Annotated in this window: 34 protein-coding genes, 7 tRNA genes and 1 other RNA gene (1 of these 42 only partly in view); 12 read left to right on the top strand and 30 right to left on the bottom strand. The window is 45.6% G+C overall.

What is annotated here, in order from left to right; translation table 11 throughout:
* On the bottom strand, nt 1-939 hold the start of the coding sequence (locus tag DWW60_RS11795) for a sensor histidine kinase (RefSeq protein ID WP_117875433.1). Its footprint begins 1,515 nt before the window's first position; only the first 939 of its 2,454 coding nucleotides appear in the window; it begins with the start codon at nt 937-939; the stop codon falls past the left edge of the window.
* The gene (locus DWW60_RS11790) at nt 939-1,628 is read right to left on the bottom strand and encodes a response regulator transcription factor (RefSeq protein WP_117549467.1); all 690 of its coding nucleotides are present in this window, start codon (nt 1,626-1,628) and stop codon (nt 939-941) included. Before DWW60_RS11790 ends, DWW60_RS11795 begins: the two co-directional genes overlap by 1 nt.
* Nucleotides 1,629-1,840: 212 nt before the next feature.
* Between DWW60_RS11790 and DWW60_RS11785 the strand changes: the two genes are divergently transcribed.
* Nucleotides 1,841-3,034 carry a DUF4317 domain-containing protein gene (locus DWW60_RS11785; protein WP_117875432.1) on the top strand — a complete coding sequence of 398 codons (1,194 nt, stop codon included), beginning with the start codon at nt 1,841-1,843 and terminating at the stop codon, nt 3,032-3,034.
* 64 nt (nt 3,035-3,098) lie between these two features.
* Here the strand turns inward: DWW60_RS11785 and DWW60_RS11780 are convergent, their stop codons facing one another.
* The 6 genes from DWW60_RS11780 to DWW60_RS11755 form a co-directional block, all read right to left on the bottom strand.
* Nucleotides 3,099-4,046 carry a magnesium transporter CorA family protein gene (locus DWW60_RS11780; RefSeq protein ID WP_117549331.1) on the bottom strand — a complete coding sequence of 316 codons (948 nt, stop codon included), beginning with the start codon at nt 4,044-4,046 and terminating at the stop codon, nt 3,099-3,101.
* A gap of 123 nt (nt 4,047-4,169) precedes the next feature.
* Nucleotides 4,170-5,711 carry a sodium:solute symporter family protein gene (locus DWW60_RS11775; RefSeq protein WP_117875431.1) on the bottom strand — a complete coding sequence of 514 codons (1,542 nt, stop codon included), beginning with the start codon at nt 5,709-5,711 and terminating at the stop codon, nt 4,170-4,172.
* Between the two features lie 317 nt (nt 5,712-6,028).
* Nucleotides 6,029-6,991, bottom strand: coding sequence for a calcium/sodium antiporter (locus DWW60_RS11770; RefSeq protein ID WP_015533950.1), 963 nt, complete (start codon nt 6,989-6,991; stop codon nt 6,029-6,031).
* 85 nt (nt 6,992-7,076) lie between these two features.
* Nucleotides 7,077-7,586, bottom strand: a complete 510-nt coding sequence (locus DWW60_RS11765; protein WP_055223268.1) for a shikimate kinase — start codon at nt 7,584-7,586, stop codon at nt 7,077-7,079.
* Nucleotides 7,583-8,041, bottom strand: a complete 459-nt coding sequence (locus DWW60_RS11760; protein ID WP_022215931.1) for an Lrp/AsnC family transcriptional regulator — start codon at nt 8,039-8,041, stop codon at nt 7,583-7,585. Before DWW60_RS11760 ends, DWW60_RS11765 begins: the two co-directional genes overlap by 4 nt.
* Before the next feature lie 24 nt (nt 8,042-8,065).
* The gene (locus tag DWW60_RS11755) at nt 8,066-9,010 is read right to left on the bottom strand and encodes an AEC family transporter (protein WP_022215932.1); all 945 of its coding nucleotides are present in this window, start codon (nt 9,008-9,010) and stop codon (nt 8,066-8,068) included.
* A gap of 217 nt (nt 9,011-9,227) precedes the next feature.
* Between DWW60_RS11755 and DWW60_RS11750 the strand changes: the two genes are divergently transcribed.
* The 7 genes from DWW60_RS11750 to DWW60_RS11720 all read left to right on the top strand — a co-directional run bounded on the left by DWW60_RS11750 (nt 9,228) and on the right by DWW60_RS11720 (nt 9,998).
* Nucleotides 9,228-9,302: transfer RNA gene (locus tag DWW60_RS11750), tRNA-Pro, on the top strand.
* A 30-nt stretch (nt 9,303-9,332) separates the two neighbouring features.
* Nucleotides 9,333-9,403: transfer RNA gene (locus DWW60_RS11745), tRNA-Gly, on the top strand.
* Nucleotides 9,404-9,444: 41 nt separating this feature from the next.
* Nucleotides 9,445-9,518 (top strand) — tRNA-Arg (locus DWW60_RS11740).
* A 79-nt stretch (nt 9,519-9,597) separates the two neighbouring features.
* Nucleotides 9,598-9,671, top strand: a tRNA-His gene (locus DWW60_RS11735).
* A gap of 33 nt (nt 9,672-9,704) precedes the next feature.
* Nucleotides 9,705-9,776, top strand: a tRNA-Gln gene (locus tag DWW60_RS11730).
* Between the two features lie 20 nt (nt 9,777-9,796).
* Nucleotides 9,797-9,869, top strand: a tRNA-Lys gene (locus tag DWW60_RS11725).
* Between the two features lie 49 nt (nt 9,870-9,918).
* Nucleotides 9,919-9,998, top strand: a tRNA-Leu gene (locus DWW60_RS11720).
* 134 nt (nt 9,999-10,132) lie between these two features.
* Here the strand turns inward: DWW60_RS11720 and DWW60_RS11715 are convergent.
* From DWW60_RS11715 to DWW60_RS11675, 9 genes are all read right to left on the bottom strand, one after another.
* Complete coding sequence (locus DWW60_RS11715) at nt 10,133-10,402, bottom strand: hypothetical protein (protein ID WP_015533951.1); 270 nt, start codon at nt 10,400-10,402, stop codon at nt 10,133-10,135.
* Between the two features lie 169 nt (nt 10,403-10,571).
* On the bottom strand, nt 10,572-12,920 hold the full coding sequence (gene pcrA, locus DWW60_RS11710; RefSeq protein ID WP_055273291.1) for a DNA helicase PcrA: 2,349 nt from the start codon (nt 12,918-12,920) through the stop codon (nt 10,572-10,574).
* Nucleotides 12,921-13,051: 131 nt separating this feature from the next.
* Nucleotides 13,052-14,032 (bottom strand): SPFH domain-containing protein, encoded by a 981-nt coding sequence (locus tag DWW60_RS11705; protein ID WP_015533953.1) that lies wholly within the window; start codon nt 14,030-14,032, stop codon nt 13,052-13,054.
* 39 nt (nt 14,033-14,071) lie between these two features.
* The gene (locus DWW60_RS11700) at nt 14,072-14,749 is read right to left on the bottom strand and encodes a PspA/IM30 family protein (protein ID WP_015533954.1); all 678 of its coding nucleotides are present in this window, start codon (nt 14,747-14,749) and stop codon (nt 14,072-14,074) included.
* A 237-nt stretch (nt 14,750-14,986) separates the two neighbouring features.
* Nucleotides 14,987-15,946, bottom strand: coding sequence for a hypothetical protein (locus DWW60_RS11695; protein WP_015533955.1), 960 nt, complete (start codon nt 15,944-15,946; stop codon nt 14,987-14,989).
* Between the two features lie 80 nt (nt 15,947-16,026).
* Complete coding sequence (locus DWW60_RS11690; RefSeq protein ID WP_015533956.1) at nt 16,027-16,710, bottom strand: gamma-glutamyl-gamma-aminobutyrate hydrolase family protein; 684 nt, start codon at nt 16,708-16,710, stop codon at nt 16,027-16,029.
* Between the two features lie 5 nt (nt 16,711-16,715).
* Nucleotides 16,716-19,106 carry a PEP-utilizing enzyme gene (locus tag DWW60_RS11685; RefSeq protein WP_117875430.1) on the bottom strand — a complete coding sequence of 797 codons (2,391 nt, stop codon included), beginning with the start codon at nt 19,104-19,106 and terminating at the stop codon, nt 16,716-16,718.
* A 93-nt stretch (nt 19,107-19,199) separates the two neighbouring features.
* Nucleotides 19,200-19,742 carry a nitroreductase family protein gene (locus tag DWW60_RS11680; RefSeq protein ID WP_015533958.1) on the bottom strand — a complete coding sequence of 181 codons (543 nt, stop codon included), beginning with the start codon at nt 19,740-19,742 and terminating at the stop codon, nt 19,200-19,202.
* 24 nt (nt 19,743-19,766) lie between these two features.
* Nucleotides 19,767-20,480: a hypothetical protein gene (locus tag DWW60_RS11675; protein WP_055223258.1), complete on the bottom strand. Its 714-nt coding sequence runs from the start codon at nt 20,478-20,480 to the stop codon at nt 19,767-19,769.
* A gap of 198 nt (nt 20,481-20,678) precedes the next feature.
* On the opposite strand from DWW60_RS11675, the gene rnpB reads away from it, so the two are divergent.
* Nucleotides 20,679-21,038, top strand: an RNA gene (gene rnpB / locus DWW60_RS11670) — RNase P RNA component class A.
* Between the two features lie 116 nt (nt 21,039-21,154).
* Here the strand turns inward: rnpB and DWW60_RS11665 are convergent.
* Genes DWW60_RS11665 through DWW60_RS11645 form a run of 5 tightly spaced genes read right to left on the bottom strand, consistent with a single transcriptional unit; the run spans nt 21,155 to nt 27,011 of the window.
* A complete protein-coding gene (locus DWW60_RS11665) occupies nt 21,155-22,162 on the bottom strand; it encodes a uridine kinase family protein (protein WP_015533961.1) in 1,008 nt (335 codons plus the stop codon).
* 8 nt (nt 22,163-22,170) lie between these two features.
* Nucleotides 22,171-22,896 (bottom strand): tRNA (adenine(22)-N(1))-methyltransferase, encoded by a 726-nt coding sequence (locus DWW60_RS11660; RefSeq protein WP_117875429.1) that lies wholly within the window; start codon nt 22,894-22,896, stop codon nt 22,171-22,173.
* 47 nt (nt 22,897-22,943) lie between these two features.
* A complete protein-coding gene (gene rpoD / locus DWW60_RS11655; RefSeq protein ID WP_022216124.1) occupies nt 22,944-24,131 on the bottom strand; it encodes an RNA polymerase sigma factor RpoD in 1,188 nt (395 codons plus the stop codon).
* A 32-nt stretch (nt 24,132-24,163) separates the two neighbouring features.
* Complete coding sequence (gene dnaG / locus DWW60_RS11650) at nt 24,164-25,978, bottom strand: DNA primase (RefSeq protein ID WP_022216125.1); 1,815 nt, start codon at nt 25,976-25,978, stop codon at nt 24,164-24,166.
* 28 nt (nt 25,979-26,006) lie between these two features.
* Nucleotides 26,007-27,011 (bottom strand): deoxyguanosinetriphosphate triphosphohydrolase, encoded by a 1,005-nt coding sequence (locus DWW60_RS11645; RefSeq protein ID WP_022216126.1) that lies wholly within the window; start codon nt 27,009-27,011, stop codon nt 26,007-26,009.
* Nucleotides 27,012-27,171: 160 nt separating this feature from the next.
* Here DWW60_RS11645 and uvrC point away from each other — a divergent pair, with 160 nt between their 5' ends.
* On the top strand, nt 27,172-28,995 hold the full coding sequence (gene uvrC / locus DWW60_RS11640; protein WP_117875435.1) for an excinuclease ABC subunit UvrC: 1,824 nt from the start codon (nt 27,172-27,174) through the stop codon (nt 28,993-28,995).
* Nucleotides 28,996-29,008: 13 nt separating this feature from the next.
* A complete protein-coding gene (yfbR, locus tag DWW60_RS11635; protein WP_055147010.1) occupies nt 29,009-29,611 on the top strand; it encodes a 5'-deoxynucleotidase in 603 nt (200 codons plus the stop codon).
* 85 nt (nt 29,612-29,696) lie between these two features.
* Here the strand turns inward: yfbR and ftsH are convergent, their stop codons facing one another.
* Nucleotides 29,697-31,502: an ATP-dependent zinc metalloprotease FtsH gene (gene ftsH / locus DWW60_RS11630; RefSeq protein ID WP_055273419.1), complete on the bottom strand. Its 1,806-nt coding sequence runs from the start codon at nt 31,500-31,502 to the stop codon at nt 29,697-29,699.
* Nucleotides 31,503-31,764: 262 nt separating this feature from the next.
* Between ftsH and DWW60_RS11625 the strand changes: the two genes are divergently transcribed.
* A complete protein-coding gene (locus DWW60_RS11625) occupies nt 31,765-32,478 on the top strand; it encodes a hypothetical protein (protein WP_055273281.1) in 714 nt (237 codons plus the stop codon).
* Between the two features lie 76 nt (nt 32,479-32,554).
* Here the strand turns inward: DWW60_RS11625 and DWW60_RS11620 are convergent, their stop codons facing one another.
* From DWW60_RS11620 to DWW60_RS11590, 7 genes are all read right to left on the bottom strand, one after another.
* Complete coding sequence (locus tag DWW60_RS11620; RefSeq protein WP_117875428.1) at nt 32,555-51,412, bottom strand: fibronectin type III domain-containing protein; 18,858 nt, start codon at nt 51,410-51,412, stop codon at nt 32,555-32,557.
* Nucleotides 51,413-51,613: 201 nt separating this feature from the next.
* Entirely contained in the window at nt 51,614-52,237 is a 624-nt protein-coding gene (locus tag DWW60_RS11615; RefSeq protein ID WP_117875434.1) for a hypothetical protein, read from the bottom strand.
* Nucleotides 52,238-52,341: 104 nt separating this feature from the next.
* Nucleotides 52,342-53,304, bottom strand: coding sequence for a class B sortase (gene srtB, locus DWW60_RS11610; RefSeq protein WP_117875427.1), 963 nt, complete (start codon nt 53,302-53,304; stop codon nt 52,342-52,344).
* A 7-nt stretch (nt 53,305-53,311) separates the two neighbouring features.
* Nucleotides 53,312-54,286, bottom strand: coding sequence for an LCP family protein (locus tag DWW60_RS11605; RefSeq protein ID WP_158565910.1), 975 nt, complete (start codon nt 54,284-54,286; stop codon nt 53,312-53,314).
* A gap of 97 nt (nt 54,287-54,383) precedes the next feature.
* Nucleotides 54,384-55,619 (bottom strand): serine hydroxymethyltransferase, encoded by a 1,236-nt coding sequence (glyA, locus tag DWW60_RS11600; RefSeq protein WP_015533968.1) that lies wholly within the window; start codon nt 55,617-55,619, stop codon nt 54,384-54,386.
* A 46-nt stretch (nt 55,620-55,665) separates the two neighbouring features.
* The gene (locus tag DWW60_RS11595) at nt 55,666-56,628 is read right to left on the bottom strand and encodes a glycosyltransferase family 2 protein (protein ID WP_117875425.1); all 963 of its coding nucleotides are present in this window, start codon (nt 56,626-56,628) and stop codon (nt 55,666-55,668) included.
* 25 nt (nt 56,629-56,653) lie between these two features.
* Nucleotides 56,654-57,595 carry a hypothetical protein gene (locus tag DWW60_RS11590; RefSeq protein WP_117875424.1) on the bottom strand — a complete coding sequence of 314 codons (942 nt, stop codon included), beginning with the start codon at nt 57,593-57,595 and terminating at the stop codon, nt 56,654-56,656.
* Nucleotides 57,596-57,671: the final 76 nt, after the last annotated feature.

The raw sequence follows: 57,671 nt of genomic DNA, 5'->3' as shown, positions 1-57,671 counted from the left end.
GTCTACAGCAGCCGCCACGTCCACATAGCATTTTCCCGTGATATTTATAAATGAATATGCATCATAGCTTAGCACAAGACAGTAGACCTTTCCAGATGAACTGCCAGAATCGTCTGCTTCATCAAGATACAGTTTTTCAACTGAGCTAGGATAATAATCGCCATACATGATATCCTGTTTGGTAATAGACTTGCCATCCGCTGTCAATACAGAATCTGTATCAGCCTCCACAGTATCACTTTCTTCATATTCTTCATTATAAATGTATTCGTCATAATATGGATCATAATTCCCCAGCAGAGCATTGATATACTGCTCGCCCTGTTCCATATCGCTCTGTTTGTCAAACACAATATATCTTTTAACAGGTACTTCTATCGTGCTATCATAATCATTTGTATATATATTATCGTCCAGCCGTGCATCATCGTTTATCAGCTTTATATTTCCGGTCGTTACTTTTATCTTTCCATTATTGATGCTGACATTTGTATCATCACTGCAGGATGCCGTCAGCATGTAGCCGATATCACCTCGTTCGCTCATATCCTCATACCGGTATGACGACTTGATCGCAGATGTTGTATCCGCATTGGTCAATCTCCGGAAAACATCATCCGCAGTTATAACCATATCTCCGTTATGATCAGCACTCACGAGCTGATTATATGTTGTAATGCTTTCCAGCTGTGACCTTGTATCCTGGATGTAAGCCTTCACCTTTTCGGTAAGCGCATCATTTGTGTCCTCCACATAATCGTTTACAAGTCTCTCATACGGTGTCGCGCCCTGATCATCATCACTGTACACTCCAAGGTAGCTTCCCTGCAGCACCAGACCGCCTGTATACAGCGTTCCATATGCCAGCACCGCCACAAGAATATATATTCCAAGTTTAAAGAACACATTTCCTCGTATCTTATAAATTGTTTTATCCACTATTGTCCCTCCATTCTATATCCTCTTCCCCAGATAACCTTTATGTATCTCGGATCAGATGGATTTATCTCTATCTTTTCTCTCAGGTGTCTTATATGAACCGCAACAGAGCCTTCCGCTCCCATCGGATCCTCCTTCCACACCGCCTTATATATCTCCTTCGTGGAAAATACCTTTCCCACATTCTGCATAAGAAGTTTCAGGATGTCATACTCCGTCGGGGTGAGGGGCATAAGTTCACCGTCAAGTGTGACCTGTTTGGATTTGTCGTCAAGTTCTATACCTCCGATAACCAGCTTATCCTTTGGTGTCTCTCCGCCTCCCAGCTGCATGTAACGCCTGAGCTGGGACTTTACCCTTGCCAGAAGTTCCACCGGATTAAATGGTTTTGTCACATAGTCATCTGCGCCGACCTCAAGTCCCAGCACCTTGTCGGTATCCTCACTCTTTGCCGTAAGCATGATAACCGGCACATTGCTGCTCTCTCTTATCTTTGCCATGGCTGTTATACCGTCCATCTGAGGCATCATGACGTCCATGAGTACAAGCTGTATGTCATTAGAATTTACCATATCAACTGCCTCCATACCATTGTAAGCTTTATACACCGAATACCCGGCTGTCTTAAGATATATCTCTATAGCTGATACTATATCTTTTTCATCGTCACATATTAATATATTGTACATTTTTCTTGTCCTCACCTTTTTCGTATTTATCCTTAGCTTACCACAATCACCTCCTGTTCTCAATTATCGCCATACTGCCATTAAGAAACAACCATTATAAAGTTTAAGATATCTTTAAGACTTGTCATTATTTGTGGTATACTTAGGAGGCGGTCTGTCATTGCAGATGTTATAACGCAAAATATATCACTATATAGAAACGGAGTTTTATTATGACAAAAAAAGACGTACTTGAGATAAGACACCTGTTTGCTCCAAAGGAATGCTCCATAAGCAAGATCCGCGGATGCTACGTGGACGGAGACTGCAACAAGGTGGCGACCATCAACGAACAGTTTCTCACCATGCCGGAAGAAGAAACATACAAATATTTTGAAATACTGAAAAAGACTTTATCAGGAAGCATTGGCAAGAATCTTGTCACCATGCCATTTCCTACCTCACAGGAGTTTGAAGGCGGCACACAGGAATTCCTGAATAAACTCAGGAAGAGCAAGCTTGAGAACGATGAGCTGATAAATGAGTTCTATGACAAGGTCATCGAGAACTACGATTACACCGGCAACTACCTCATACTGCTCATCCACGATACATATGATGTTCCGGGCAAGACAACCGACGGCATCATGATGGACGATGCATCAGACGAGGTGTATGACTATATCATGTGCTCCATTTGCCACGTCAACCTGTCCAAGGCGGGACTCAGCTACTTCGACGTTGAAAGCACATTCCACAACAGAGTCCGCGACTGGGTGGTCGACATGCCGGACATAGGCTTCCTGTTCCCGGCATTTATCGACAGGAGCACGGATATCCACAACGTTCTGTACTACACCAAAAAACCGGAGGAGCTTCACGACAGCTTCATAAGCAATCTTCTCGGCACCTCGCTTCCTATAACGGCAGGCGAGCAGAAGGATGTATTTCAGGAGATCGTGGCTGAGACTCTGGGTGACGACTGTAATTATGACATGGTCAGAACCATCCATGACAATCTGAATGAGATGATCGAACAGAGAAAAGACAGTCCTGAACCGCTGACCCTATCCAAGAACACTATAAAGAATCTGCTGACAGAGAGCGGAGTATCAGATGAGAAGATGGCAGATTTTGACGCCCACTACGAGAAGGTAACCGCTGCGGCAGCACCGCCTGAGCAGCCATCTGAGAACCCGGAGGATGAACCGGCCATAGTTGTACCGCGTGAGAAGTCAACTGTCATGTACGCGACAAATGTTGCAAACACAAAAACATTTGAGGTAAAGACTCCTGATGTGGTCATCAAGGTGAATCCTGAGAGAACTGATCTGGTAGAGACCATGGAGATCGACGGAAGGAAATGCATCGTCATCCAGATATCCGATCAGGTCGAGGTAAACGGAATACCTATCAACAACAAATAACAAAGGCACAAAAAAGGACCACCGGCAGCAACAAAACCGCCGGTGATCCTTTTTTCTATCTGCCCTACTGTTTGAGCATCTTCTTTTTCTTCAATATCAAAGCTATCACAATACTTATAACGAGTATTATACCGCACACTATCTCAAATCCATATGGTACATTCGCAAATGGCATCCACTTCGTGCCCACATTCATTCCATACACACCGGATATAACTGTAGGCACAGCCATGACGATGGTTATGGCCGCCAGAAACTTCATGGCGTTGTTCAGTCTGTTGTTGATGATGGTCGTCATGAGCTCCCTCGTACCACTTATGATATCTCTGTATATCTGTGTCATCTCTATAGCCTGCTTATTCTCCACCAAAACGTCGTCAAGCAATTCCTTGTCCTCCGGATACTGCTTGATTCTGCCATATCTGGTCAGCTTGTCGAGGACTACTCCGTTCGCCCTCAGTGACGTTGCGAAGTATACAAGGTTGGACTCCAGCTCGTGAAGATCTATGAGATCCGCATCCTCGGTCTCCTCCTGGATACGCTGCTCAATAAGGGTTCTTCTTCTGTCCATGACTCTCAGATAATACTGGTATGTGGTACAGTTCCTGTAGAGTATCTGGTACATGAACCTCATCCTCTTCTTGGTGCTGAACTCTCTCACCTTGCCCTCCATAAAGGCCTCAAGCACAGGAGTCTCCTCGGCGCATATGGTGATGATGCAGTCTGCAACCAGTATGATACCAAGAGGGATTGTTGTATATGCCTCTCGTTCATTTCTTATCTCTATAGAAGGAATATCCACGATTATCAGTGTGTAGTTGTCCTCCACCTGAACACGTGAGCTCTCCTCATCATCCAGTGCGGCTCTGACATCCGCCAGATCTATCTCAAACCTCTCGGCTATGCTCTTACTCTCATCTATTGTTGGCTTAGTCATGACTATCCAGGCACCAGGACCATATTCCTGTATTTCACTCAAAATTCTGTCATCCGTTCTGTACAGTGTGATCATTCCCTGCGCCTCCTGCCACATAGATTACAGCATGCCTCAAATGCACATTACCGCCTGATAATATTAACATAAAAAACACGGCCTTTCAACAAAGTTTTGTGTAAAGACCGTGTAATATCTATGTTAGTCAAGTGCCTTTCTGTGGGCTACTGTAACCGTCTCCTCGTAGCATGAGAAGGCATCCTCGACATTCTTCTGGTCAGGCTTCTTTGTGAACAGGCTCACAATAGGAACTATGATGAGACCGCCCACCATTGCAACCGCACCGCAGTTGATAGGTGACTGCATCACTGCCGGGAACTTGAACAATCCCCATGTATTGCTTATAAAGTTCAGCGTCATGATTCCTGTTCCCCATATAAAGCATGTCCAGCAAGCCGCAACTGTAGTCTTCTTCCAGTATAAGCCATATAAAAATGGAGCAAGGAACGCACCTGCTATAGCCCCCCATGAAACACCCATAAGCTGTGCTATGAACGTTATCCTGCTTGAGTACTGCACGATGGCAATAACAGCCGATACAGCAACAAACATAACGAGCATGAGCCTCATGACAAGTATCTGTTTCTTCTCATCCATCTTCGGTGCAATGACCGGCTTTATAAAGTCGATGGTGAGCGTTGAGCTGGATGTAAGGACCAGCGAAGAAAGTGTGGACATAGATGCTGAAAGCACCAGTATGACCACAAGTCCCATAAGGGCAGCTGGAAGCTTCTCAAGCAGATGTGGAATGATGGCATCGAATCCCTCTGTAGCAACATCGGTTCCTGTCAGTCTTCCAAAACCGCCGAGGAAATAGCATCCGCCGGCAACTACGATCGCAAACAGTGTCGACACAACCGTACCTGTCTTGATGGATCTCTCATCCTTTATGGCGTAGAACTTCTGTACCATCTGTGGAAGTCCCCATGTTCCAAGGGATGTCAGCACGACGACACAAAACAGATTGAACACGTCAGGTCCCAGGAATGATGCAAATACACCCGGTGTATCTGACACTGCAGGATCATTTATCCTTGCCAGACTGTCTAGCGCGCCTGTGAGTCCACCATAGTTGTTGAGTACCGCATATATGACTGCCACGATTCCCACCAGCATGATGAGTCCCTGGATGAAATCGTTGATAGCAGTCGCCATATATCCACCTACGATTACATATATACCTGTAAGGGCAGCCATGACGATTACGCATATCTTATAGTCAACATTGAACGCCATTCCGAACAGTCTTGAAAGTCCGTTGTACAGTGACGCTGTATATGGAATGAGGAAGATGAAGATGATGATCGACGAGAAAAGCTTCAATGACTTGCTGGAGTATCTCTTCTCGAAGAACTCCGGCATAGTTCTCGTGTCAAGCTCCTGTGTGAGCAGTCTTGTTCTTCTTCCGAGAACTACCCATGCCACCAGTGAGCCAAGCAGCGCATTTCCAATTCCTATCCATGTGGAAGCAATTCCGTACTTCCATCCAAACTGTCCGGCATATCCAATGAATATAACCGCTGAGAAATAAGATGTTCCATAGGCAAATGCCGTGAGCCACGGGCCAACACTTCTGCCTCCGAGAACAAATCCATTCACATCCTTTGTGTGTTTTCTCGAGTAAAATCCAACTCCAAGCATGATTGCAAAGAAAACAACAAGCATAATAACTTTGAGTACCATAGTATCCTCCCAATACATTTTTTATCCGCGGTTTACTTTATCACATCAAAGCGTGTCAACTTTAAAGTTTTGCGGTTTAAATTGCTATATCTGATTATAAGTTATACCCATACCATAGTCAAGAAATATCCACAAAAAATACAGCGTGCGGCAATCGCTACACGCTGTATTTTTTATTGAGATCTAATCAAGTTCATCTAAATCATAAAAATCATCCATACTGTAATAATCCTTGTCATCGTGACTTGTTATACACACCAACTCTTCCGGTTCATAATCATCACATAAATGACTATACCCCATTCATTTGATATCTGCTACATATAATTCTTGTACATAATATAAGCAAAATATACCGCATACACAGCCAGCATCACTATTCCGCCCGGCCTGGTGAGCTTCTTCTTTCTGACGCTGCACACCCAGAGGAGAACAGCAGCCACTATTGCCATGATGCCATCCAACAGGAAGTTCTGCTCAAACTGCACTGGGGTTATGAGCATTGTAGTTCCGGCAACGAAAAGTATATTGAATATATTGCTTCCAACTATGTTGCCTATGGCAATATCTGTCTGCCCCTTTTTTGCCGCTGTGCATGATGTCACAAGCTCAGGAAGAGATGTGCCAAATGCCACTATTGTAAGACCTATGAGTCTCTCTGTCATACCGAGCTTTCCAGCTATATATGATGCCGCATTTACAGTGAAATTACTTCCGACCACGACCAGCGCTAATCCTATGATTATAAACAGTATAAGTCTCGGAGTCTTATCCTTCTCCGTGAGTTCTATAGAATCACTCTCGCTGTTGCCATTCTTCGCGCTGATGATCAGATATACCAAAAATCCAATAAACACTACATAGAATATCACACCCTCAAGTCTGCTGAGCACACCATCAAAATATCCCATGCAGAGTATCATGATCGATGCCACGATAACAAATGGTATATCTATCCTAAGTGTATTTTTCTTTATAGGAAGTGCTGCTATGAGTGCTGTCACTCCAAGGATGACAAGTATGTTAATAATGTTGCTTCCAAGCACATTTCCAACAGTGATCCCGGCTCCCGCAGGCGAAAGTGCCGCCTTTATGCTGACAGCTGCTTCTGGAGCACTAGTGCCCATGGCAACTATTGTTAAGCCAACTACCATCTCTGGTATGTTGCATTTGACAGCTATTTTAGACGCACCATCTACAAATACATCCGCTCCCTTTATCATAAACACAAATCCAAGCACAAGAAGCAGTATCTGACCTAACATTTTTAATATCTCCATACATTCCCTCCATTGTATATATGCTACATTTTTACCTCAGCTATATAAGCAGCTTTTCTATCCCTATCATGTGGCATATGACGTATTACAGATCTCTTCTGACAATTATCATGCCCGCAACGCTGTCCAGCAATTCCTCAATTCCAAGACCTTCCGCTTTGATATTGATATGGCAGTACTTCTCATAAAGCTTTGTCCTCTCATTATACAAATCTTTCAGAGTCTGTCCATCCTTCAGCACCACGCCTCTTCTCTTGATATTGCCAAGTCTGTTCGCTATCTCCTCATATGGAAGATTGATATATATAACTGTATCCTCCGCCATGTATTTCTCCATGGCATCAGTACAGTACACAGCGCTTCCACCTGTGGCTATGACTGCATGTTGGTCTGTGATACCCTTGTTCACATCATTCTCTATCTTTAAAAACCCATCATCGCCATACTTTGCTATGATCTCCCTGAGCAGCATTCCCTGACTGTTCTGTATGAGAATATCTGCATCGATGAACTTATAACCGAGAACCTTTGCCAGAAGAACCCCTATAGTGCTCTTGCCCGCTCCCGGCATGCCTGTAAGTACTATGTTGTTCATTTCTCTTTTACCTCCGGTATAACTGATACTTCGTCCTTGAGCGTCTTGAGAACAAAGTGCGTTTCAGTTGCTGACACACCCTCATATCCCTTCACAAATCTATACACCTCGTCCAGACCTGCAGCGGAATCAGTCACTATCTTCAATATAAAGTCAAAATCTCCTGTCATATAGAAGCATGCGACTATGCTGTCATTTGTCTGTATAAGCTGTGCAAATTCATCATAATATTTCGGATGCTTCAGTCTCACTTCCATGATGGCTACCATCTCATTGCCCAGCTTTTTCTGGTCAACCTCAATGGTATATCCCTTTATTACCCCGCTGCTCTCCATCTTCCTTATTCTCTCTATCACGGCCGAGACAGAGAGATTGATCTCTTCACTGATGGCCGATGCTGTAAGTCTCGCATTGTCCTTCAGGCATCTCAGTATCTTGTAGTCAATGTTATCCATTAATTAAACCTCTGTATAATAAAATTAGATTACTCCCAAACATTTTAACACAAACACCCACAGAGTCAACGTCACTGACGATAATAATGTGGATAAAACGATAATATTCGATGACAGCACATAATCATTGTCCATATTCTTCGCCATGATGTATCCCGACACCGTAGCCGGTGCTCCAACCATTATAAGTATAGCAACTATCTCACTCGGCCCAAAGCCCATACCAATGGCAACCGGAAGGAATATGACAGGAAGAATCACAAGCTTTATGACCGTTGCCACAAGTGACGGCTTGAGCCTGGTCAATGCCTGCTGTGAGTCAAATCCAGCACCTATGGCTATGAGCGCTATAGGAGTCGCCGTCTGTGCTATATAACTGATAGTTCTTGTCGGTATGGCTGGTATCGGTATGTCAAATACAGAGAACGGGACTCCAAGCAATATTCCTATGATGATCGGATTCTTCAATATATTGACGAACGCTTTCTTGATACCAGCTGTTCCTCTCTGTCTGTCGTTCCCGCCAAATGTCAGAGCTATTACAGATATAATATTGTACATCGGCACCGCTGACACTATCATGAGAGGCGCCATGCCCGAGTTGCCACAGATATTCTCCACAAATGCAACGCCGAGAACCGCAGCACTTCCTCTTGCTCCACCCTGCACAAATGCACCGATCATGGTTCTGTCCTTACAGTATATCAGTGCAAACACCCATACCAGCCCAAACATTATGATCGTTCCAAAGAAGCAGAACAGAACAAACTTTACATTGAGGTCGTCCAATATGGAGGTCGTCGCAATATCCCTGAACAGCAGAACCGGAAGGGCTACCTTGAACACATATTTATTCGCCACGTTGGCGAACTCTTCTGTTATAATATGTATCTTCATCAGAAACCATCCCAGAAGTATCACCAGAAATATCGGTATCGTTGCATTTATGCTGAATATAAAATTATCCATTACTACACATCCTCACAATTTTCAATTTTTTTCAAAATACCTATTGACTTTCGCTCCTATAATGCATATAATGCAAAAGTCGGTTTGATGAATAGGCGATAACGTCTGATTCAATATAACACATCAGCAACTGATTTTCAAAAAAAATTAAAAAAAGTTGTTGACAAGCATCACCGACTTGTGTATAATAGGTTTTGCGTTGGTCGCAAAGGACTAACGGGGTGTGGCTCAGCTTGGCTAGAGCGCTTGATTTGGGATCAAGAGGTCGCAGGTTCGAATCCTGTCACCCCGACTTATAATCCAAAACACTGTTAAGCATTATGCGGGTGTAGTTCAATGGTAGAACACTAGCCTTCCAAGCTAGATACGTGGGTTCGATTCCCATCACCCGCTCTTTATTTTCGCTAACATATACATATAGCGGGAATTGGTACGTGTCCGTAGCTCAGCTGGATAGAGCAACGGCCTTCTAAGCCGTGGGTCGGGGGTTCGAATCCCTTCGGGCACATTTTTGTATCTTAGCTACTACTACTGTTAGCAGGCTAAGATATATTTTTATAAAATAGCAATTATTTTATAAGCCTATGGTGGGTATGGCGCAGTTGGCTAGCGCGCCAGATTGTGGCTCTGGAGGCCGAGGGTTCGAGTCCCTCTATCCACCCTTTTTCTTTATCGCACATATTAGCGATGCTATTGGGTTATCGCCAAGCGGTAAGGCACAGGACTTTGACTCCTGCATTCGCTGGTTCGAATCCAGCTAGCCCAGTTATTAAAGTCCAGACTTATGGGCCATTAGCTCAGGCGGTAGAGCACTTGACTTTTAATCAAGTTGTCCGGGGTTCGAGTCCCCGATGGCTCACTATTTCCCTTCTGATATGAGGGGCTATTTTTATTTTATGAAGAATTAAGCGGATATGGCGGAACTGGCAGACGCGCTAGACTTAGGATCTAGTCCTTCGGGGTGCAGGTTCGATTCCTGTTATCCGCATTTTTTATACCTTTTATCATGACGTTTCGTCCTATCTTCCATTTTTTTAGTAGATGGCAAAAAAATACGCTCTATCCTCAATGGATAGAGCGTATCTTTATACTACCATATTCTTCTATATAATACAGTACGAATTACTCAGCGTCTGCCGCCTCGGCTGCTTCTGCTGCTGGCTCTGCCTCATCTGTATCTTCCTCATCATCGAAGAAGTCATCGTCGAAATCATCGTCGAAGTCATCATCAAAATCATCAAGGAAGTCTGGTGTAAGATATGAATATACTGCATATGCAATACCTGCAATAGCAGCAACGGCACCAATGATAACCAAGATCACAAATAATGTGCTCTTTGCCTTCTCTTCTGTTGCATCGCCTTTAACTAAGATTACGTCACTACTCTTCATCGTTACATTCCACCCTTTCTTAACCCTGTAACGGGTTTCATTATATTATATTGATTTGAGAGAAGAAACATACAGTTATTATCTCCCAATACATACCAAAATTATAGCATACGGTTTTGATTATTTCTATATGTATTTTATAAATAAATCTAACATGCGGTTTAATTGACTACTCGCATTTTTTGAGCTTTGCAAACGAAGCAAACATCTTCCTGACACCGCATCTGTCGAAATTCACTGTAACCTCGTAATCCTTATCGCCCTTCTCCAAAGCCTCCACAGTACCCGGACCAAACTTAATATGTCTGACTCTGTCTCCAACAGCATAATCCGGCTTGCCAACACTGTTTACCACAAAGGCTTTGCCGAACGAAGGCTGGGAAGACGGCTGCCCGTATGACTGCTGTTTTGCATAGCTGCTGTATGGATTCTTCTGTCCATAGCTTCTGCCTGAGGCTGCTCCAGCGGTTCTTCCACCGCCATAGCCGGCATATGTATCACCATATGAACTTCCATACGCATCTCTGCGTCCTTCACCTCTGTTATATCTGTCGACAGACTCCGACTCTCTTCGCTTTGCCATATTCTTCATATCAGCTTCATGCTCAAACAGCATAGGCGGGATCTCTCTTATGAATCTGGACACATCGCTGTACACCCTATTACCATGCATCATTCGTTCCTTCGCCGCACTCAGGTACAGCTTTTTCATGGCTCTGGTTATACCCACGTAACACAGACGTCTCTCCTCCTCAAGAGCATCGGGATCATCTGAGTTGAGTGCAATTCCACTAGGAAATACTCTGTCCTCCATTCCGCATATAAATACGTATGGGAACTCCAGACCCTTGGCACTGTGGAGAGTCATCAGCTTGACCTGATTGTCATCCTCCGACATGGCATCGAGGTCAGACACAAGCGCTATCTCCTCCAGGAACTCGCTGAGCCCTGCCTCCTCATTATCCTCTGTGAATTCCACCACCTTGTTGCGGAGTTCATCGATATTCTCAAGTCTAGTCATGGCCTCCTCTGTGTGCTCTGCTATGAGCTCTGACTCATAACCCGTATCCTCAAGAATCCTGTCGTACACCGAGTCAAGGCTCTCACCATCCGCCAGCATATCCCTGAATGATGTGATAAGCTCCGCAAACTGCCTGATCTTGGCCGAGGTCTTGGCAGCCATTCCCGGTATCTCGTCAGCTCTCGCCGCAGCATCCATCATCGACAATCCATACGCATCCGCAAATGACTCAACCTTGCTGAGACTCGCCTCGCCTATACCTCTCTTCGGAACATTTACCACTCTCCTGAAGTACAGGTTGTCAGTGGAATTGTTGATGACCTTGAGATATGCCAGAACATCCTTGATCTCCTTTCGGGCATAGAAGTTTGTGCCGCCATATACTCTGTATGGTATGTTCGCATACACCATCTTCTCTCCGAGCACACGGGACTGTGCATTCGTCCTGTAGAGGATAGCTATATCCCTGTAGTCCACTCCCTGTCTGACAAGAGTCTTGATACGGCTCGCCACCATATCTCCCTCTGCATATTCCGAATCGCACTGCTCAAACGAGATCTTCTCACCGGCATCCTTATCCGTCCACAGAGCCTTATCCTTACGGCCTGCATTGTGCTGTATGACTGCATTCGCTGCGGCAAGTATATTGCCACAGGATCTATAGTTCTGTTCCAGCTTGATAACCTTCGCATCCTCATATTCCTTCTCAAAGTTCAGGATATTGGTTATATTCGCTCCTCTGAACTTGTATATGGACTGATCATCGTCTCCCACCACACACAGGTTCCTGTATTTTCTCGCAAGCATCTTGACCAGCAGGAACTGTATGTGATTAGTATCCTGATACTCGTCAACCATGATATATCTGAATCTATTCTGATATGTATCAAGGACATCAGGATTGTGCTCGAACAGCTCCACCGTCTTGTAAATAAGATCGTCAAAGTCCATCGCATTGTTCTTCTTAAGACGACTCTGATACTCAGTGTACACCTCTGCAGCCTTTGTTCCTGCATAGTCTGCAGCATTCTTTTTTGCAAATTCATCAGGTGACAGATACTTCTCCTTGGCCTTGGATATCTCCGCCATGAACATCTTCTCGGGATACCTCTTCGGGTCTATCTGAAAATCCTTGAGTATACTCTTCACCGTACTCTTCTGGTCATCCGAATCATATATATCAAAGTTCTTGCCATAGCCGATCTTATCAGCATATCTTCTGAGTATCCTCACACACAGCGAATGAAATGTGCTGACCCATACCCTGTCAGCTCCATCCCCAACTATCAGATCAACTCTCTCCCGCATCTCACGGGCCGCCTTGTTGGTGAATGTGATCGCCAGTATGTTCAGAGGATTAACTCCTTCGTGCTCCATGAGATAGGCTACCCTGTGTGTGATAACCCTGGTCTTTCCGCTTCCTGCTCCCGCAAGTATGAGCAGCGGCCCATCCACATGCTCACAGGCCTGTTCCTGCATATCGTTAAGTCCTGCCATAATTCCTCCTGTATCCTGTGACGTAAAAAACGCCGTTATATATACCAAACATATGTTTTATTCCATCTGCCTAGTATATCATAACAGCGTTTATTTGAAAATATCATTATTCAATTATAATGTATTTGTCTTTAGATCAGCTTCGTTCCACAGTTGCCACAGAACTTCGCACCGTTAGTTGGCTGTCCACAGTTAGGACAGAACTTTGGAGCTGTTCCGGTTCCTGCTGCCTGTGTTGCTGCATTGTTCATCTGGTTCATAGCTCCGGCCATCTGACCTGCCATAGCCATTCCCATCTGCATTCCTACCATGGCATTTGCCATATCCGTTGCATTGCTTCCGGCTGTTCCTGTACGGCCACCCCTTGCCATGGAATCAACCATATTCACCTGCTGGAATCTGTTCATATCCCCTATCATAGAATACTCAGCAGCCTGATCAGCACGCTTCTGTATATTCTCAGGATATGTAAACTCGCTTATTCTGAAATCAGTTATCGTAAGTCCGATTCCCAGGAGTTCCATGTCCAGATCTTCCTTGATACCCTTAGCTATATCAACGGAATTGGCCATAAGATTGAATACGTCTCCGCCAACCTTTGTGATCCACTTCATCAGCAGTCCGTCCAGGATACCCCTTATCCTATCTCTTATGTCATCGACTGTGAACTGCTGCTTTATACCTGCAACCTTCTCTATTAGAACATTATAATCGTCTATCTTGAATGAGAATTTACCATTTGATCTCACAGGAAGTCCGCCCGGAAGTCCCGGTGCCTGAAGTCTGATCGGTGAACTGGTTCCCCAGTTACATGTAAACTCTTTTGTATTCACAAACAAAACCTCTGCGCGAAGTCCTGAATTGAATCCGAACTTAAATCCCTTCAATGTTGAAAGGAATGGTATGATCTGTGAATCAATAGTGTAGTTTCCAGACTCGGTAAATATACCTTCAACCGCTCCGTTATAAAGGAATATAGCATCCTGTCCCGGTTTGATTATAAGCTTTGAATCCTTCTTGATCTCTCTATTTGTCCACTTCCAGAAGATGACGTCATCTCTGTACTCTTCCCATTCTACAACATTAGCAAACTGATTTGAAAATAAACCCATGTAGTGCACTCCTCTCTGTTCTGCAATATGTTTGGAATATTATAATCCCATCTTTGCCTTAAGTGCTGCAAGCTCATCCTGAACGTCTGCATTTGGAGCTGCATCATACTTGCTTGCAAGATCATCTATTGAATCTGCGCTTGATGAATTGAGCTCGCTCATTGCATTTGCCTTGTCAAGCATAGCGTCTGCCTTTGCTTCCATTCTTGAAAATGCATCAAGTGAAGCTGATGAATCGCCGATACCGCTCATCATCTTGTTCATACGCTCCTGAGTCTTAGCAACCTGAACCTTTGCCTTGATAGTCTCTTTTCTTGCATTGAGATCGCTGACATCCTTTGTGAGCTTGTCATGCATCTGTCTCATCTTGGCTGCGTTAGCTGCTGCTGCATCATATGCCTGCTGAAGAGCTACCTGCTTCTGCGTGAGCTGGTTCTTCTTCTCGAGGAACTTCATTGCATCGCCCTCGTTACCTGCTACAAGTGCCTTCTCTGCATATGTCTGCATCTTTGCGATCTCTGCGTCACACTCATCAAGCTGTCTCTTGCATCTCTGCTCCTCTGCCATAACAGTTGCAGTCTCTGACTTAACCTTTCTGAGATCCTCCTGAAGGTCTCTGAGGTACTGATCTATCATCTTCTCAGGATCCTCTGCCTTGTCAAGAAGTGCATTGATGTTTGATGACATAATGTCCTTAAATCTCTTTAAAATTCCCATAACTTTTTACCTCCGCGTTTTAGGTTGATTTATTTGTATATAATATTAAATGTTGCCTCCTGTCGACGACACCACCATTATATGATCTCCCATGCTCCGGCGCAATACCATGCATGCTGTGTTGCTGCATCATATAATGTGCTATTCGACACGTTACCCCCTGTAAAGTATCAGCCGCCAACTTATCAGGCTTTAATATTCAAAACTAGCGCGTCCCCTGCATGTTGCACGAAACTTTTATACGACTCCGTCATCCACGTCATCATAGGCATCGGATATACGTCCGCCTATTCTGAAATCAGGTCTGCCGTTCTTGTCTGAGTCGCTTCCCTTGGCACTCGCATCCGTTATCGACTCCTCAAGTCTCACCGGTGTTCTGTCTCCAAAGCGTCTCATCTTATCGTCATGATCACTGTCTTTTATGACATGTATCGAAGAATCCGCATCGTCAGTCTCCCTCTGGACACTCTTGACCGGTTCCCTGGATGCCTTCACTCGGATTGGTTCAGGCTCCTTCTTATCTTCAAAATCGAACTCCCACTGAACCATCTCCGGCTCACCGTTCTTATCCTTGTGCTCCTCATCCTTGGCTTTGTTCTTCTCATAATACAGCTCATTCGCCAGAAGCTGGCTGATCTCCAGTATATCGGCATAGCGCTCCTGCTTCTTCATATCCATGAGACCTTCCATGAGCTCCTTCTTGTTGTTCTCAATGATCTCAGATTTCTTTCTCAGAGAATCAAGGACTCTGTCGCTCTCCATGCTTATCATATTATATGCCTGGTTCACGGTCTCGTTGATCTCCATCAGCATCTCATTTGTATAAATGATAGATGCCGCATATATCTCGTTGGCCGTTCTGAGCGCCTGCCTGTCCTGCTTGCCAAGGCTCTTGACATTGCGGTCCACAAAGAGCGGGCTTGGCTTTGTAAGCCTGATCCTGGATGCGGTCTCCTCGGCCTCTGCGATGATCTCATCGGCCTCCTGCTCTGCCTCCTTGATGATCTTGCTTCTCTTGTCTGTGATCTCATGATATGCCTTGAGTTCCAGATCTATAGTAGTCTTGAGCTCCTCAACGATCTCAAGAACCTCTTCCTTGTTGACCAGTACCTTACCTGCTGCAAATGGAACGTTCTGTCCATCTCCAACTATATCCTGTATTCTATCTAAAAGCTGTTTAGCTTTTCCGTTCTCCATAATAGTGCCTCCATCGCAACTTTTCTATCTCATAAGTATACGCTAGTTTATTTTAGCATCTTTCATATGGCATTTCAACGTTAATCTATCGCCGGTTTCACATCATCTCTCGGAAGCCCAAGGAAATCCTGTATAAGATGTCTTGTAAAAAGCCGTCCTTCCTCGCTCTCAAATATACGCTCAGGATGCCACTGGAAGGCAAGTATGCTCATCGTCGGTGATACAAATGCCTCGACAGATTCATTCTCCTCATCGACCACTATCGGATAGAACATCGTCGACAGATTTTCCAGATAGACACAGTCGCTGTGGAAGTTGTTTACCTTGATATATCTGTCCGTCTTGACTATCCTTGCCATGTGGTCTGTGCCTCTGGGTCTTGGCACCTTAAAGCGCGCGGAATAACTTATCTTACCGCCAAACAGCGCATTTATGTGCTGCATTCCCCTGCACACGCCTATCACTGGGATCTCATTCTGGACGCAGTACATTATGAGCTGCTCCTCTAGCGCATCACGGTGCGGCTGCAGCTCTGCATTGTGCGGCTCCACATAATGTCTCGGATGGAGCGTTCCGCCCCCTGTCACTATCAGGAGATCAAACTGTTCATCCACTATCTCATCAAAGTTTTTTGTAAAGTTGGATACCGGTCTGAGTCTTATTCCAAGGCTCTCATAGAACTCCACATAAGCAGCCTCGAGAACGTCCGTATATTTTCCATACATATTGTGTCCTTCCCGCTGTGTTATAAGTGCATGTAACATAAAACCTATACCCCCTTTGTTATCTTACCGTGTGCACAGTCGAGCGTCACCGTCTGCTGTTTTTCCACGAAACTGTATATGCAGTCTCCGCAGCCTATTGCCGCCGGGATGTTGAACTCCGCACACCTTATCGCCATGTGGGATGCAACTCCGCCGTATTTCGTTATAAATCCTTTTATCCCCTTTGCAAATATCCAGTCGTATCCCGGATCCGCCTTCGGGAGAACTACTATCTTATCCTGAACGTCAGCCACATCCTCGTGATCCTCATTCTCATAATTTTCAAGCAGGAGAATGTCACCCGTGACGCATTCAGATGTTATGAAGTTAGGTCTGGCCTCCCATATCTCTATGCATTTTAACTGCAACGGATCATATATGACATCTGGCAGTATAAGCATGGACGCCCTCTGGAATTTCTTTTTGTTCTGATCTATGATCTTTCTCCATATATCGCCTGTGAATTCCGCAGGTCTGTTCACCATAAGCTGAATATCCGGCACCTCAAGATATGCCATGTCTTCCTTGCTTATGCCAAGTTTATCGCCTATATCTATAAGTATGTCTATGGCAAGGCTTAATGTCTTGGTGAACTCGAACTTGAAGAATTCCCTCTCCTCCATGGAATCCTTGAGGAAATCCAGAAATTCCCTGAGGTCCACATAAAAGCCTATATCCTCAAGTGCCTCCATGAGCTTAACCGAATCCAGAGGATTATGCTTAAGCTCCTCTATGGTCTGCCTCTGCTTTCTCGCAGCAGCGCTTCCCTTGGACAGGTCGAACTCGCGCTGGGCGTATGTCTCGCAGGTTATGTCGTATGTGCCTGAACGCAGATGTCCATATTTTTCATCAAATGTACCTCTTGTTATCCTGCCGTCCACCAGATCCTGAAAGTCAGAATCGTACTCCGACGCAACAGTATATATCGACATCATAAAATCGTCTATCTCTTTGTCCGTAAAATATCCTCTGTACACAAGAGATCTGCTAATCGCCTTCGATATGAATGCCAGTCTCGCCTGTCGCGCAAATTTCGGGGTTCCGTAATGCTTTATGCTCTCTATGAGCTGTACAAAATACTGTATCAGCGTTACCACATCATTGTGCGCCATAAGCCAGTTGCTTCTCGTATTCTCACGGTGGACACGAAGGCCGTTAAGAGCCCTGAGATCCTTCATCCTGTTTCTATTGAAATTGCATATCGCATTGTTTGTCAGATTGAACAGCGAATCCGAGAGGTCCGCAATCTCCTCCCTGGTGAACCCGGCTTCCGTCAGTGTCCCCAGCTTGTCCTCCGTCGAGAAGTCATATTCGGAAAATGCTATCTCAAATTCTATCTTGTCATGGGCGGTCGGATCATCTATAAGCTTTTTATCGTAATACTTCAGAAGCTTCGCCTCCAGCCTGTCATCCAGTTCATCCGGCATCAGCCCCAGGAACGACTTCTTAAGAGATATGTACGGCTTGTTGCCAAGCTTATACATGAGGTCTCCATCCACCTCTCTGTAACCAATGTAGCTGAGTCCCTGATTCCATGCCGCAGACGTGATGATCTCCCTGTACAGGGAATAGTCAAGCGGATGGGGATTTTCACCTATGATCTCCGCAGGATTCCAGAATGCCATATCCGACAATATGGTGTTCCTGTCCCCAACCAGGCTGCTGATCTCCCTGTATGTATCCTCAGCCTCCAAAACAGTCCTGAACACCTCTTCGTCATCGACATCGGAGTGAACACCATTGATGCTGGCTGCAAGAGGTCTCATCTGAAATATCGTGACTGTATTGCCCTCATCTATTGCGAACTCCACATCCAGTGGATATTCAGGGTGCATATCCTCCAGCTCACGCATGGATCTGATGAGCGCAGCCCAGTTCGCCGGCAGCTCATCACAGTCCACATTCCTGATTATGTATACCGTCTTTCCTCCCCTTCCGCTTGTAACCGCGTCTGTGGATGAATCATCGTAGGTTATCGTATAATATGGCCTGTCCTTCTTGATCTCCCTTGAAAATATAACGCCGCTGTAGCTGATATTCGTGATCTGTCTCTGTATGAGAACCTGTTCGCCGGACACATCGTCCAGATCACATTTATATGAATCCAGCACTTCCCTGACTGCCCTTACTACCGCCTCTCCGTCTGAAGGGTCCACTCCCAGAATACTCTCATAGTGACCGGCATTCGAAGTGTTGAGTCCGTCTTCATTTGAGGACGAGCTTCTGACCACGATATACCCTCCGGCAAATTCTTCTGCTATCTCCGCCGCAAGTCCATACGGATCGGCATCAAGCTCAGCTCCGGTTACTATCTTCAGCTTTTCCACTCTCGAATACTTCAATTTTCCATACAGGCTCTTAAGAACATCAGCCTTTGAAGAAATCCTGTCTGTCATGTTGCCTCCTTATTAAAAAAAGCTGCACTTAGTGTATACTAAAGTGCAGCTTACATCAATTTCTTTTTATATGTAATTGTACCGTTCTGTGATCTACTTCACTGTGAGAAGGTCGTCCACTGACTTTCTAGGCGGCATCTCCGGTGCAAATGCAGGATAACCCATAGCCACAACTGCGGCAACGGTCTGTCCATCAGGAATACCAACTATCTCTCCTACCTTTGCATCGTCAAATATTCCGAGTATGACTGTTCCAACGCCCTTATCATGAGCGGCAAGACAGAATGTCTGGGTTGCTATACCGGCATCGAACATCTCCCACTCGCTGCCCTTGCTTGTGCTGAACTCTCCTGACTTCTCATAGCCACATATTCCGTCCTTCTTGGTGACTATCATGAGCTGCTTCGCTCTGCTGACTGTCTTCTGGTTGAGAGGGAAATCCATAACGCCCTCTGCAGCTATCTTAGCGATGATCTCCGGATCCTCCACAAGTGTATATCTGATAACCTGTGTATTCTTCCATGATGGCGCATATGACGCCAGCTCAACAATCTCTCTGACTGTGTCAACACTCACCATCTCATCTGTAAACTTTCTCACACTTCTTCTGGTCTTGATACATTCTACTGCGTTCATACAATGTCCTCCTGGTGTAAAATCTTATAATAATCCCTGGATATATAATATCCCGCTCGTGAACTTGTCACCGACGTTATTCACGTAATTCCTGTATTCCTTATAGTCTATATAATACTTCTTTCCCCATGAAGATACAACAAGATATTCTCTTCCTTTTATGGTGCACACTCCTGTAACAGTCACATAATGTGAGTGGACATTCTCCCTGATGGAGCTCTTCAGCTCACCGTCCTTGTCCACATAAAGGCTGATACCCTTCTTGCCAAATGGATTGTATCTGTTAGGTCCTATGGCCAGTATGACCGGCTTATTCTTCCTTATGAGATGTCTTATATCTCTCAGCATCGATTCATCGGACTGCATCATCTTCCACTTTGCCTTGAGCCCTATGTCGTTCAGCATGAAATATCTGTTCATCGTATGCTTGAGTGCTATTCCCAGCATACCCTTGTGCATGAGAAGTATCACGTAGTGCACATAGAAAAATCTCACATACTCAAGATAGTCATGCTTGTTGTATAAGCCTTTTGGCTTGTTGATCTTTCGTATGGCATCGGTCATCATATTCGGATTCTGCTCAGCAAGATACATCGTGAGGTCTGCCATGGCTATAACACCACATCCGACCTTCTGCATCTTCTTTGACTTTGACCAGTTCTGATTGCCACCGTAGCTCACCAGATTCAGATTCTTTATCTTCACATAATCTCTATTAGTTAAATATACATCTTCCATTGTTAGTCCTTTCCAGCGCTATGTGCGCCATATGCCTGAAGTCATATATTAGTCTGCTCGTCTTTGCTATAGATTATATCATGAATCGCAATCCACATCAAGCATTCTTAACTGTGTTAAGTAGTTTTAAAAACTACATTCGTTGTTTTTTGATTATTTTCACTTTACTTTTTGCCGGTGATTTGTTATAAGATTATATGAGTTGGATAAGTGATCGCGGCTGCATTTTTGCAGGTGAGGAAAGTCCGGGCTTCACAGGGCAGGATGCCGGATAACGTCCGGTGGAGGCGACTCCCAGGCCAGTGCAACAGAAATATACCGCCATATTCGTATGGTAAGGGTGGAAAGGCGAGGTAAGAGCTCACCGCTGCCATGGTAACATGACAGGCTCTGTAAACCCCATCCGAAGCAAGACCAAATATAGCTTCTGCAAAGGAGCTTGTGGAATGATACAGTTGCCCGCTGCATTCCAGGTAGGTTGCTTGAGTTTTATGGTAACATAAATCCTAGATAGATGATCACTCTCGACATAACCCGGCTTACAGTCCAACTCATTCCCTTTCATAGTATTTTTCTTATATTTTGAACAAAAAATACGGCACGGAGACATTTGTTTTGCCTCTGTGCCGTATTTTTGTATTGTTGGTTATTCTTTATCCTTGTGTGAACCTTCATCATATCCTGAAGCATCCGCCACCTATAAATTCTCTGAGTATGGAATTTGCTGGTATGTATTCTGTGTCTATGTCGTGGAACATATCTATCAGACGCAGAAGTCTCGCCGCATCCTGGTAATGCTCTGAAGTCTCATCTACCCCGAGCAGCAATGGTCTCGCCTCACGCCGTATGGCGGTATATTCGTACAACAGTCCCGAGTTAAACATCTCATCAGCCTCGCTCTCATATGGGAAGATATATTTCTCCTCTCCCCTTCTGACTGAGCTCCACATGGAAAGTGTCTTCTCCACATCGTTCCCTCTGGTCCTGCTGTCTCTGACTATTCTCCTGAGCAGTCTGCTGTCTATGGTTGAAACCTTTGCCGGCTCGCCGTCCTCACCTTCAACGTACAACTGATTAAGGGGACTTATGTATATCTTGTACTTGTCTTCATCCGCCAGTCCGTATGTCATCTTCGGGTTAAGCGAATGGATTCCTTCCATGATGATAACATCATTTTCACCTATTTTGAGAAGGTCCCCATGATATTCCCTCACTCCGGTCTTGAAGTTGAAAACCGGAAGCTCTATCTCTTCACCGTCCAACAGCCTTGTCATATCCCTATTAAGTGTTTCAAGATCCATGGCCTCCAGGCACTCGAAATCATAGTTGCCATTCTCATCCTTAGGATTGTCTTCACGGTTCACAAAATAGTTATCCGCAGCTATCGCATGTGGTCTGAGTCCCATGGCACGAAGCTGGATACTGAGTCTGTGGGAAAGTGTTGTCTTGCCCGCCGAGCTCGGCCCGGATATCAGTATTATCCTACGCTTCTGTTCGGAAACTTTTCTGGCTATCTCATACATGCAGTTACTCTGCATAGCCTCGCATACCAGTATGAGCTCCAGTCCCTTTCCTGAATCGATCATCTCGTTCAGCCTGTCGATCGAATCGATACCGACTTTCCTCGCCCACTCCTTTGCAGTTGTCTTTAATGATGTTATACTTCTCTGCTCATCACCCATATAAATATCTACTCCATATCCGATATAAGTCTCAATGCCTCTTCCATGCATTCCTTTTCATGTGTGAGCTCACCGGCACGCCGTCTGGCATTGACCGTATCCACCTTCTTCAGTCCATCAAGGACTTTTCCGGTCGAATCAAGCTTATCCCTCAGATACTCTCCGAGGATCTTGTCATGATTATGTATGAGGTAATATCCGTATTTATAATATACTTCATCCATGGCTGACTTATTACCAAAATCCTGTGCTGTCACATCCACGTTCAGTACAACGTAGTATTTGCCAGCATCTATCAGCATTTTTTCCTCTGTGATCTTCCAGCCATTCTCTGCGATGTACCTTCTCAAATGCTCTGTCTCCGACTGGGGCTGCAGCACGAGCTGACCGGCTGACTGTACCACATCCATGCCGGCTTCAAGTATATCCGTTATGAGGATTCCTCCCATGCCGGCTATTATGATGGAATCCACCTCACCCGGAGATATGGTTGCAAGTCCGTTTCCGAGTCTCAGATCAATACGGTCTGTCATATTCCATCTGGCTATATTATCCCTGGCTATAGCACACGGACCGGTTCTAACATCTGATGCTATGACCCGGTCCGATATGCCATTTGCCACAAGGTATATGGACACAAATGCATGGTCGCATCCAATATCACACACTCTGCCGCCGGGCTTTACCATGTCGGCAACAGTCTTCATACGAAGTGACAATTCTATATCTTTCATAATTATTATCCTCGCACCATCCATGCCAGATCGCGCGGTCCTCTCTGCTAGTTATACAGGAAATCCTTGAGCTTTCTGCTTCTGTTAGGATGTCTCAGCTTTCTGAGCGCCTTTGCCTCGATCTGTCTGATACGCTCTCTTGTGACATTGAACTCCTTGCCGACTTCCTCAAGGGTTCTTGGTCTTCCGTCATCCCATCCAAATCTGAGCTTTATAACTCTCTGCTCTCTCTCTGTAAGTGTGCTGACTACCTCGTCGAGCTGCTCGTGCAGCAGTGTCTGGTTTGTCGCCTCAACAGGTGTAGGGATACTCTCATCCTGTATGAAATCTCCAAGATGGCTGTCCTCCTCCTCACCGATAGGAGTCTCCAGTGATACAGGCTCCTGTGCGATCTTCATGATCTCCTGAACTCTCTCCTTTGGAAGTCCCATAACCTCTCCGACTTCCTCTGGAAGCGGCTCTCTGCCGAGCTTCTGAAGCAGATCTCTGCTCACTCTGGTAACCTTGTTGATGGTCTCAACCATATGAACCGGGATTCTTATGGTTCTCGCCTGATCTGCGATGGCCCTTGTGATGGCCTGTCTGATCCACCATGTCGCATATGTTGAGAACTTGTAACCCTTTCTGTAATCAAACTTCTCCACGGCCTTGAGCAGACCGAGGTTACCCTCCTGTATTAGATCGAGGAATAACATTCCACGTCCAACATATCTCTTGGCTATACTTACAACAAGTCTGAGGTTGGACTCAGCAAGCTTCTTCTTTGCCATCTCATCGCCTGCCTCCATTCTCTTGGCAAGCTCTATCTCCTCCTCCGCGCTGAGCAGAGGCACCTTTCCTATATCCTTCAGGTACATCTTGACAGGATCCTGTGTTGTGCTTGATATATCACCTGTATCTGTGAAATCTATCTTCTCAACATCCTCGCCCTCAGCGATCACGTCCTCGTCAAGTGTTGGCTCCTCCTCATCGTCATCTGTTATCTGAAGTATGTCCACACCGTTCTTTTCAAGGAAATTGAAGATCTTCTGCATGGTATCCAGATCAAGGGCAACCTCCTTGAGATCGTTAAAATGCTTGATGAGCTCTGTGTCCTCTATAACGTTCTTCTTGCTGTGAGCTATGTCAAGCAATTCCTGAAGCTTTGTGTTGAACTTTGCGTTGATCGCATCGTCCTCACTCACCTTGATCATATACTTGTCTTCATTTGAATTGATCGCATCCATTGTACTCATATCTTTCCTCCACATAATGTATTGTTTATTTCTTATAAAATAACTTTAAACTTTTCTATCTTTTTCCTGTCCTTGATGAGCTGCTGAACCTTCATCATGTCATTCTCGCTCTCAAGCTGTTTTTTTATGCTGGCAAGCTTTATCTTTTTCACGACCTCGGTTATGGCATTGCCAACCTCCTCCTCGGTCATGTCTATCGCCAGATCTGTCTGGAGCATGCCTGCCACCAGTCTCTGTTCCTCCACATCCTGGAATGTGTTCACCACCACAGCGGGCTCAACCTTGTGCTTCTCCCTGTACTGTGAGTACAGCTTGTCCGCTACGGTCCGGTATATTCCCGGCTCAAAGTCCGCCTCACTCACCACGCCGTCAAGTCTGGCAAACAGCTCCGGCCGGTTCACAAGCCATGTGAGCAGCAGCTTGGCGGTCTTATTATCCTTTGTCTCAGGTCTTCCCGGAGCTCCCGCGCTCTGGTCTCCCGGAAACTCTTCATAGCCCTGCTGTTCCTGGAGTCTGCGGGTCTCCCGCTCCACTATCTCCGGCTTTGCCGTGCCCGCAACACCGTAGGCATGTACCTTCGCGGCAAGGGCATCCTTGTCGATCACATATTTCCTCGCTATGGCATCGACATAATTATTTCTCTCCAGGTCGTCCTCAATATATGCCAGTTCCCTCGCTATCTGGTTCTGGAACTTGGTCAGCTCACCCGGATCGCTCTGGTCATATTCCTCAGAATATATCCTTGCAAGGAACATCATTCCGCTCTCAGCTTTCTTTATCCTCTCCTCAAATGCCTCGCTTCCAAGGTTCTGTATGAACTCATCGGGATCCTTGTACGGTCTCATATTGATGACCCTTGCGCCGACTCCGACCTCCCGGAGAATTGCTATGACCTTCTTCGTCGCCTCCACGCCTGCGCCGTCACTGTCGTACGCCAGATAAACCTCATCGGCATATCTCTTTATTATCCCAGCATGTCCAAATGTAAATGCCGTTCCAAGGGACGCCACGGCATTGTCAAATCCTGCCTGATGCATGGAGATGACATCCATATATCCCTCACAGCATATAAATCCTTTTCTCCTGCTCCGCCTTGCTATGTTCATGGCAAACAACGTATGGCTCTTGTCGAACACCGCGGTATCACTGGTATTTATATATTTCGGTTTTCCATCGCCCATGACTCGTCCGCCAAATGCGATGACCTTGCCGTTTATATCCAGTATCGGGATCATGGCTCTGTTCCAGAACTTGTCCACACCGCCTTCCTTCTCGCTGATCTCAACAAGTCCCGAGCCCTTCATCTGGTCATCTGTATATCCTTTGCTCTTCAGATACCTGTACAGATCATCCCTGTATATATCTGAATATCCAAGCGCAAATTTATTTATCGTCTCATCAGAGAGACCTCTTGTCTCGTGAAAATACTCATAAGCCTTCTCACCATGCTGGCTGTGCTTCAATATATAATGAAAATATGCAGCCGCAGTCTTGTTCATCTCCCTGAGCGTTATCTTATACTGCTCCCTCGACCTCTCCTGGGCGTTCATGGACTTCTCAGGGAGCTGTACTCCAGCCCTCTCCGCAAGTCTCTCCACAGCCTCCGGGAAATTGAGGTTCTCATATTCCATGACAAATGTAAACACGTTGCCACCGACTCCGCAGCCGAAGCAGTGATACATCTGTTTTTCCCTGTTGACCTTAAATGACGGAGTCTTCTCATGGTGGAACGGACAGCATGCCTCGTAATTCGCGCCCTTCTTCTTAAGGCTTGCGTAGCTTCCGATAACATCCACTATATCATTTCTTGACAAGACTTCATTTATCACGTCATCCGAATAATACAATTCGATTCCTCCTGTTTGTCAGGTATGCTCAGACCTTCCAGGACTTCGGTATATATATACTCTTAAATGTCTCTATCGCATAATTGTCTGTCATACCAGCTATGTAGTCGCACACGACTGTCTTGGGATCCTCTCCCATATATATCATCTCAACACATTCATTTGTCAGCCTGCTGGCGTCCTCAATGAAGTATTCATACAATATCCTCAGCATCTTGTCGGCCTTGAGCTCCTCGCTCTTGGCTATCGGGTTAGTGTAGAGATATCTGAACATGTATGTTCTCAGCTTCCCCAGAGCATCCCCGATCTCCGCCGACATACCGACATAATCCTTGTCCTGACTCGTATTTATCACATCATGTATGAGACAGTTCAGTCTGGTGCGGGTATTCTTCCCGAGAATGTCGGTGATATTGGTCGGAAGATCCTCCTCCTTCAATATGTTACCCCTTATCGCATCATCTATATCATGATTGACGTACGCTATCTTGTCCGCCAGTCTCACACACTGTCCCTCCAGCGTATGCGGAGTGCATGATGTCTTATGGTTTAGCATTCCGTCCCGGACCTCCCAGGTGAGATTAAGTCCCTCACCACGGTTCTCAAGACGTTCCACAACCCTTACGCTCTGAACATTGTGGCTGAAATTATTGCCCGCGCAGGCCGCAAGTGTCCGCTCACCGACATGTCCAAATGGCGTATGTCCCAGGTCATGTCCCAGCGCTATCGCCTCCGTCAGATCCTCGTTAAGCCTGAGTGATCTGGCTATCGTCCTTGCTATCTGCGACACCTCCAGAGTATGGGTCAGTCTGGTCCTGTAGTGATCATCACCCGGCGACAGAAATACCTGAGTCTTATGCTTAAGTCTCCTGAACGCCTTGCAGTGGAGTATCCTGTCCCTGTCTCTCTGGTAGACCGTTCTGAGGTCGCACTGCTCCTCCGGTCTGTCACGTCCTGTGGACTGATCACTGAACGCCGCATATCTGCTGAGCACTTCGTGCTCCCTTTTTTCCTGCTGTTCCCGTATCGTCATAGAATCTCTCCTATCACATGATCAATATTTCTTACCACACATTTTTATTATTCTCCGTTTTTTCTCAAAATCCTTTTTTATTTTTCAAATTTTCTGATGAAAGAATGACATGATAGTAAGTATAGTGATATACTTATATAAGATTTTTGAGGTGAATGACATGTTTGATTTTGAAGAAGAACTTAAGAAGCTCCCCCATGTCCCAGGAGTATATCTCATGCACGATTCGGGGGATCATATTATATATGTAGGAAAAGCCATAGATCTGTACAACAGAGTACATCAGTATTTCCAGACCGGCTACAAGAAATCCCCGAAGATTCAGAAGATGGTATCCCATATTGCATGGTTTGAATATATTGTCTGCGGTTCAGAGATCGAGGCTCTCGTTCTAGAGTGCAACCTTATAAAGGAGCACAGACCGCATTACAACACCATGCTCACGGATGACAAGGGTTATCCCTATATCCGCATTACTGTGGAGGAGGATTACCCGCGCATACTGTACAGCCATCAGATGAAACGGGATCACTCCAAATATTTCGGCCCATACACCAATTCCAAAGCGGTGAAGGATATCATAGAGCTGCTGAAAAAGCTGTATCACATCAGGAGCTGCAACAAGGTTCTGCCAAGGGATATGGGCCTTGAAAGGCCCTGCCTGTATCACCAGATAAAGCAGTGCATGGCGCCCTGTCAGGGATATATCTCCAAGGAGGATTACAACAAAAATGTCCAGGATGCCATAAGCTTTCTGAACGGCAACCACGGTCATGTGATCAGGGATCTCGAAAAGCAGATGAAGGAGCTGGCCGAGGATATGGAATTTGAACAGGCCGCCGAGATCAGGGATCTGATAAAGAGCATCCATCACATTGAGTCCACCCAGAGAGTCGGTGACACAAGCGCAGACGACAGGGATGTGATCGCCATGGCCACCGATCTTGGAAATGAGTGTGTCATATCCATATTCTTCATAAGATCCGGCAAGATGATCGGCAGGGAACACTACCACATGAGCGGCGTAAATGCTGAGGCTTACAGCACGATCATGGAGTCTTTTCTCAAGCAATACTACGCTTCCACTCCATATCTGCCAAAGGAGATCATTATCGAGCAGCAGATCGAGGACTACAAGGTCATCGAGGAATATCTGAGCGCCCGCCGGGGAAGTCAGGTACACATCATTGTTCCCCAGAAGGGAGACAAGCAGAAGCTTCTCAAGCTGGCAAAGGACAATGCTTTTCTGGTCATGAACCAGGATGCCGACAAGCTCAAGCGTGAAAAGGAGCGCACTGAGGGTGCGGCAAATGAGCTGGCACAGCTTATCGGAGTTTCATCCGCAAGACGCCTTGAAGCATTTGATATATCGCATATAAGCGGCTATCACTCCGTGGCATCCATGGTGGTATTTGAAAACGGACGCGCCAAGAAGAATGACTACAGAAAGTTCAAGCTCAGGACCATAGACGGGCCGGATGACTACGCAAGCATGAGGGAGGTACTCACAAGAAGGTTCACAGACGAGCGGTTTAATATCTACCCTGATGTACTCATGATGGATGGCGGCCGGGGTCAGGTCAACATAGCTCTGGAGGTTCTTGACGAGCTTGGTCTCAACATCCCAGTATGCGGAATGGTAAAGGATGACCACCACAGAACCAGAGGACTCTATTACAACAACAAGGAGATTGATTTCCCCGCAAATACACAGGCCTTCAACATGATAACACGACTTCAGGATGAGGCCCACAGATTTGCAATCGAGTACCACAGAAGTCTCAGAAGCAAATCCCAGATCCACTCAGTTCTGGACGATATTGAGGGCATCGGTCCGGCAAGGAGAAAGGCTCTTCTGGCATACTTCAAGGACATAGACAAGATCCGTGCCGCCAGCATTGCTGATCTCGAGATCCCGCATGGAATGAACAAGACTGCAGCCACTGCGGTATACAACTTTTTCCACAACGATAAACAGAAGTAACGAGGATTTTATGATGGAATACAACTTTTTTGCACTTATATCACGAATGAAATATATTGACAGATGGGCACTCATGAGGAACAACCGCGAGGAGAATCTGTGTGAGCACTGCCTGGAGGTGAGCATGATAGCCCACGCACTGGCAACCATCGGCAATGTACGCTACGGCAAGACTCTGAACGCCGAGAGAGCTGCACTCATAGGTCTCTATCACGATGCATCGGAGATCATCACCGGTGACATGCCGACCCCGGTGAAATACTACAACGATGATATCAAGACAGCCTTCAAGGATGTGGAAGATATCGCATGCCACACACTTCTTGACAAGCTGCCGGGCGATCTCAGACCAGCCTATGAACCGATATTTTTTAAGGATGCCGACGACGAGAACGATGTATATCTCTGGAAGCTCGTCAAGGCGGCTGACAAGCTGTCCGCCCTGATCAAATGCATGGAGGAGACAGGATCGGGAAATACCGAGTTCTCCAGTGCCATGGGTACGATCATGAATTCCGTGTCACAGATGGCTGAGACTTATCCTGAGGTAAACGACTTCGTGTGCGAGTTTTTACCGGCATACGGCAAGACCCTGGACGATCTTCAGCAGATATAATCTAAAGCAGATATAGAAAAAAGAGAAGCCGGAGCTTTTTGCCAGCCCCGGCTTCTCTTTTTTTGATCTTATTATTGTTTTAATTTTATTCCTGTTCAACATTTTGTTCAGCATTTTCAACTCTGTTGAATATCTCCATGAACTCCTGGCCTGTTATCGACTCCTTCTCTATCAGATACTGTGCGATGGCATCCAACGCATTCATGTGCTCTGAGAGAAGCTTCTTGGCCTCATCATATGCCTTCTTGAGCTGATTCCTAATCTCCTCATCGACCTTTGCAGCAGTCTTGTCTGAACACTGGAGCACTGCATTTCTGTCGAGATATTTTCCCTGAACAGTCTCAAGCTGCATGAGTCCGAACTTGTCTGACATTCCATACATGGTTATCATCGCTCTCACTGTCTTGGTCGCCTGCTCTATATCATTTGCCGCGCCGGTGGTCACTGACTCGAATTTCAATTCCTCTGCAGCTCTTCCGCCGAGGGTCGTCACAATGTTCGCCTCAAGCTCAGCCTTGGTCTCCATATACTTCTCTTCCTCAGGCACCTGCCATACATATCCCAGAGAACCCATCGTTCTAGGAACTATTGTAATTCTCTGAACAGGCTCAGTGTGCTTCTGGAGAGCAACCAGAAGAGCATGTCCAACTTCATGATATGCAACGACCTTCTTCTCCTGGTCGCCTAGCAGCTTGCCCTTCTTCTCTTTTCCTGCAAATACAAGCTCCACCGCACCAATCAGATCAGCCTGTGAAACCATGCTCCTTCCGGATCTGACCGCAGTGAGCGCCGCCTCGTTTATTATATTGGCGAGATCTGCTCCAACCGCACCTGCTGTGGCAAGCGCAAGCTCACGGAGATCCACAGTCTCATCCATCTTGACATTTCTGGAGTGTACCTTCAGCGTGTCTATTCTACCCTGAAGATCCGGCTTCTCAACTATTACTCTTCTGTCAAATCTTCCCGGTCTCAGGAGTGCCTTGTCAAGTGTCTCCGGCCTGTTGGTCGCAGCCAGTATCACTATTCCCTTGGATGTGTCAAATCCATCCATCTCGGCAAGAAGCTGGTTCAGTGTCTGTTCTCTCTCCGAATCACCGCCCCTCACGCTGTCTCTGCTCTGGCCTATGGCATCTATCTCGTCTATGAATATTATACAAGGAGCCATCTCAGATGCCTGTTTGAACAGGTCTCTGACTCTCGATGCTCCGACTCCCACGTACATCTCCACGAAGCTTGATCCCGACATGGAGAAAAATGGCACGTTTGCCTCTCCGGCAACAGCCTTTGCCAGAAGTGTCTTTCCGGTTCCCGGAGGGCCGACCAGCAGTGCTCCCTTTGGAAGCTTTGCACCTATAGCCATATACTTCTTAGGGTTGTGAAGGAAGTCGACCATCTCAGTCAGGGATTCCTTTGCCTCATCCTCTCCTGCAACATCTGCAAATGTGACTCCGGTCTTCTTCTCCATATATACCTTGGCGTTTGATTTGCCAAAGCCCATCATTCCGCTCCGCCTTGTCACTAACGAGAGGAACAGATAGAATGCAGCTATCATGACCACATATGAGAGTATCGTTCCGACCATGGCTGAACCGCTCTCGTCTTTGCCCTTGTATGTTGTGGCATACTTCTCATGGGCTGTCTTAAGTCTGTCTGCCAGCTTATCGTCGCTTATCCTCACTGTCACATAGGTGTTCTTATCCAGAGTGCCGTCAGACTCCTTTGAGGTAAATTTGATCTTTTTGGCATATATCTCCGCATTGTCCACCTCTCCCGAATCCAGCATCTCCACAAATCCGCTGTACGGGATCTCTTTTTTCGTTCCATTTGTGATCTTGTCGTATGCTCTCCAGCACAGCAGTGTCAATATCACCGAGATGACAAGCAGAACCATGACATTCCTGTTTTTGCCTTTGTTGCCATTATTCTTGTTGTCGTCATTCTTGTCGTTTTGTTCTTTGTTGTAATCGTTATTCAACACGTTTCTCCTTTTACTCTGATATGGATATCCCATTTATCCATCTATGACTTTACCGCCTAACAAATTATAAGTCAAGTAAACTGTTTGTATGAAATTGTCTTTATTGACATTCCGGGGGCTCCGGGGGTACACTTTTTTACAAATTGACAAATATATTCTATATGGGAGGGCTGCAATGCCGGGATACATAATACACCTGTGCGAGGGCAGATACATCGCAGACAAACTTCATATTTCAAAGGAATCCCAGCCGGAGCTGCTGAATGATTTCCTGCTGGGCTGCGTTCTTCCAGATGCGGTTATGGACAAAGCCCTGACACATTTCAGGCCGGAATGGCAGAACGATCTCATAACAAAATATCCGGACATCGATCACATATTGTCAGAATATCCAGTGGAAGCTATGACACCTGCCGACCTTGGCATACTTGCCCATCTCATGATGGACGCCGCCTATGTGGAGGAATTCTGGCCGCAATATTTTCAGTTTGAGGCAGGCGATAACACTCCCACCTGTGTGACACGCGACATAGACCATGTCCGAATGCACGAGCTCAGCATGCAGCCGGAGGGAAGGTGCATCCCATTCCGGGATTTCTTCTCAGAACAGTTTTTCTACGGTGATTACAATGTGACAAATCCATTGTTTATCAGGGATTTCTCACCAATCATACCGAAGGTTTCATCACCTGATATGACCATAAAAAAATGTCTATGTTTCTCACAGAGCAGACTGCAGAATGATCTCGACTCATTCACCTCCATAGACACCGATGTAGGCAATAATACAACGAATGTATTTCCATATAAAGCACTTAAGGACTTTATCATCTCTCAGGCGGACAGATTCCTCCGCCTCATAGATAACAAAAAAGCATCCACCAGATAAGCCTGTTTCCAGGCTCACCAGGTTGGATGCTTTTTATAGTTTTATTTCCGGCTTTCCCTTATCTAACTGTCAGTCACTATTTGACAACGATCTTCTTTACTGTTGAGTATGAACTCTTATATGTTGTCTTACCTGACTTGTTAAATGCACGCACCTTGAAGTAATATGTCTTGCCTTTCTTCAGGCCTTTCTTGGTGTATGAAGTAGTTCCTGCCTTTCTTATAGTTGCAACAGCCTTATACGTGCCACGCTTTGATGTTGACATGTATACGATGTAACCTGTTGCTCCCTTGGCTCTCTTCCATGCAATTTTCGCCTGCTTGACTCCGGCCTTCGCTGATACAACAGGTGTTGCAGGAAGTGTAAATCCTGATACATATGTTCCGGCATTCTCTACGATTGCCTTTCCATCCTTCTTGTATGCCACAACTCTGTACTTATACGTTGTTCCGGCACTGAGCTTTGAGCTTACAAATACGACCTTTGACTTGCTTGTGATGGTCTTGATCTTGACTGCTCTGTTGCCGCGGTATCTGTAAACTATGTATCCATCAGCGTTGTTTACCTTGCTCCATTTCATCGTTATCGATGCATTGCTTCTGGCACTGATCTTAAGATTCTTGACTGCCGATGGCGTTGTCATGATCCTTGCCGTAGCATCCTCACCAACGAGCTCCTTGCTGCCGACCTTCTTGTATGCAACTACCTTGAATGTGTAAGCTGTACTTCCAGTCAGACCGTTTACATTATAAGCTGTCTTTGATGTCGAACCAAGATATTTGTAATTGTCCTTTGATACAAGTCTGTATACCTTGTAGCCTGTAGCTCCCTTAACTGTATTCCACTTGAGCGCTATCGACTTCTCTGCCCTGCTGCTGAATGAAATACTTGAAACCTTAGCTGGCTTTGTTGCTGCATTTATGACTGTCTTCTCGCTATACAGTGTCTTGCCTGACGACTTCACATATGCTGATACCGCTAACTTGTAATCAGTTCCCGCGGCCAGACCTGTGATATTGCTGCTTGTGCCCGTCACTGTTGCAACCTTCACATATGTCTTCTTACCTGTATCATATCTGTACACCTCATATCCCTGGGCATATGCACTGCTGCTCCATGATAGCTTCAGTGATGTTGTTGTCTCACCGCTTGCCGCAAGGTTCTTCACCTTTGCAGGAAGGATGTTGAATGTAACCTTCTTTGTTCCGTAGAAGTTGTTAAGTCCTGTGATCGTAACACTTGCAACACCCGGCTTCACGTTGTTGCTGTACTCAACCGTGTACTCCTTTGGATTTATCACTGTTCTGCCGATCTTAACTGTAACCACCGGCTTGATCGCTGATCCTGTGTAGGTCTTGTCTGCTATCGCTGATACGGTTGCCTTTGATATGTCAAATGCCTTGATCCTGAACTGCTTTGTAACGCTTCCCTTGTAGTCGCCCATGAACTTCACAGTGACTGAAGCCTTACTTGTTCTCGTCATGGTGATTCCGCTGTTGTTCTGGTATGTGATCGTGTAATCTCTGCCTTCCTTCAGCACATTTGTTCCCCATGTTATCGTGACATTATCAAACTTAAATGCTGTGCCCTTGTATATAACCTCGGACTCAATTCCGTTTATAACAGCCGTGTTGCTTATATCTGCCTTGCTTATCACAAAGCTCTTCTTTACAGAATCTGTGTAGTTGCCTGCACCTGTTATTGTTATGACTGCTGTTCCTACATGAACATTGTTCTCGTACTTCACAGTATAGTCCGTTCCCTGGCTGAGCTTCTGTCCATCCAGTTCAACTTCAATATCCTGTGTTATTGCATTACCTGTGAATACCTTTCCTGTAATACCCTTGATCTCAGCTCCAGCGATACTCTTCTTTGTAATTGCAAAGTATCTTGTCACTGAATCCTTGTAGTTGCCCTTACCGGTCACAACCACCTTTGCGCGTCCTGTCACATCTGTGTTCATATCGAAGCTGAGTATGTAGTCAACTCCCTCTGTCAGCTCCACATCACCATTCTTTACCTTTACAACAGGTATGAGCTGGTTTCCTGTGTACTCGATCGATGTGCTGCACTCAACTGTACAGTTCTTGATACTTCTTGCTGTTATCTCAAATGTACCTGTTGTCTCTCCGGTGTAGTTGCCCTTTCCTGTTATGCTTACCTCTGCGGTTCCGACCTCAGTGTTGTTACTGTAAGCCACTGTGTAATCCGCTGCTGATAACACAACACCGTTGACTGTCACTGTAACGGCTGGAGTTACCGGCTTTCCTGTGTATTCCGTATCCTCTGCCACAACTACTGCATTATCGATTGATGCCGCTGTTATGGCAAATGTTGCTGTCACACTTCCTGTGTAATTAGACCGGCTTCCTGCTGTAGCTGTAACCGTTGCTGTTCCAACGTTTACATTTGAAGCATATCTCACTATGAAGCCCGCGATATCTTCATCGTCAAGCACAAATGCTCCGTCACTGCTGTTAATAGCTGTAACTGATGGAGTGAGTGCCTTTCCGGTGTATGTCATGCTGCTCTTTGAAAGCTCTGCTACATAACCTGTTACGTCTCTCTTGACGATCTCGAAAGTTGCCGTCTTAGAACTTACGTAGTCTCCATATCCTGTGATCGTCACTGTGGCAGTTCCAACATTATAGTTATTGATGTATGAAACCTTGTAATCAGTTCCCTGTACAAGCGTCTTGCCACCGTATGTAACATTTACCGCAGGTGTGATATTCTTCTTTGCAAACTCCTGATCAGGTATTGCACTGATCTTGGCTCCGCTTATATTTACAGGATCCTTTGTAATGGTAAATTCTCTCTCCACAGTTCCTGTGTAGCTTCTCTTACCTGTTACTGTTGCCTTTGCCGACTGTCCGCCTGCTGTAGGCTCAATATTATTGCTGTACTCGATCTCGTAGTCAACACCCTCTACAAGCACCAGATCTCCATATGTAATTGTGAGCTCCGGCTCTATCTTCTTGCCTGTGTAAATCTGACCCTCGATCTCGCTCACATGACAGTCTGCAAGATTTCTTCTTGTTATAGCAAAGTATCTGTTAACACTTCCTGTGTAGTTGCCAATACCTGTGATGGTAACACTTGCCTTGTCCGTCACGTTCTTATTTCCACTGTATGATACAGTGTAGTCTCTTCCTGCCACAAGTACATCGTCGCCGTATGTTACCTTAAGTCCGGCAAATGTTATTGCCTTTCCTGTGTAGGTTACGCTGTCTTTTATACCTGTTATATCTGCATCTGCAATATCTGCACCGCCAATAGCAAACAGCTTGCTGGCAGTTCCTGAATAATTGCCCTTTCCTGTTATCACCGCAACTGCTGCCGTTGTCACCTCGACATTGTTCTTGTAGCTTACGGTGTAATCCCTGCCTGCCACAAGCTCTCTCTGTCCGTCAACAACCGTGAGCTTTGGTGTAACCGCATTACCGGTATAATTCTGTCTGTCGATGTCCTTTATCTCTGCAAGAGATATGTCTCTAGCTGCGATATCGAATTTCTCAACCGCCGTTCCAGTGTAGTTGCCTATACCTGTGATGGTAACGCCTGCCTTATCTGTGTCTGTTGTGACATTCACATTGTCACTGTATGAAACTGTAAAGTCTCTGTCCTCCACAAGAGCTGTTCCGCCAAGTGAAACTGTAACTGCAGGTGTAAGTGGATCTCCTGTGTATCTTGCCGATGCCACCGTAATGTCTGCATCTGCAAGATTTCTGGCACTTATCTTAAATCTTGCTGTGGTGCTTCCACTGTAGTTACCCATACCTGTGATGGTGAGCACTGCACTGTCTGTCACGTTCACATTGTTGCTGTAGTCTGCTCTGTAGTCGCGTCCCTCAACAAGTGTCCTGCCTCCGAGTGTAACTGTGTGATCCGGAGTTACAGCTTCACCCGTATAAACTCCGTTTCCAACCTTTACTGAAGCATTGTCGACTGAAGCACCTACTATTGCAAATGTCTTGCTGACACTTCCTGTGAAGCCTTCACCCTCAAGTGCCTTTATAGTAACCTTACCTGTTCCAACATTTGTATTTGACGAGTAGCTGATCTCAAGGTTGTCAAAATCAGTAACTGTCACTGTCTTTCCAGCTCTCTTCACTGTAAATGAATTGATCACCGGTTTTACTGCTGTTCCTGTATACATATACTCGGATGCATCAAGAGCTATCTGTCCATCACTTATATCGACCGGATTGATGTTAAACTTAGCCGATAAAGATCCGGTATTTGAATTGATACCTCTAACTGTTACGGTTGCCACACCCTCATCGATGTTGTCCACATATACGAGTGCGTAATCCTCGCCGTATACAAGTGTCTTTCCACCAAATGTAACTGTCACATCCGGTGTGAGCGGCTGGCCGAAGTTGTAAAGCTGATCACTGATCTTGCTTATCACAGCCTTGGATATATCCACAAGATTCTTAGATATCGTGAAGTTCACTGTTATGCTTCCTGTGTAGTTACCAGATCCTGTGATCTTGATCTCAGCCTTCGAGCTGGCCGTTGTCTCATTTATGTTGTTGCTGTACTCTGTCTTGTAATCTGTTCCAGACACGAGAACCTGTGTTCCGTCTCTCACTGTGACCTCAGGTGTTACAGCCTTTCCTGTGTGTACCTGTCCGCCAATCGCATCGACTCTACACTTGCTTATGTCCTTAGCTGTGATCTTGAATGTTCTGCTCAGCTCTCCGCTGTAATTGCCGATACCTGTTATCACAACCTCCGCACTGTCTGTCACGTTTACATTGTTCTTATACTCTACTGTGTAATCCTCATCCTCGGACAGTTTCTTTCCGACCAGTGTCACAACGATCTCGCCAAATGTTATGGCCTTTCCTGTGTATTCTGTGCCGGCTGGTATACCTGATACCTCTGCGTCCTCAAGAGTGAGACTCTTTATACTGAAGTTCTTCTCTACAGTTCCCTTGTAATTGCCCTTACCGGTTACGATAAGCTTGGCTGAATCTGAAACCTCTATGTTGTTCTCATATGTCACAGTGTAGTCCGTTCCTGCAACAAGCTGTACTCCATCGAGTGTCACCTTTGCATCCGGTCTGATCTCACTGCCGCTGTACATCTGATCCAGTATATCATTGATCTTCGCCTCATTGATCGCCTTTGGCTCAATGTCGAATGTAGCAGTCACAGTGCCCTTATAGTTTCCTGTTCCCTTGACGGTCACAGTCGCCTTTGACTTTGCTGTCGTAGCGTTCACATTGTTGCTGTAAGAAACAACATAATCAATGTCTGCATTTAATATCTCATCATCGAGAGTTACTGTCACAGCCGGTGTAAGTGGCTTTCCAGTGTAAACTGATGACTGGACATTCACATCTGCCTTGCTCAGATCCTTTGCAGTTATCGCAAAGTATGCGACAACTGTTCCCTTGTAGTTTCCTGTACCGGTCACTGTGAGGATGGCTGCTGTTCCAACATTTACATTGTTGCTGAACACCACATTGAAATCTGTTCCCGCAGTGAGTTTCTTGCCATCAAGTGTCACTGTATATGCAGGCTTTACTGCACTTCCTGTGTACACATGGTCTTCCACATCAACTACAGCCTGTGCGATATCCACCTCTGTGATCTCAAACTTCTTTGTCACAGATCCTGTAAATCCGCTTCCCTGTGCTGCCTTTATAACCGCACCAGCAGTTCCGACATTTGTATTGTCCGTGTATGTCACATCAAATGCTGTCATAGATGTCACTGCCGTCGCCTTGCCATCCCTGCTTACTGTTATCATCTTAACTGCAGGTCTGATCTCTGATCCCGTGTACTCAAATGAGTCATTCTCAAGTACAACCTCAGCAGTTGTTATATCTACTGGCTTTATGGCAAATGTTGTGCTCACCGAGCCTGTGTTCTTGTTGATACCATTTGCCTGTATCGTCGCCGTACCTTCATTGATATTGTCGATGTATACAAGCTCGTAGTCCACATCCTGTGTCAATGTCTTGCCGCCATATGTAAGTGTAACCTCTGGTCTTATGGCATTTCCAAAGTTGTAATACTGGTCATCGACCTTGCTCATTACAGCCTTTGATATATCCACAACCTCCTGTGTGATGGTGAATACCGCACTGTTGCTGCCTCTGTAGTTGCCCTTACCTGTTATGGTGACCTCAGCACTGTCTGTCACATCTGTGTTGTTGCTGTAAGTAATGTCATAATCCTTTCCGGTCTCCAGTATCCTTGCGCCATCTCTGACTGTGATCTCAGGCTCAACCGCCTTACCTGTGTATATCTGTCCGCCAATCGGATCAATGCTGCATCTGCCGATATTCTTAGCTGTTATGGCAAATGCTGTTCTAACCTGTCCGCCGTAGTTTCCTGTGCCCTTTATGATCACATATGCAGGATTCTTCTCATCTGTAACGTTCAGGTTGTTCTCGTAGCTTACTGTGTAGTCCGTACCGTTCACAAGTGTCCTGCCGTTTACTACAACTGCTATATCTGCAAATTCAATGGCATCTCCTGTAAATACTACCGCATCCTGGATTCCACTTATCTCTGCATTGTCTATGCTGTATGCCTTTATAGCAAATGTTCTGGTCACTGATCCCTTGTAGCTTCCTCTACCTGAGATAATAGCGCTGGCCTTGTCTGTAACCGAATCGTTGTTCTCGTATGCCACTGTGTAATCAGTGCCCTCTGAGAGAACATTGTTGCCATTTACAATTCTCAGTTCAGGTTTTACTGCCTGACCGCCGTATGTCTGATCTGGTATCTCCGGTATGTCAAGCTTTGATATATCCATAGGAGTTATAGAGAACTCTCCTTGGACTGTTCCTGTGTAGTTGCCTGTTCCTGTCACTGTCACAACAGCCTTTGCTGTGTCAGATGTGACATTCACATTGTCGCTGTAGCTGAGCTTATAGTCAGTTTCCTGAACAAGAGTCTTTCCATCAAGGACTACACTGACTGTTGTCGTAACTGCGCTTCCTGTGTATTCAGCATCATCGGCCTTTACCTCAGCCTGTGATATCCTCTTAGGAGTTATGCTGAACTTCTGTGAGAGCTTTCCGGTGTAATTTCCGGTTCCCTCTATAGTAACCAGTGCATTGTCAGTAACATTCACATTGCCTGAAACTGTTACCTTGTAGTCAACGCCCTCTGCAAGAGTCTTTCCTCCAAGAACTACTCTGCATACAGGAGTGATCGCGCTTCCCATATATACTGCACTGTCAACGCTGACCTCTGCCTGCTCTATTGAAGCTGCAACGATCCTGAAGGATGTGCTTGTGCTTCCTGTATAGCTCTGGCCTTCGCCTGCGGCGATCTTAACTGTAGCCGTACCGACATTTACATTGTCTGTACATGTGATCTCAAATCCTGCGAGATCTGTGAGTACCTTCTTAACTCCATTTCTTGTGACTGTTATCGATTCTACATCTGCTGTTACCGCATCTCCTGTGAAACCATATGAATCCTTCACAAGTGCGATCTCTGCAGTTGTTATATCTATAGGAAGGATCTTGAATGTCTTACTTACCTCGCCCTTATTCTGGTCGATTCCCTTCACTGTAGCTGTAGCCGTACCGGCCTCAATGTTATCAGTGTAGGTTACGCTGTAATCAACATTCTCTGTAAGCTTTCTTCCTCCAAGATTTACACTGAGTGCAGGTGTGAGCTCCTCACCGAAGTTGTAATACTGATCTGCGATATCACTTATCACCGCATTTGAAATGTCGAGCACTTCCTTTGCGATGGTGAACTCTGCTGTAAGCTGTCCGGTGTAGTTGCCCTTACCTTCTATAACTGCCTTGGCATTCTTGCCCACCTCGATATTATCACTGTAAGATACCGTGTAGTCTCTTCCATTTTCGAGTACCTTTGATCCATCTCTTACTGTAACCTCAGGGGTGATCTCCCTGCCTGTATATGTCTGTCCTCCGATGGCATCGACCTTGCACTTCTCAAGACTTCTTGGGGTTATGCTGAAGGCTGTTCTTATCTGTCCACCGTAGTTGTCGTTACCCTTTATGATAACGTATGCCATGCTGTCCTCAGTGGTTGCATTGACATTGTTCTCATAACTTACTGTGTAATCTGTTCCATATACAAGTGTCTTTCCATTCATCACAACTGTTATGTCCTTAAAGGTTATGCTGTCACCTGTATATTCTGCGCTCTCAGGTATTCCTGTCACAACCGCCGGTGCTATGCTTGCTCCGCATATCTCAAACAGCTTTGTAACGGTTCCCTGATAGTTACCCTTACCTTTGACTACTGCTCTCGCCTCTGTAGTCTTGTCTGTATTGTTGCTGTATGTTACATCGTAATCTCTTCCCGCAACAAGAACTGTGTCTCCGTTTCTTACGACCACCACTGGCTCTATCGCCTCGCCGGTGTATTCCTGAGCATCAATGCTGTCAACATCGGCTGCTGTAAGAGTCTTTGCCGTGATGTCAAAGTAAACTGTGAGCTTTCCTGTGTAGTTGCCCATGGCCTTGATGATCGCTGATGCCTTCTTCTCAGCCGTTGTGACATCTATGTTGTCTGCGTATGTAACTGTGTAGTCCTCACCCTTGGTCAGAGTCTTGCCTCCAACCTCAAGAACTACATCAGGTGTCAGCGCAGATCCTATATATACCTGAGCCGGTATGCTGCACTTTCCGCCGTCTATGCTCTTTGCACTGATCTCAAATGTCTGGCTCAGTACGCCCTCATAATTACCGCATCCGGTGATCTTTAACAGAGCGTCCTCTCCTGCCTCTACATTGTTTTCAGCCGATACCGTGTAATCCACGCCGGCTGTCAGCACCTTATCTCCCAGAGTTACCTTTACATCCGGTATAACCTCTGATCCGGTGTACTCAGCATCTGCCACGCTCACGACCGCACCGCTTATGCTCTTTCTTGTGATAGTAAATGTAGTTGATGCAGTTCCGGTGTAGTTCGTATCCTTTCCTGCACTTACAGTAACCTTTGCCGTTCCGGCATCTGTATTGTCACTGTATTCCACAGCGAATGAAGAGAGATCTGTGATACTCTCAGTCACACCACCATTAGGAACGCCAAGTCTTGTCACTGCAGGTGTAATCGCCTCACCTGTGTAGGTGAATGATGTTCCCCTGAGAACTACTGACGCCTTTGATATATCTGCCGGCTTTATGACAAATGTCTTTGTAACTGACTTGTTGTAATCACCTGTACCTATGATCTTTACAGTTGCAGTTCCCGCATCAATATTATCGGTATAAGTCACTGTATAGTCGGTGTTAAGTGTGAGTGCCTTTCCTCCAAAGCTTACCTTGACTTCAGGGGTTATGGCCTGTCCGAATGTATATGTCTGATCCGGAATAGCCTCTATCTCAGCCTTTGATATATCTGTAAATACTCTTCCTATAACGAATTCCTTCGTTACCTTTCCTGTGTAGTTGCCCTTTCCTGTGATTATAGCCTTAGCCTTTGTTGTCTCTGTAGTCTCATTTATATTCGACTCATATGTGACATCATAGTCAACGTCGCTCACAAGAAGAACATTACCATTTCTTATCGTTACTTCCGGCTCTATGGCCTTTCCTGTGTATACCTGGCTTTCAATCTCCTCGACATCACATTCCCTGAGATCCTTTGCCGTAATCACAAAGTGTACATCCTTGCTTCCGGTGTAATTGCCTGTACCTGTTACTGTAAAGTATGTACCATCCTCTGTTGTGACTGCCTTGTTGCCTGTGTATGTGATCCTATAATCAATTCCCTCTGTGAGGATCTCGCTTCCATCGGCAACTATAATATCTGCAAATGTCACATCAGCACCTGTGTAAGCCACAGACTCACTGTATCCGCTAATGACGACTCCTGTAAGTGACTTAGGTACTATCGCAAATGTTGTTCTGAGGGTTCCTACATAGTTGCCCTTTCCTGTGATAACCACCTGTGCAGGTGCATCCTTTGTCGTAACATCTGTGTTTCCTGTGTATTCAGCCTCATAGTCAACACCGGCTTTCAGTGTTGTTCCATCAGCCATGCTTACTGTCACTGCCGGGGTGATAGGACTTCCGGTATATGTCTGATCACTGATCTTATACGCAACTGCACTTGAAATGTCTGCTGCAGCTATTCTAAAGGTCTTTGTGATAGTGTCTTTATAATTGCCGGTTCCCTTTACTATAACGTTTGCCGTGCCGACATTGACATTCTTCTCATAGGTAACTGTGTAATCCACACCATTTGTCAGAAGCTTGTCTCCAAGTGTTACTTCCACATCAGGAGTGAGCTCCTTACCTGTGTAGATCTGATCTGCGACTTCCACATCGGCATCAGTGATCGTTCTCTCTGTTATAGCAAACTCTGCACTGACGGTGCCCTTATAATTGCCACTTCCTGTAATCTTTACAGTACCCTTGCCTACGTTTGTGTTACTGCTGTAGCTCAGAGTGTAATCCCTGCCCTCTGTCAGAACCACTGTACCAAGTGTTACCCTGACAGCCGGGGTAAGAGGTGTTCCCTGATATACCGCATCGTCTACCTCAACTGCTGCGCCTGACAGATCTGCCTCTGTTATGGCAAACTCACCTGTCACGCTGCCCTTGTAGTTGGTGTTGCTCTTTGCTGATACGCTGATGGACGCTGTTCCTACATTGACATTGCTGCCAAAGCTTATGTCAAAGCTGTCCATATCAGTTATCATCACATCTCCAAACTCTATGCCTGTAACCTCAGGCTTCTGGCTCTTTCCTGTGTACACAAAGCTTTCCTGATCTATAACCACACGGCCTGCTGATATGTCCGCAGGGTTGATGGCGAAGCTTACTCTCTTTGTCTTGGAGTAATACTTTGTTCCGGTTATGATCACATATGCTGTTCCAGCATTTATATTGTTCTCATATGTTAAGGTGTAATCTGTATTCTCTTTCAGTGTAATTCCGTTATACATAACAGTGACTGAAGGAGTTACAGCCTTGCCAAAAGCATATGTCTGCGCCGGTATAGCCGACACTGTAGCACCGCTTATATCCACAACGCTTCTTGTTATCGAGAAGTAGATAACTGCAGTTCCCGTATAGTTGCCAATACCGGTGATCTCTGCCTTCGCCTCATCCGTCTCGTCTATATTGTTGCTGTATGTAACTTCATAATCTGTTCCGGCCTTCAGAGTAACGCTGCCATTCTTTATGGTGAGCGCCGGCTCTATGGCCTTACCTGTCCATGTCTGTCCCTGGATCGGGCTGATGTCGCAATTTGCTATATCTGCCTTTGTTATCTTGAAGGCTGCAGTCTTCTCACCGCTGTAATTGCCTGCTCCGATGAATCTGATAGTCGCTGTTCCGATCTCCTGATTATCAGTGTACTCAACTACATAGTCCTGATTCTCTACAAGCTTTGTATCTCCACGTGTGAGCTCATATCCTGTGAGGACTATGCTCTCACCGGTATACTCTACACTCTCAGGTATTCCTGTTATGACTGCATCTGCAAAGTCTGCCTTTGTTATCTCAAACTCAGCCACACACTGACCTGTGTAATTTCCACGGCCTGTGATAGTTGCCTTTGCCTTTCTTGAGTCTGTTGTAACACTTACATTGTCGCTGTATGTGACGTCATAATCACTGCCCTCTGTCAGAACTATCTCTCCGTTCTTGACTGTAACCTTTGGACTGTGGGCTGTTCCATCGTATACAACAGACGCTATAGGTGAGACCACGCACTTGCTTATATCCATTGCGGATATAGTGAATGTCTCTGATGCTGTTCCTGTGTAATTGTGTTTACCTGTTATCGTCACTGTGGCTGTACCCTTATCGGTATTTCCACTGTAGTCAACATCATACTCGGTGTCTGCGATCTGCTTTCCACCTAATGTAACTGTTATCTCCGGTGTAAGCGGAGCTCCAGTATACACCTGATCTGCAACAGTTATCTTTGCTGCACTTATGGATCTTGCTGCGATCTTGAAGGTCGTCTTAACTGTTCCGGCATAGTTGCCCATACCCTTCACAGTAACCGTTGCTGTTCCGGCATCGGTATTGTCAGCATATCCCACTGTGTAATCTGTTCCCTCTATAAGCTTTGTCTGTCCCAGATATACTGTCACTGCCGGCTTGAGTGCAGCACCTGTGTATGTCTGATCGGCAACCGTGAGCTGGGCATCTGTGATGTCTGCCGCAGTGATCGCAAATTTGCCTGTAACTGTTCCCTTATAGTTTGAACTGCTTCTGGCTGTGAGAGCTATCTCTCCACTGCCTACATTTATATTGTTGCTGTATGTCACGTCAAAATCTGTGCCAGGCTCTATGCTGCCGCCAGCCAGAGTGATTCCTGTCACTACAGGCTTGATCTCGCTTCCGGTATATCCGTAAGCATCCTTCTCAAGCTCAAGGACTCCTCCTGTCACATCGAGCTGTTCGATAGTAAATGATGTCTCTACGACTCCATGATACTCTCCGGCTCCTGTCACGATTATGTATGCCTTTCCGGCATTCACATTGCTCTGATAGCTTACTGTATACGCATCCTCTGGAAGCACCTCTCCATCCAGTGTAACTGATATAGCCGGTGTAATCTGCTTGCCATAGTTATATACAAATGGTCCCTTGTCTGTTATCGAGATGACCGCAGGTGTTATATCTATAACTCTCTCTGCTATCATAAATGTCTTCTGTACAGATCCGGTGTAGTTGCCCTTTCCTTTGACAACCGCCTTTGCCGGCTTGTCTGCTGTTGACACCTCAATATTGTCGCTGTATACGACATCATAATCCGTGCCCTTCACAAGAGTTCTGCTGCCATCCTTGACTGTTATGTCAGGTGTAAGTGCCTTTCCTGTGTGGGTCTGTCCCGGAATATCGCTGACTGTACAATCCTCTATGCTCTTTGCTGTGATAGTGAATGTCCAGCTTGCTTTTCCTGTATAATTACCCTTTCCACTGAAGATGATATTCGCCTTGCTGCTGGCAGTAGATACATTCAGATTGTTGACATATTCAGTCTCGTAGTCCACACCATTTACAAGCTTAACACCGTCCACAGTGAGCACAGCCTGATCAAATGTAATAGCCTTTCCTGTGTATACGACTGAACTATCCACGCCGTCTATCTCTGCATCTGTTATATCCTTCTGTCCAATTGTAAATTCTACACGTCTTGTTGTACTGCTGTCATAGTTACCCTTACCTCTGACTGTAACTGCAGCCTTTGAATCTGTGGTCGATGCATTGACATTATTCTCATAGTCGACAGTGTAATCTGTTCCCTCTGTGAGAACCGCATCTCCATCCTTAACTGTTATATCCTGTGTTATCTCAGATCCGGTGTATGTCTTATCTGCCACACCTGCAACCGTAATGCCCTCAGCATTTATACTTCTCGCGTTTATGACAAATGTGCCGTCAAGCTCTCCGGTATAGTTGCCCTTGCCTTTGATCTTGAATTTACCGGTTCCTGCATTTGTAACTTCGCCTTCTACATACTCTACTGTATAATCCTGGCCCTCCACAAGTGTCTCGTCTCCAAGTACGACTGTGATCTTCGTGGTGAGCGGCTTACCTGTATAGCTCTGTGCCTGAGCACTTACCTTTGCTCCCGTGAGCGACTTCGCACCGATAGTAAAGAGAAGCTTTACCTCTCCTGTATAGTTACCTGTACCTGTCACCATCACGCTTGCCTTATCGGAACACTCCACATTGCTGTCGTAGCTGAGTGTATAGTCGACATCCTTCTTGAGAATGACATTTCCACTTCTGACAACCGGCTCAGGAGTTATCTCAGATCCGGTATAGCTGAACTCTGTCTGCTCAAGGCTTGCCCAGCTCTCCTCTATCTTCGCTGCAGTTATTGTCGCTGCGATATCAAAGCTTCCTGTAAAGTTACAGTCAGCCTTTGCAGTAACTGTTATTGTTCCTGTTCCAACATTTATCAGGTTCTTCTGTGTTACAGTGAAATCTGACATGTCCGTCACAGTGTACTTCTTGCCATCAACTGTGATGTCAAAGCTCTCCACTGTAAATGTCGTTCCAGCCGGTGTGTACACCGCTGAATAAGTCTTAGATGCCACTGCCTTTGCAATAGACAATGGAAGTATCTTGAATGTCTTCTCGACAGTTCCTGAATATCCCTGTACGGCGATACCTGTAACTGTCATTGTCGCAGTTCCGACATTCACATTGTTTGTATAAGTTACCGTATAGCAGTCAGCGTCAAGCTTCACGCCATCCACTGTGACTGTTGCAGCCGGCTCTATCTTATCTCCCATGTGGTATGTTTGATCTGCTATATCAGCAACATCCGCATCTGTTATCTTGACGATCTTCTTGGCAATATCAAATGTTGCCTTCACAGATCCCTTATAGTTGCCTGTTCCACTTATATCAGCAACAGCCTTTGACTCGGTTGTTGTGACATTGATATTGTTGCTGTATGCAACGGTATAATCCGTTCCCTTTACAAGAGTGTTTGCACCGTCAGCGACAGTCACTTCAGGCTCAACAGCCTTTCCTGTATAGATCTGTGCGCTGATCGGCTGAACTGTGCAATCTGCTATATCCTTCTGCTCGATCACGAACTGAACTATCTTCTCACCGGTGTAATTGCCCTTACCTGTGATAAGTATCTCTGCCTTGCTGTCAGTTGTGGAAGCATTTCTGTTATTTGTATATTTCACTGTGTAGTCAGCAGCAGTGAGCTTTCTGCCCGACACTGTAACTGCCAGTCCTGCAAATGTTATATCTGCGCCAGTGTATACCACACTGTCCTCAACGCCTGTTACAACTGCCTTGCTGACTGATGCAGAAACAATATTGAACTCAATCTTCTTTGTTCCGCTGTATACGCCCTTACCAGTTATGGTTATCGACGCCTTAGCTGAAGCCGTGCTGACATTCTCATTATTATCATATGAAGATACAACATAGTCCTCACCCTCAACAAGCTCGGTGCCATCGTAGCTGACTGTTATATCCGGTGTTATCGCTGAGCCTGTGTATGTCTGGTCAGCTATATCAGCCACATCGGCTCCGGCAATATCTATAGCCTTTATCTCGAAGCTTCCTGTAGCGGTTCCATCGAAATTGCCATCCTCCAGAGCTGTTACCGTGATCTTAGCTGTACCAACATTGATATTGTTGGCATACTCAACGCTATAACTTCCTGAAGGCACTGCCATTCCGTCCTTGCATGTAACTGTCACCGCAGGAGTCTGTGCCTTACCTGTGTATGTCACACTTGAAGCTGAAACTGTTGCACCTGTAATACTCTTCTTGTATATTACAAATTTCTGTGTGAGCTCTCCTGTATAGCTGCTGTCCGCCTTTGGAGTGATGGTCACACTTCCATTTCCAACATTTGTATTCTCACCGTATGTGACATTGAAATCATCAAATGATGTTATTCTGTTGACGGTTCCAACCTTCACAGCCACAAGTGATGGCTTGATAGCAGTACCGCTATATTCAAATGTGTCGCCTGATATGATCAGTGTATCACCTGATATGTCATACTTGGCAATCTTGAACGTGTATTCCTTTGTTCCCTTGTACTTGCCCACACCTGTTATGACAAGTGTTGCGGTACCGACCTCATAGTTGTCCTTGAAGGTATATGTATAATCACCGTTTGATCCGGCTGTCATCTCCTCGCCGTCATAGCTCAGAGTAAAGCTTGGTCTGACCGCCATGCCAAAGTTGTATGACTGATCCTCAAGTCCCGTCAAAGTGATCTTGTCACTTGTGCTTATGTCTATAAATTCCTTAGTAATATTGAAGTATTTGATGATCTGACCTGTGTAATGATCACCACAGCCTGTTATGGTCACTGACGCTTTTCCGGCATCCGTGTTGTCTGCATACTCTACTGTGTAATCCTCATTCTCAACAAGCTTGATCTCACCGTTGTATATATTGATCTCAGGTGTTATAGCTGAGCCTGTCCACAACTGATCCGCTATAGCATCCATCTGACAGTTATACACAGCTCTCTTCTCTATCTCGAAACGTATAACCTTCTGTCCTGTGTAATTTCCTATACCGGTTACAGTGATCGAAGCCTTCTCTCCTGAACCTGTTACCTCTATATTATTCACATACTCAACAGTATAGTCCTTGTCTCTCTCCAGCTTGATAATTTCACCATTAACGTATCTGGTTACATTTATCACCGGTTCGATGGCCATACCTGTGTACATCTGTGACTGGTCGGCCTGGGTTATTCCCATTCCGCTTGAAGATGAAATTATTGAAACAGGTGTTATCTTGAAATACTTGACGATCTCGCCTGTATAATTATCATTTGCAGCCTTTATTACGACCTTGGCCTCATCTGTCACATCCGTGTTATTGCTGTACTCTACCGTATAGTCTACATCCTGCTCCAGCTCAACACTGCCATTCTTGATGGTGACTGCCGGCTCTAATGCCTCTCCTGTGTACTGGCTGTCGGATATATCTTTGACATCGCAGTCCTCAAGAGGCTTAGGTAAAATGTTGAACTCAAGAACCTTAGTTCCGCTGTATGAGCCCATTCCTTCTATAGTAATAGTAGAAGTTCCTACCTTGTCATTGTTCTTTCTGTCGGTGACTGTGAAGTCTGTTCCCTCCTTCAGAACATAACTGCCATTCTTAATGGTAAGCTCCGGCTTCACCTCGCCGCCGTTATAATACTGGTCAGGTATATCCTCATATGTGAGTTTGCCCATATCACCTGACGGAGCAACTATAGTGATCTGGAATGACTTTGAACCGGAATAATATACCGATGCTGACATGGCAATGACTGTCCATGTTCCGGTCTCCTTGTAGCTGAACGGGAAGGTGTAGTTAACTCCCTCAACCAATGTCATTCCGTTGTATGTAATTGTTATATCCGGCTTTATGTTCTCTCCGGTATATTCATAACTGGACTTATTCACAGTCAGCTTTACATCGGCATCTGAGAATGACTTTGCAAGTATGTTAAATGATTTGTACACAGTACCCGCATAGTCTCCCATACCTGTAAATGTAACCTTACCATTGTTGGTTCCCGGCACGATATTCTCGCCGTAAGCAACAGAGTAATCGGTTCCCTCCACAAGTGTCTTGCCGTCGTATGTCAATGTCACATCCGGCTTCAACTGTGCTCCGGTATATGTCATCGATGATATCGTGGAAAATTCCACATCATTCATGCTGATCTTAGATGTCTTTATCGCAAATGTACCTACACATGTTCCCTGGAAATTGCCGAGACCCTTGATCATGACTCTGGCTGAATTTCCGATCTCCACATTGTTCTCATAACCTGATATCTCGTAGTCAACGCCCTCCACAAGATCCGTATTGCTGAATGTGACCTTTGACAGGGTTGTGGTCACCTCAGAACCTGTGTACTCGGCGTCATCGGCAGTTATTACAGCTTTGGATATATCCGCTGCAACAATCTGGAACTCACATGGAACAGTTCCAGTGTAATTTCCAATACCTACTATATTAAACTTATGTGTTCCTACATTGTAATCCTTGGCATTCCAATACTCACTGAAGTCATATGAGAAATCCTTGGATAACTTAAGTGTAGTTCCAAGTTCCCTATCCTTGACAGAAATATTCTGTGGAGAAACCTGTATCGTTATGTTGTTTGCGGTGTTGAACACTGCATCATCAAATGTTACAGAGAGATTTTCCGTGCTCCTAGGCTTGATGGTGAAGTTCACCGTCTTTGAACCCACATATGAACCAAGTCCTGATATAGTCAGTGATGGCTTAGATGTGGATGTGGATGCATTTGTATTGTTGGTGTAGTATGACACCTTATAATCCTTGCCCTCGACAAGTGTCGTGCCCTTATACTTAACCACCGGACTTGGAGTCTTGGCAGTTCCGTCATATACAAGGTCGTCATCCACCGTAACGTCAGCGTCTGCTATGCTGTATACCTCAGTTCCCTGATCCACGATCTGGAAAGTCTTGGTGACAGTTCCCTTGAATCTGGTAGGTGCTCCTGTTATTGTGACAGTCGCCGTTCCAACATCTGTATTGTTGGTATACTCAACCTTGTACTCATAGTCATTTGCACCCCACTCGTCTATGCTGTGCAGATACTTGTTGTTGGTCTTGTCCAGTATCTTAACAGCCGGCTTTATAGGTTTTCCTGTATATACAAATGTATCACCCTCCAGTGATATCTCCTGATCACTGAGGTTTGCAGCGCTGATTCCGTAGTATATGTAATACTCTCCGTCGCTACCGATCTTATAATTGCTGTTCTTTGCAGCGGACACTACAATTCTGGGGCCATCCCCAAGTGGATCCTCCACTACCTCTGACTCCTCGTCATTGTTGTAATAATCCACAACATAGTCAGTTCCTTCTGTGAGGAAATATCCTGATGATGTATTCGCTGTCTTTACATATATCTGCGGCCATACACCACCAGCCTGATATGTGTAAATTTTATTTTTGCAATTTTTATGCTGGTTCGCTTTCTCTTTTCCATCTATATAGAAAAGTGCAGTCGAAGTTATACTCTTTGCCTTTATAGTAAAGGTACATGTAAGAGTACCGCTGCAGTTCATGTCTGCATTACCTCTGACCGTAACTGTTGCCGTACCAACATTAACATTGTTACTGTATTCTACAGTATAATAATCTGACGACAGCTTCGTGTCGTTGGTCGTATCTCCAATCTTCTTTACCACCAGCTCTGACGAAGTGAGCGTCCATGGTTTTCCCGAATACGTCTTACCGGATGTCACCGTTGTATAACAATAATATCCGTCCGCATTCAGATCTATGGCATCATCCGCCGCCAGCGTGGCAACAGAATCCCCCACATCACTCTGCTTCTCCGCATCACTGGCCGTCGCCACATTCTGTGACTGTGCCGCCAGCACCTGCGCAATCCCTCCGATCGCAATATCACTCTGGAACAATACGGACAATGCCATAATGAATGCCATGAGAAATGCGATCATTCGTCTGCCATAACTTCTTCTCATAAATTACTCCCTGCCTTTCTTGATATGTACATTTGCGGAATAACCAGTATAAGTGTCTGGAAACCCCATTTATATACAATTTTACCAAAAATCAATATGTTATTCAATGTGCTTTATGAAATAATCACTTGACTTTCTAAACATAAAAAAGAACTTTTGCACATATATATGCAAAAGTTCTTTTTTTATATACACTATATATTATTTTCTTATCTTTCTCACTGATACAACCACAAGTGCCGCCGCTACGATTCCGGTAAATATGTATATTGGAAGTCTGTCTCCTGTCTGTGGTGCCTTTCCTGCCTGTGATACACCCGCAGTCTGAGGATCATCATCATCCGGTATATCTATGTCATCCTTGACAAACACTGCAAGCTGTCCATCCGATGGGAATTCTGCCAGAAGAACTCCGCTCTCTACGCTGAATGGGATCTTGGTCCATTCTCCGTCATCCGGAAGAAATCTCACCTGAACTGTCATATCACTGGTGATGGCCGCTCCTCTGATCTTTGTCGTCTCTATCTCAGAATAATCATAATCATTCACCGCTGTAACTGAGAACACTGCAAGAGTTGAATATCCATCCAATGATTTATCTCCAAGCACCTCCGATGGTGCATCTCCAAGCATGAGATTGTCAATATCCGCTATAGTTGTATCCGCCTCGGATATGAGAATGTGTGTCGAATCTGTCTCATAATCATTCTCCGGGCTGTTATTCGCAAATGCCGTAGTTCCGCAGCCTAATGTTATCGTCACCGCTGCAAGCCAGGCTGCCACTTTTCTCTTAAATGAAGCTGCCTTCCCCAATCTTGTTGTCATAACCTTCACTCCTTGTCTCCCTGATGTCCTTCTCCTGACATCATACTTTGTTCCAAAGTATACCATCATAAAAAGAGAGCGTCAATTGTGCAAAACTCCCTTTTTTATCTGGCATCCGCTTCTATTTCCCCTGTGAGTACCGACTGCACGATCCATCTTTTTCCATCCATTCCACAACATGTAGAAAGAGTCAGCAGTCTGCTGTCAACATCTATTTTTTGGTCATTTTGCACAACCCCAGTATCAAAATTCTCGTCAAATATTCCATCTATGTACGACCGTCTGCCTTTTTTGTCAGAGAAATCATTGTATGTGAATATATGTCTGTCATTTGTCCTGTATGCAGCAAACACCGTATAACACAGTGTACTGTTTGGTGTGTATACATACACATTCCTGTTGTTTCTGAGGAATTCCTCATCCTCATAATTGTGCAGAGTCTTGAACATAGTTCCACTGGACATGTTGTGTCCATACATGACCGTATCAAAATCCGAAAATTCTCTGGAATTTGCAGAGTCTATGAAGATTGCTCCATCAGGGCTGTACTCCCCATATGCATCATGGCTCAGATAATAGCTGTTGTCACTGCCCTGCAGTACCGCATAATCGACATCTGTTCCAGGTATGTATATCCACGCACATATATCCTGATTCTTTTTCTGAAGTTCATCAAAGTCCACCTTCACATGCGGGAATATCACATCATCAATTCCTGCATCCTGCTTGGACGAGGCATAGCTCTCCGTAGCTCCATCTGTTCCATAATCCACATACTCCCTGAGTGCCCGGTTTGCACGGTTGCTCCGGTTATGTGCAAACGCATATCTCACGATCAGGCAGATGCACACCAGCAAAACCACCGATGATACCCCCAAGACTACCTTCCATAAGAGCTTCTTACGCTCTCCTCCCGGTTCGGTCATCACTGCCTCTGTCTCAGGACTGTCGGTATTTCCATTTTCTGCGTGACTTTCCCGCTCATTGTCCTCGACAACGGATTGCGCGAGCGCCACCGCCTCTGCAATTTTTCTTTCTAATTCTTCCTGTCTATCATCGTTCTGCATACAGGCATTACTCCACTTCTCTGTAGAACATTTGGACAAGCTGCTCCTTTAACGCCGCATCGTCAACAATATATTCATCATAATAATTCTCTCTCTCATATGAACCCGGGAGCTCATACATTCCGTCATCAGTAAACTCCGCCCCGGCAAATTTCCACGCCAGATACAGCATCCCGGTTCTGGATATGTCTGTTGATATATTTCCCGACATCTGTTCATACATATCCCATATCTTCAGGGGATTTCTCTTAAGCTTTTCCTTTAGCAGGCCGCACCATGCACACATGTACTGCTTCTGCCTGTCCATACGGGCGGCATTTGTTCCTATATCCTCCGAGGCACTGTTGCGCTCCGTCACATAATATACCGCCTGCTCCCCCGACAGTGTCACTGTCTCGCCCTGGCGTATATCTGCTCTGTCCAGATCCTCCATGGCTTTCACCGTCACTCCGCCGACAAGCTCGTTCATCTTGCTGATCCCATCAAAGTCAAGCGTCACATATGCATGTATCGGAAGTCCGTCAAGCAGTTCTGATACCGTATATTCCGTGAGTTCCGCACCGTCAGCCACATCACTGCCATATGAAAATGCCAGTGCTGCCTGAAGATTCTGGGTCGTGATATATTTGCCCGCAACACCAAATACCTTGACAGGTGCCAGAGTATCCCTGTTGATATTCAGGCATCTTATCGTCTTGTCCCTGACATTGAGTGTGACAAGTATCAGGGCATCCCCCTGTCCCACGGTGTCAGCCTCTCCTCTGGCATCCACACCGATACACAGTATATTAATGTTGTCTTCATCATACATGTAACTGTGACCTTCATACAGCATTTCAGCATCCCTGGATCTTTGTCCTCTGAGGGAGCTTCTGCCCGCATGAAGATATGCCGCACATACCAGGATCACCGCCACAACTATAGCCAGAACAGCCACGGCTGCTATGAGTAATTTTTTCTTAACTTTACTGTTACTTTTCATGTTCATGTTCTCAAAAAGCGGCACGGAAACTTCCGTGCCGCTCTTGTTCTTATCTTATATGCCTGACGAACTGCAATGCATCAATATTTCTTATCGATTATGCATACAGTGGATACTTCTCTACAATGCTCTTTACAAGCTGCTCAGCCTTTGCCTTATCATTGTCAAGGACTGCTGCCTTTATGGCGTCTGCTATGATCTCCATGTCAGCCTCATTTGCACCTCTTGTGGTAACGGCTGGTGTACCAAGTCTTATTCCACTTGTTACAAATGGTGACTTAGGGTCGTTTGGAACAGTGTTCTTGTTTGCTGTGATATGAACCTCGTCAAGAAGCTTCTCAACTTCCTTACCTGTAAGTCCAAGTCTCTTGAGATCCATGAGCATCAGATGATTGTCTGTTCCGCCTGATACAATATCAAATCCTCTTGCCATGAGTGCCTTTGCAAGTGCTGCCGCATTCTTGACAACCTGCTCCTGATATGCCTTGAACTCAGGTGTAAGAGCCTCCTTGAAGCATACTGCCTTACCGGCTATCACATGCATGAGAGGACCGCCCTGGATTCCTGGGAATACTGCCTTGTTGAAATTGAACTTCTCATTTATCTCGTTGCTGCACATGATCATACCACCACGAGGTCCGCGGAGAGTCTTGTGTGTTGTGGTTGTTGTCACATGGGCATATGGGATTGGGCTCATGTGAAGTCCTGCTGCCACAAGTCCGGCGATGTGAGCCATATCGACCATAAGATATGCTCCAACCTCATCAGCGATCTCTCTGAATCTCTTGAAATCAATAGCTCTGGCATATGCTGAAGCTCCTGCTACGATAAGCTTTGGCTTGCACTCCTTTGCGATCTCGAGAACTCTGTCATAATCTATAAATCCGTCATCGTTTACACCGTATGGCACGCAGTGGAAATACTTTCCAGACATGTTGACCGGTGAACCGTGGGTGAGATGTCCGCCGTGATCAAGATTCATTCCCATAAATGTATCGCCAGGATTAAGTATTGCGAAGAATACTGCCATGTTTGCCTGTGCTCCTGAGTGTGGCTGTACATTCACATACTCACAGCCAAACAACTCCTTGGCTCTCTCTCGCGCAAGGTCCTCAACAACATCCACATACTGACATCCACCGTAATATCTCTTACCAGGATATCCCTCTGCATACTTGTTGGTGAGATGGCTGCCCATGGCTGCCATAACCGCCTTTGATACTATATTCTCGGAAGCTATGAGCTCCAGATTGTTATTCTGTCTGTTGAACTCGTCTGTCATTGCTGCCGCTACTTCTGGATCTACCTTTGTTATCTCGTCAAAACTGAACATCGAATTTACCTCCATCAAAAATTTGTTCCTATTATACTCATATATATCACTGTTTTTCAACAGTAAAATTTAACATGTCCTTGTACTGGCCATACTCGTACTCATCATAAAAATATTCCTCAGGTCTTGCGGATATTCCAAGCTCGTCATACCATTCGCCGAGAAGCTTCTCTCTGAGCTTTGTCTTTGTTGGCTCCGCCAGCGTGTTGTAGTTCCACAGGCTGAAGTGAAGAGCGTAATTTATATAGTCCTTCTCTATCTCTGTGTACAGACCGTGATCCTTCAGCATCTGTCTGAGTGCCAGCAGCATGTGATAGAAGTTATCCCACGACTTCTCTCTGGTCTTGGACAGCGAATCCCGGGTATCCACTCTTCTGTGGATGAGTATCTCACTTACTGTACATATGCGCTCCGCCAGCACCAGCGCGCTAAACACGAACAGCGCATCATTTGTGGTTCTCTGCTCCTGGAATTTCAGATCATTCTTCATCACAAATTCCCTGAGATACAGCTTATCCCACGCCCATCCCACAAATGCTCTGAATATATTTGTGGATATCTGTCTGCGGTTAAACGGCTCATACGGTGGAAGTGCCCACTCTATCATGGCCCACTTCTCATATACATACTCCTCAGTATCCATGTTGTACTGGTCTGATTTGTAGATGACTATCTCCGCCTGCTCCTCCTCGGCTCTGCGGAAAGCCTTCTCTACCATCTCAGGCTCGTATAAATCGTCGCAGTCGAGAAACAGTATATATTTTCCTGTTGCCTCCTGCATTCCGCGGTTTCTTGCCGCACCCGCTCCGGCATTCTTCTCTCTTATAAGTACGATCCTGTCATCCTTCTGCGCATACTGTTCTATGATCTGCGACGAATTATCGGTGGATCCATCGTCAACGCATATTATCTGTATATTTCTAAGGGTCTGTCCGGTTATCATGTCCAGACATCCCTCTATGTAACTCTCCGCATTGTATACTGTCAACACAATCGATACATCAATCACTGATACACCCCCTCCATCTCATCTGTTAGTTTCTATGCAAAAGCTTCTTTACAGCCTTCTTCAGTGTCACCGGAACAAACATCACAGCCTTGCCCACACGGAACGTGGTTGATGTCTCATAGTTGATCCGCTGAGCTTCCATCTCTCTTCTGAGTTCATCATTTTCTCTGTGACTCGCATCCAGCTCTTCAGCGCGTCGCCCCAGTTCATTATTAAGGTCAAATATCTTTTTGCTGTAGACTACCTTGCCGAGATAATATCTCTTGAGAAATCCCGGATCCTTAGCAAGAACATAAAGCCCTGTCTTCTCCTCCTGGCTGAACAGCTCCTGGTCAAGCTCATCAAGTTCCATGCTCCTGTGGAAATCAACAGCCATACGCTCAGCAAACTGCCAGCCCGCATCCTCTGTCATCCAGTGAAGCATCTCGTAGTAACATCTCCATCTCTGAAGAGTGTAATATCCCTTCCACTTCTCCCACACAGACCAGTCCTGCATGAGATGATCCTTTATGCGGTCGTAGGTTATATTGACCGTGTACGCCGCATCCACATCGTCTATCCACACTGTGTCTATCTCAACTCTGTCACACATGTCACAGGCTACAAACATCGCCCTATCAGCATGTGCAAATGCCATCCACAATATATACAGATCAGGAAACAGACCCTGCTGATGTGCCTCCTCTCCGTCGCAGTATGTGTCCAGAAAGCTTCTGCTGTAAAGCCCCGCGCACACATGCCGTATCGCTATCGATATCTCAGGAGACGATGCCAGGCTCATAACCACTTCCCGCTGGACACTGTCATCCATTCTGTCATCAAACACTCCGATAAATTCCAGTTTTCCCTGCCTAGCCCTTTCTGCCAAATGCTTCACAGCCTCCTCCGAAACAGCCACGCATGGTCTCGCCAGAAAAACATAATCGCCAAGATCTATCTTTTTTAAGCTTACATTCTCTGTACTCACTCCCTGCCCTCCTCATGTAAATTTCAAATAATATACCGAACATTTTTCACCAGCGCCAATTATACCATTAATTTCA

Source organism: Coprococcus sp. AF16-22, assembly GCF_003461545.1.
Taxonomy (GTDB): Bacteria; Bacillota; Clostridia; order Lachnospirales; family Lachnospiraceae; genus Coprococcus; species Coprococcus aceti.
The sequence above is the reverse complement of the archived record's forward strand: the minus strand, read 5'-3'. Positions and strand labels throughout refer to the sequence as shown.

Excerpts from the sequence above, each read along its gene's own strand:
- rpoD (WP_022216124.1), bottom strand. The coding sequence starts at position 24,131 with ATGAGTACAATGGATGCGATCAATTCAAATGAAGACAAGTATATGATC.
- DWW60_RS11620 (WP_117875428.1), bottom strand. The coding sequence starts at position 51,412 with ATGAGAAGAAGTTATGGCAGACGAATGATCGCATTTCTCATGGCATTC.
- DWW60_RS11775 (WP_117875431.1), bottom strand. The coding sequence starts at position 5,711 with ATGGTACTCAAAGTTATTATGCTTGTTGTTTTCTTTGCAATCATGCTT.
- DWW60_RS11645 (WP_022216126.1), bottom strand. The coding sequence starts at position 27,011 with ATGACGATACGGGAACAGCAGGAAAAAAGGGAGCACGAAGTGCTCAGC.
- DWW60_RS11760 (WP_022215931.1), bottom strand. The coding sequence starts at position 8,041 with ATGGATAACATTGACTACAAGATACTGAGATGCCTGAAGGACAATGCG.
- DWW60_RS11780 (WP_117549331.1), bottom strand. The coding sequence starts at position 4,046 with ATGATCACACTGTACAGAACGGATGACAGAATTTTGAGTGAAATACAG.
- DWW60_RS11685 (WP_117875430.1), bottom strand. The coding sequence starts at position 19,106 with ATGACAGACAGGATTTCTTCAAAGGCTGATGTTCTTAAGAGCCTGTAT.
- DWW60_RS11605 (WP_158565910.1), bottom strand. The coding sequence starts at position 54,286 with ATGAAAAGTAACAGTAAAGTTAAGAAAAAATTACTCATAGCAGCCGTG.
- DWW60_RS11695 (WP_015533955.1), bottom strand. The coding sequence starts at position 15,946 with ATGGAGAACGGAAAAGCTAAACAGCTTTTAGATAGAATACAGGATATA.
- DWW60_RS11690 (WP_015533956.1), bottom strand. The coding sequence starts at position 16,710 with ATGTTACATGCACTTATAACACAGCGGGAAGGACACAATATGTATGGA.
- DWW60_RS11675 (WP_055223258.1), bottom strand. The coding sequence starts at position 20,480 with ATGGAAGATGTATATTTAACTAATAGAGATTATGTGAAGATAAAGAAT.
- DWW60_RS11790 (WP_117549467.1), bottom strand. The coding sequence starts at position 1,628 with ATGTACAATATATTAATATGTGACGATGAAAAAGATATAGTATCAGCT.
- DWW60_RS11665 (WP_015533961.1), bottom strand. The coding sequence starts at position 22,162 with ATGGGTGATGAGCAGAGAAGTATAACATCATTAAAGACAACTGCAAAG.
- DWW60_RS11770 (WP_015533950.1), bottom strand. The coding sequence starts at position 6,991 with ATGGAGATATTAAAAATGTTAGGTCAGATACTGCTTCTTGTGCTTGGA.
- DWW60_RS11700 (WP_015533954.1), bottom strand. The coding sequence starts at position 14,749 with ATGGGAATTTTAAAGAGATTTAAGGACATTATGTCATCAAACATCAAT.
- srtB (WP_117875427.1), bottom strand. The coding sequence starts at position 53,304 with ATGCAGAACGATGATAGACAGGAAGAATTAGAAAGAAAAATTGCAGAG.
- ftsH (WP_055273419.1), bottom strand. The coding sequence starts at position 31,502 with ATGGTTCTGCTTGTCATCTCGGTGATATTGACACTGCTGTGCTGGAGA.
- yfbR (WP_055147010.1), top strand. The coding sequence starts at position 29,009 with ATGGAATACAACTTTTTTGCACTTATATCACGAATGAAATATATTGAC.
- DWW60_RS11625 (WP_055273281.1), top strand. The coding sequence starts at position 31,765 with ATGCCGGGATACATAATACACCTGTGCGAGGGCAGATACATCGCAGAC.
- DWW60_RS11615 (WP_117875434.1), bottom strand. The coding sequence starts at position 52,237 with ATGACAACAAGATTGGGGAAGGCAGCTTCATTTAAGAGAAAAGTGGCA.
- DWW60_RS11680 (WP_015533958.1), bottom strand. The coding sequence starts at position 19,742 with ATGAACGCAGTAGAATGTATCAAGACCAGAAGAAGTGTGAGAAAGTTT.
- DWW60_RS11705 (WP_015533953.1), bottom strand. The coding sequence starts at position 14,032 with ATGGGTTTATTTTCAAATCAGTTTGCTAATGTTGTAGAATGGGAAGAG.
- DWW60_RS11755 (WP_022215932.1), bottom strand. The coding sequence starts at position 9,010 with ATGGATAATTTTATATTCAGCATAAATGCAACGATACCGATATTTCTG.
- DWW60_RS11660 (WP_117875429.1), bottom strand. The coding sequence starts at position 22,896 with ATGAAAGATATAGAATTGTCACTTCGTATGAAGACTGTTGCCGACATG.
- DWW60_RS11785 (WP_117875432.1), top strand. The coding sequence starts at position 1,841 with ATGACAAAAAAAGACGTACTTGAGATAAGACACCTGTTTGCTCCAAAG.
- glyA (WP_015533968.1), bottom strand. The coding sequence starts at position 55,619 with ATGTTCAGTTTTGACGAGATAACAAAGGTAGATCCAGAAGTAGCGGCA.
- DWW60_RS11715 (WP_015533951.1), bottom strand. The coding sequence starts at position 10,402 with ATGAAGAGTAGTGACGTAATCTTAGTTAAAGGCGATGCAACAGAAGAG.
- pcrA (WP_055273291.1), bottom strand. The coding sequence starts at position 12,920 with ATGGCAGGACTTAACGATATGCAGGAACAGGCCTGTGAGCATGTGGAT.
- DWW60_RS11765 (WP_055223268.1), bottom strand. The coding sequence starts at position 7,586 with ATGAACAACATAGTACTTACAGGCATGCCGGGAGCGGGCAAGAGCACT.
- uvrC (WP_117875435.1), top strand. The coding sequence starts at position 27,172 with ATGTTTGATTTTGAAGAAGAACTTAAGAAGCTCCCCCATGTCCCAGGA.